The organism is Herbaspirillum sp. GW822-FHT03A08 (assembly GCF_058801885.1).
Genome location: NZ_JBXANR010000006.1, coordinates 111,574 through 168,224 on the forward strand (window position 1 = coordinate 111,574; position 56,651 = coordinate 168,224).

Annotated in this window: 50 protein-coding genes (2 of these 50 only partly in view); 24 read left to right on the plus strand and 26 right to left on the minus strand. The window is 61.4% G+C overall.

All coding sequences use genetic code 11. From position 1 onward, the window contains the following. The 10 genes from AC1RN6_RS19140 to AC1RN6_RS19185 all read right to left on the minus strand — a co-directional run. On the minus strand, window positions 1-618 hold the 5' portion of the coding sequence (locus AC1RN6_RS19140; RefSeq protein ID WP_493007011.1) for a MetQ/NlpA family ABC transporter substrate-binding protein. It extends 204 nt beyond the left edge of the window; only the first 618 of its 822 coding nucleotides appear in the window; it begins with the start codon at window positions 616-618; its stop codon lies beyond the left edge, outside the window. A gap of 117 nt (window positions 619-735) precedes the next feature. Beyond that, window positions 736-2,445 carry an ABC transporter ATP-binding protein gene (locus AC1RN6_RS19145; RefSeq protein WP_493007012.1) on the minus strand — a complete coding sequence of 570 codons (1,710 nt, stop codon included), beginning with the start codon at window positions 2,443-2,445 and terminating at the stop codon, window positions 736-738. A 34-nt stretch (window positions 2,446-2,479) separates the two neighbouring features. Next, entirely contained in the window at window positions 2,480-3,862 is a 1,383-nt protein-coding gene (locus AC1RN6_RS19150) for an LLM class flavin-dependent oxidoreductase (RefSeq protein ID WP_493007013.1), read from the minus strand. Beyond that, window positions 3,859-4,404, minus strand: a complete 546-nt coding sequence (locus tag AC1RN6_RS19155) for a carboxymuconolactone decarboxylase family protein (protein ID WP_493007014.1) — start codon at window positions 4,402-4,404, stop codon at window positions 3,859-3,861. The genes AC1RN6_RS19150 and AC1RN6_RS19155 overlap by 4 nt, the downstream gene beginning before the upstream one ends. 10 nt (window positions 4,405-4,414) lie before the next feature. Beyond that, window positions 4,415-5,317, minus strand: coding sequence for an ABC transporter permease (locus AC1RN6_RS19160; protein WP_493007015.1), 903 nt, complete (start codon window positions 5,315-5,317; stop codon window positions 4,415-4,417). A 31-nt stretch (window positions 5,318-5,348) separates the two neighbouring features. Then, window positions 5,349-6,323, minus strand: coding sequence for an ABC transporter permease (locus AC1RN6_RS19165; protein WP_493007016.1), 975 nt, complete (start codon window positions 6,321-6,323; stop codon window positions 5,349-5,351). 8 nt (window positions 6,324-6,331) lie between these two features. Then, window positions 6,332-7,960, minus strand: coding sequence for an ABC transporter substrate-binding protein (locus AC1RN6_RS19170; RefSeq protein WP_493007017.1), 1,629 nt, complete (start codon window positions 7,958-7,960; stop codon window positions 6,332-6,334). 22 nt (window positions 7,961-7,982) lie between these two features. Next, window positions 7,983-9,656, minus strand: a complete 1,674-nt coding sequence (locus AC1RN6_RS19175) for an ABC transporter substrate-binding protein (protein WP_493007362.1) — start codon at window positions 9,654-9,656, stop codon at window positions 7,983-7,985. A gap of 55 nt (window positions 9,657-9,711) precedes the next feature. Continuing rightward, window positions 9,712-10,953, minus strand: a complete 1,242-nt coding sequence (locus tag AC1RN6_RS19180) for an SfnB family sulfur acquisition oxidoreductase (protein ID WP_493007018.1) — start codon at window positions 10,951-10,953, stop codon at window positions 9,712-9,714. A gap of 44 nt (window positions 10,954-10,997) precedes the next feature. Then, window positions 10,998-12,239, minus strand: a complete 1,242-nt coding sequence (locus AC1RN6_RS19185; protein ID WP_493007019.1) for an SfnB family sulfur acquisition oxidoreductase — start codon at window positions 12,237-12,239, stop codon at window positions 10,998-11,000. A gap of 301 nt (window positions 12,240-12,540) precedes the next feature. Between AC1RN6_RS19185 and AC1RN6_RS19190 the strand changes: the two genes are divergently transcribed. The 3 genes from AC1RN6_RS19190 to phaP all read left to right on the plus strand — a co-directional run bounded on the left by AC1RN6_RS19190 (window position 12,541) and on the right by phaP (window position 14,835). Next, complete coding sequence (locus tag AC1RN6_RS19190; RefSeq protein ID WP_493007020.1) at window positions 12,541-12,789, plus strand: DUF3717 domain-containing protein; 249 nt, start codon at window positions 12,541-12,543, stop codon at window positions 12,787-12,789. Between the two features lie 112 nt (window positions 12,790-12,901). Beyond that, window positions 12,902-14,074 (plus strand): patatin-like phospholipase family protein, encoded by a 1,173-nt coding sequence (locus AC1RN6_RS19195; RefSeq protein ID WP_493007021.1) that lies wholly within the window; start codon window positions 12,902-12,904, stop codon window positions 14,072-14,074. A 200-nt stretch (window positions 14,075-14,274) separates the two neighbouring features. Then, a complete protein-coding gene (gene phaP, locus AC1RN6_RS19200; protein ID WP_007884453.1) occupies window positions 14,275-14,835 on the plus strand; it encodes a TIGR01841 family phasin in 561 nt (186 codons plus the stop codon). Between the two features lie 92 nt (window positions 14,836-14,927). Here phaP and AC1RN6_RS19205 read toward each other — a convergent pair whose 3' ends face one another. After that, window positions 14,928-15,821: a LysR family transcriptional regulator gene (locus AC1RN6_RS19205; protein ID WP_493007022.1), complete on the minus strand. Its 894-nt coding sequence runs from the start codon at window positions 15,819-15,821 to the stop codon at window positions 14,928-14,930. 92 nt (window positions 15,822-15,913) lie between these two features. On the opposite strand from AC1RN6_RS19205, the gene AC1RN6_RS19210 reads away from it, so the two are divergent. Continuing rightward, window positions 15,914-16,690, plus strand: coding sequence for an NAD(P)H-dependent oxidoreductase (locus AC1RN6_RS19210; RefSeq protein WP_493007023.1), 777 nt, complete (start codon window positions 15,914-15,916; stop codon window positions 16,688-16,690). 53 nt (window positions 16,691-16,743) lie between these two features. Here AC1RN6_RS19210 and AC1RN6_RS19215 read toward each other — a convergent pair whose 3' ends face one another. The 3 genes from AC1RN6_RS19215 to gcvA all read right to left on the minus strand — a co-directional run bounded on the left by AC1RN6_RS19215 (window position 16,744) and on the right by gcvA (window position 19,417). Next, complete coding sequence (locus AC1RN6_RS19215; RefSeq protein ID WP_493007024.1) at window positions 16,744-17,505, minus strand: SDR family oxidoreductase; 762 nt, start codon at window positions 17,503-17,505, stop codon at window positions 16,744-16,746. A gap of 104 nt (window positions 17,506-17,609) precedes the next feature. After that, on the minus strand, window positions 17,610-18,437 hold the full coding sequence (locus AC1RN6_RS19220; RefSeq protein ID WP_493007025.1) for an EamA family transporter: 828 nt from the start codon (window positions 18,435-18,437) through the stop codon (window positions 17,610-17,612). 74 nt (window positions 18,438-18,511) lie between these two features. Beyond that, a complete protein-coding gene (gene gcvA, locus AC1RN6_RS19225; RefSeq protein WP_493007026.1) occupies window positions 18,512-19,417 on the minus strand; it encodes a transcriptional regulator GcvA in 906 nt (301 codons plus the stop codon). Between the two features lie 296 nt (window positions 19,418-19,713). Between gcvA and AC1RN6_RS19230 the strand changes: the two genes are divergently transcribed. From AC1RN6_RS19230 to AC1RN6_RS19255, 6 genes are all read left to right on the plus strand, one after another. Then, window positions 19,714-20,472, plus strand: coding sequence for an IclR family transcriptional regulator (locus AC1RN6_RS19230; RefSeq protein WP_493007027.1), 759 nt, complete (start codon window positions 19,714-19,716; stop codon window positions 20,470-20,472). A gap of 49 nt (window positions 20,473-20,521) precedes the next feature. Continuing rightward, window positions 20,522-21,286 carry a transporter substrate-binding domain-containing protein gene (locus AC1RN6_RS19235; RefSeq protein WP_493007028.1) on the plus strand — a complete coding sequence of 255 codons (765 nt, stop codon included), beginning with the start codon at window positions 20,522-20,524 and terminating at the stop codon, window positions 21,284-21,286. Window positions 21,287-21,448: 162 nt separating this feature from the next. Beyond that, window positions 21,449-22,114 carry an amino acid ABC transporter permease gene (locus tag AC1RN6_RS19240; RefSeq protein WP_493007029.1) on the plus strand — a complete coding sequence of 222 codons (666 nt, stop codon included), beginning with the start codon at window positions 21,449-21,451 and terminating at the stop codon, window positions 22,112-22,114. Continuing rightward, complete coding sequence (locus AC1RN6_RS19245) at window positions 22,114-22,914, plus strand: amino acid ABC transporter ATP-binding protein (protein ID WP_493007030.1); 801 nt, start codon at window positions 22,114-22,116, stop codon at window positions 22,912-22,914. Before AC1RN6_RS19240 ends, AC1RN6_RS19245 begins: the two co-directional genes overlap by 1 nt. A gap of 22 nt (window positions 22,915-22,936) precedes the next feature. Next, window positions 22,937-23,869 (plus strand): formimidoylglutamase, encoded by a 933-nt coding sequence (hutG, locus tag AC1RN6_RS19250; protein ID WP_493007031.1) that lies wholly within the window; start codon window positions 22,937-22,939, stop codon window positions 23,867-23,869. Between the two features lie 49 nt (window positions 23,870-23,918). Further along, window positions 23,919-24,491, plus strand: a complete 573-nt coding sequence (locus AC1RN6_RS19255; RefSeq protein ID WP_493007032.1) for a HutD/Ves family protein — start codon at window positions 23,919-23,921, stop codon at window positions 24,489-24,491. A 23-nt stretch (window positions 24,492-24,514) separates the two neighbouring features. Here AC1RN6_RS19255 and AC1RN6_RS19260 read toward each other — a convergent pair whose 3' ends face one another. Further along, on the minus strand, window positions 24,515-26,125 hold the full coding sequence (locus tag AC1RN6_RS19260) for an NAD(P)/FAD-dependent oxidoreductase (RefSeq protein WP_493007033.1): 1,611 nt from the start codon (window positions 26,123-26,125) through the stop codon (window positions 24,515-24,517). A gap of 197 nt (window positions 26,126-26,322) precedes the next feature. Further along, the gene (locus tag AC1RN6_RS19265) at window positions 26,323-27,519 is read right to left on the minus strand and encodes a low temperature requirement protein A (RefSeq protein WP_493007034.1); all 1,197 of its coding nucleotides are present in this window, start codon (window positions 27,517-27,519) and stop codon (window positions 26,323-26,325) included. A gap of 291 nt (window positions 27,520-27,810) precedes the next feature. Between AC1RN6_RS19265 and AC1RN6_RS19270 the strand changes: the two genes are divergently transcribed. Next, window positions 27,811-28,140: a YXWGXW repeat-containing protein gene (locus tag AC1RN6_RS19270; RefSeq protein ID WP_493007036.1), complete on the plus strand. Its 330-nt coding sequence runs from the start codon at window positions 27,811-27,813 to the stop codon at window positions 28,138-28,140. A 102-nt stretch (window positions 28,141-28,242) separates the two neighbouring features. Here the strand turns inward: AC1RN6_RS19270 and mnmC1 are convergent, their stop codons facing one another. Continuing rightward, window positions 28,243-30,048, minus strand: a complete 1,806-nt coding sequence (mnmC1, locus tag AC1RN6_RS19275; RefSeq protein WP_493007037.1) for an FAD-dependent 5-carboxymethylaminomethyl-2-thiouridine(34) oxidoreductase MnmC1 — start codon at window positions 30,046-30,048, stop codon at window positions 28,243-28,245. 144 nt (window positions 30,049-30,192) lie between these two features. Here mnmC1 and AC1RN6_RS19280 point away from each other — a divergent pair, with 144 nt between their 5' ends. The 4 genes from AC1RN6_RS19280 to AC1RN6_RS19295 all read left to right on the plus strand — a co-directional run bounded on the left by AC1RN6_RS19280 (window position 30,193) and on the right by AC1RN6_RS19295 (window position 34,408). Then, the gene (locus tag AC1RN6_RS19280; RefSeq protein WP_493007038.1) at window positions 30,193-31,119 is read left to right on the plus strand and encodes a LysR substrate-binding domain-containing protein; all 927 of its coding nucleotides are present in this window, start codon (window positions 30,193-30,195) and stop codon (window positions 31,117-31,119) included. Window positions 31,120-31,243: 124 nt separating this feature from the next. Next, a complete protein-coding gene (locus AC1RN6_RS19285; protein WP_493007039.1) occupies window positions 31,244-32,515 on the plus strand; it encodes an MFS transporter in 1,272 nt (423 codons plus the stop codon). A gap of 137 nt (window positions 32,516-32,652) precedes the next feature. Beyond that, on the plus strand, window positions 32,653-33,585 hold the full coding sequence (locus AC1RN6_RS19290) for an AEC family transporter (protein ID WP_493007041.1): 933 nt from the start codon (window positions 32,653-32,655) through the stop codon (window positions 33,583-33,585). A gap of 19 nt (window positions 33,586-33,604) precedes the next feature. Continuing rightward, window positions 33,605-34,408 carry a metallophosphoesterase gene (locus AC1RN6_RS19295; protein ID WP_493007042.1) on the plus strand — a complete coding sequence of 268 codons (804 nt, stop codon included), beginning with the start codon at window positions 33,605-33,607 and terminating at the stop codon, window positions 34,406-34,408. 10 nt (window positions 34,409-34,418) lie between these two features. On the opposite strand, the gene AC1RN6_RS19300 is transcribed toward AC1RN6_RS19295, so the two are convergent. From AC1RN6_RS19300 to AC1RN6_RS19315, 4 genes are all read right to left on the minus strand, one after another. Beyond that, a complete protein-coding gene (locus tag AC1RN6_RS19300) occupies window positions 34,419-37,280 on the minus strand; it encodes a bifunctional diguanylate cyclase/phosphodiesterase (RefSeq protein WP_493007043.1) in 2,862 nt (953 codons plus the stop codon). Between the two features lie 298 nt (window positions 37,281-37,578). After that, the gene (locus AC1RN6_RS19305; RefSeq protein WP_493007044.1) at window positions 37,579-38,715 is read right to left on the minus strand and encodes a CobW family GTP-binding protein; all 1,137 of its coding nucleotides are present in this window, start codon (window positions 38,713-38,715) and stop codon (window positions 37,579-37,581) included. Window positions 38,716-38,815: 100 nt separating this feature from the next. Beyond that, window positions 38,816-39,463, minus strand: coding sequence for a GTP cyclohydrolase II (gene ribA, locus AC1RN6_RS19310; RefSeq protein ID WP_094565838.1), 648 nt, complete (start codon window positions 39,461-39,463; stop codon window positions 38,816-38,818). A gap of 346 nt (window positions 39,464-39,809) precedes the next feature. Continuing rightward, entirely contained in the window at window positions 39,810-41,066 is a 1,257-nt protein-coding gene (locus tag AC1RN6_RS19315; protein WP_493007045.1) for an MFS transporter, read from the minus strand. A gap of 99 nt (window positions 41,067-41,165) precedes the next feature. Here AC1RN6_RS19315 and AC1RN6_RS19320 point away from each other — a divergent pair, with 99 nt between their 5' ends. Beyond that, on the plus strand, window positions 41,166-42,122 hold the full coding sequence (locus tag AC1RN6_RS19320) for a LysR family transcriptional regulator (RefSeq protein WP_493007046.1): 957 nt from the start codon (window positions 41,166-41,168) through the stop codon (window positions 42,120-42,122). A 6-nt stretch (window positions 42,123-42,128) separates the two neighbouring features. On the opposite strand, the gene AC1RN6_RS19325 is transcribed toward AC1RN6_RS19320, so the two are convergent. After that, complete coding sequence (locus tag AC1RN6_RS19325; protein WP_493007047.1) at window positions 42,129-43,193, minus strand: Lnb N-terminal periplasmic domain-containing protein; 1,065 nt, start codon at window positions 43,191-43,193, stop codon at window positions 42,129-42,131. 212 nt (window positions 43,194-43,405) lie between these two features. Here AC1RN6_RS19325 and AC1RN6_RS19330 point away from each other — a divergent pair, with 212 nt between their 5' ends. From AC1RN6_RS19330 to AC1RN6_RS19340, 3 genes are all read left to right on the plus strand, one after another. Then, entirely contained in the window at window positions 43,406-43,669 is a 264-nt protein-coding gene (locus AC1RN6_RS19330) for a DUF2164 domain-containing protein (protein ID WP_493007048.1), read from the plus strand. Window positions 43,670-43,824: 155 nt separating this feature from the next. Then, on the plus strand, window positions 43,825-44,994 hold the full coding sequence (locus AC1RN6_RS19335; protein WP_493007049.1) for a catalase family protein: 1,170 nt from the start codon (window positions 43,825-43,827) through the stop codon (window positions 44,992-44,994). A 160-nt stretch (window positions 44,995-45,154) separates the two neighbouring features. Further along, window positions 45,155-47,458: an FdhF/YdeP family oxidoreductase gene (locus AC1RN6_RS19340; RefSeq protein WP_493007050.1), complete on the plus strand. Its 2,304-nt coding sequence runs from the start codon at window positions 45,155-45,157 to the stop codon at window positions 47,456-47,458. A 41-nt stretch (window positions 47,459-47,499) separates the two neighbouring features. Here AC1RN6_RS19340 and AC1RN6_RS19345 read toward each other — a convergent pair whose 3' ends face one another. Next, window positions 47,500-48,213 (minus strand): hypothetical protein, encoded by a 714-nt coding sequence (locus AC1RN6_RS19345; protein WP_493007051.1) that lies wholly within the window; start codon window positions 48,211-48,213, stop codon window positions 47,500-47,502. Window positions 48,214-48,551: 338 nt separating this feature from the next. On the opposite strand from AC1RN6_RS19345, the gene AC1RN6_RS19350 reads away from it, so the two are divergent. Both AC1RN6_RS19350 and AC1RN6_RS19355 read left to right on the plus strand, forming a co-directional pair. Then, entirely contained in the window at window positions 48,552-48,827 is a 276-nt protein-coding gene (locus AC1RN6_RS19350; protein WP_493007052.1) for a DUF4148 domain-containing protein, read from the plus strand. Window positions 48,828-48,897: 70 nt separating this feature from the next. Beyond that, complete coding sequence (locus AC1RN6_RS19355) at window positions 48,898-49,044, plus strand: hypothetical protein (protein WP_493007053.1); 147 nt, start codon at window positions 48,898-48,900, stop codon at window positions 49,042-49,044. Here AC1RN6_RS19355 and AC1RN6_RS19360 read toward each other — a convergent pair whose 3' ends face one another. The 3 genes from AC1RN6_RS19360 to AC1RN6_RS19370 form a co-directional block, all read right to left on the minus strand. Further along, complete coding sequence (locus tag AC1RN6_RS19360; RefSeq protein ID WP_493007054.1) at window positions 49,045-51,279, minus strand: NADP-dependent isocitrate dehydrogenase; 2,235 nt, start codon at window positions 51,277-51,279, stop codon at window positions 49,045-49,047. It lies immediately after the preceding gene. A gap of 437 nt (window positions 51,280-51,716) precedes the next feature. Continuing rightward, window positions 51,717-52,790 carry a helix-turn-helix domain-containing protein gene (locus AC1RN6_RS19365; protein ID WP_493007055.1) on the minus strand — a complete coding sequence of 358 codons (1,074 nt, stop codon included), beginning with the start codon at window positions 52,788-52,790 and terminating at the stop codon, window positions 51,717-51,719. 237 nt (window positions 52,791-53,027) lie between these two features. Beyond that, complete coding sequence (locus AC1RN6_RS19370; RefSeq protein WP_493007056.1) at window positions 53,028-53,912, minus strand: LysR family transcriptional regulator; 885 nt, start codon at window positions 53,910-53,912, stop codon at window positions 53,028-53,030. Window positions 53,913-54,133: 221 nt separating this feature from the next. Between AC1RN6_RS19370 and AC1RN6_RS19375 the strand changes: the two genes are divergently transcribed. From AC1RN6_RS19375 to AC1RN6_RS19385, 3 genes are all read left to right on the plus strand, one after another. Then, window positions 54,134-55,270, plus strand: coding sequence for an alkene reductase (locus tag AC1RN6_RS19375; RefSeq protein WP_493007057.1), 1,137 nt, complete (start codon window positions 54,134-54,136; stop codon window positions 55,268-55,270). Between the two features lie 69 nt (window positions 55,271-55,339). Further along, window positions 55,340-56,197 carry an aldo/keto reductase gene (locus tag AC1RN6_RS19380; protein WP_493007058.1) on the plus strand — a complete coding sequence of 286 codons (858 nt, stop codon included), beginning with the start codon at window positions 55,340-55,342 and terminating at the stop codon, window positions 56,195-56,197. A 67-nt stretch (window positions 56,198-56,264) separates the two neighbouring features. Continuing rightward, window positions 56,265-56,651, plus strand: the 5' end (the start) of a protein-coding gene (locus AC1RN6_RS19385) for an MFS transporter (RefSeq protein ID WP_493007059.1). The gene runs 846 nt beyond the window's last position; only the first 387 of its 1,233 coding nucleotides appear in the window; the start codon lies at window positions 56,265-56,267; its stop codon lies beyond the right edge, outside the window.

Genomic DNA, 56,651 nt, shown 5'->3' on the forward strand with positions numbered 1-56,651 from the left:
GTCCGCATTCACCGCCGACGCATCCAGATCATCCAGCGTGCGCGGCAATTGCGCCGCATCGATTTCGATGAACTTCCACTTTTTCGGATTCTCGGCGATATCGATCGGCGTCGCGTTCACCCCCGTCAACGGATCGATACCCGCACGCAACCTGATCACGCCATGCTTCTGCAACAGCAGCAGCACACGGCTTTCGTTGGCAGGGTCATTCGGGATGCCGATCTTGGCGCCGGCCGGGATGTCGTTCAGGCTGCGGTACTTCTTCGAGTAAATCGCCATCGGCCCGATGAAAGTGCGCCCGGTGCCGTAGAGCTTGTAGCCGCGCGTCTTGATCTGCGCGTTCAGGAAGGGACGATGCTGGAAGCTGTTGGCGTCCAGTTCGCCGGCATCCAGCGCAGCGTCAGGCTGGATGTAGTCGTTGAACTCGACGATCTGGATTTTGTAGCCGGGATTGCTGCGTTCGAAGACGCGTTTGACCACTTCAAAAATCTGCGCATGCGGACCGCTGGTGACGCCGACCTTCAATGTCTTGTCCTGCGCCGCCGCTGTCGTCACAGCCCCAACGGCAAAGCCGGTCAACAGTACCGCTGTCAGCAGACGGTTAAAAAATCGCGCCATGAATCATCCTTAAATAGCGCTAATTTATCTGCCGCCGCCGACGAACAAAACGAATCTTTTGTCGCTTGAATATTTACTTTTTGGTGACCGCAATATCAAGTCACAATCAGGTATCGATCAAGCGATCAGCAGCTCGCGCGGCATCGCGGCAACAGGTTGTCGCCGCACCGATGACGACGGCGCCGCAGCGATCAGCGAGCGCGTGTACTCGTGCTGCGGCGCCTGCCAGATGCTGTTGTGGTCGCCCGACTCGACAATGCGGCCGCCGTTCATCACCAGCACCTTGTCGGCGATGTAGCGCACCACCGACAGGTCGTGTGAGATAAAAAGATACGACAGGCCGAATTCGCGTTTGAGATCCACCAGCAGATTCAATATCTGCGCCTGCACCGACACATCCAGCGCCGAGACGGGTTCGTCGCAGATCACCAGTGCCGGCTTGAGCACCAGCGCCCGCGCAATGCCGATACGCTGGCGCTGGCCGCCGGAAAACTGATGCGGGTAGCTGCGTAAGGCGCGCTGCGGCAGCCCGACCAGATCGACGATCTGTTCGATGCGGCGACGGCGCTCCGTCTTGTCCTTGACGTCGTGGATCAGCAGCGCGGCGTCAAGAATCTCGGCAACGGTGTGACGTGGATTGAGCGAGGCATAGGGATCCTGGAAGATCATCTGCACGCGCCGCCGGTACGGACGCAGACGCGCGCCGTCAAGTTGCGCGATGTCGTCGCCGTCCAGCAGGATCTTGCCGGCGCTGGACGCGACCAGACGCACGATGGTCTTGGACAAGGTCGACTTGCCGCAACCCGACTCGCCGACCAGTCCGACCGATTCGCCTGGCGCCACGTCGAAGGACACGCCTTTCACCGCATGCACAACGCCATTGCGCGAACGATAGTGGGTGTGTACATCCTGCAGGGACAAGAGCGGTTTTTCCGTCAGGGAAATTGGCGGCAGGGGCTGCGCATGCTCACGGCCGGACAGCGTGAAGATACGCTCGTCGCCCTTCTGCTCCGTGCGAATCTCGGGCAACCGTCCGTCGCGATAGTGATAATTCTGCTCCATCTGCAAGGATGCGCCCAGCAAACCTTGCGTGTAGGGATGACGTGGACGGTCGAACAGGATCTCGCTGCGCGCTTCTTCGATTTTCTTGCCGCCATACATGACGACGACCCGGTCGGCCCATTGTTCGACCACGGCCAGATCGTGCGTGATCAGCAACACCGCCATCGACAACTCGCGGCGCAACTGATCGAGCAACTCCAGAATCTGTGCCTGAATGGTCACATCCAGCGCGGTGGTCGGCTCATCCGCCACCAGCAGTCGCGGATGGCAGGACACCGCCATCGCGATCATGACGCGCTGGCGCTGGCCGCCGGACAAGTTGTGCGGATAGTCGTTGAAACGGCGCTGCGGCTCGGGGATGCGCACCAGTTCCAGCAACTCGATGGCGCGCGCCTTGGCGGCCTGCGCCGACAGCGTCTGATGCAGACGGATGGCTTCGACAACCTGCTGGCCGACGGTCAGCACCGGATTGAGCGACGTCATCGGTTCCTGAAAGATCATCGAGATCGCATTGCCGCGCAGTGTGCAGATCTCTTCTTCCGGCAGCGTCTGCAAATCGCGGCCTTCAAACACGATGTTGCCCGATACGCGTGCACTGTCGGGCAACAAGCGTAACAGCGACAAGGCCGTGGTCGACTTGCCGCAGCCGGATTCGCCGACCAGCGCCAGCGTCTCGCCGGCTTCGATGCCGAAGCTGAGATTCTTGACGGCGTCGTGGCCGGGGAAGGAGACGTTGAGGTTGCGAATGTCGAGGAGCTGGCTCATGGGAGTCTTTCTATGGTCGGTTCTCTAACGATGCTCAAGCGGGAACACCGCTGCGATAATCCGCGCCGGCATGCTGCTCGGGCAGGCGCGCGCCGCCGGTGAACAACTTCTCGCGCAAGGTGCCCGGCGCGTAGTCGTGCTTGTAGGAACCGCGCGTCTGCAGTTCGGGAATGACCAGATCGACGAAGGCTTCAAAGCTCTCCGGCGTCACCGTGCGGGTCAGGTTGAAGCCGTCGATATCGGTCTCGCGTACCCACGCTTCCAGCTCATCGGCAACTTGCTGCGGCGAACCGACGATGGTGGCGTAGCGGCCACCGAGTTCCAGTTGCTGCAACAGCTTGCGCTTGGTCCAGTTGAGTTCGGGATTGGTCACGGTCTTGACCAGCGATTCGATGGAATTGGTCTTGACCTGGCGGATCGGCTCATCCAGCTCGTACTGCGAGAAGTCGATACCGGTACCGCTGGAGAAATGTGCGAGACCGGCTTCCGGGCTGGCGTAGCGCGCATATTCCGCATACTTCTCGTGCGCTTCTTTTTCCGTCGGCGCCACCACGACAGTCAGGCCCATGAAAATCTTGACGTCGTCCGGCTTGCGGCCCTCACGCACGGCGCCTTCGCGAATGCCGGTCACCAGCTTGCGTACGGCATCCTTGCTCTGGCCGGAGACGAATACACATTCCGCATGGCGCGCGCCGAAAGCCTGGCCGCGGCCGGACGAACCTGCCTGATACAGCACCGGCGTGCGTTGACGCGACGGTTCGCTCAGGTGATAGCCTTCGACCTTGTAGTAGTCGCCGCTGTGATGAATCTTGTGGACTTTGTCCGGCTGCGCATAGATGCGGTTCTGGCGGTCGCGGATGACGGCATCGTCTTCCCAGCTGCCTTCCCACAGTTTGTAGACGACTTCCATGAACTCGTCTGCGCGGTCGTAGCGCTGGTCATGCTCCAGTTGCTCGGACAGCCCCATGGCGCGGGCGGCACTGTCAAGGTAACCGGTGACGATGTTCCAGCCGACGCGCCCCTTGGTCAGATGATCAAGCGTCGACATGCGGCGCGCGAACAGGAACGGTGCTTCGTACGTCAGGTTGGCGGTGATGCCGAAGCCGAGATGCTCGGTCACCAGTCCCATCGCCGAAATCAGCAGCATGGGGTCATTGACCGGCAGCTGGATGGATTCGCGCAGGGTGATGTCGACCGAGTTCTGGTACACGTCGTAGACGCCGACGATGTCCGCCAGGAACAGGCCGTCGAACTTGCCGCGCTCCAGCAACTTGGCCAGGTCGGTCCAGTATTCGATGTCGGTGTAGTCTTGCGAGCGGTCGCGCGGATGCGTCCACAGGCCGTGGTTGATGTGGTTCACGCAATTCATGTTGAATGCGTTGAGACGGATCTCCTTCTTGCCGGCGTCTTTGGTCATGCTGCGTCCGCCGTGACATATTCAGGTTCGAGCTGTACATCAAGCGCTTCATTGAAGCGTGCAAAGAAGGCGCACAGCGCGGCGCGCAAAGTCAGCTCGACGATCTGCGATTCAGAGAAATGCTCGCGCAGGCGCGCCACCAGGCTGTCGCCGACGCGTTGGCGGGTAACGGCCAATGCGTAGTCGCGCACCAGCTTTTCCACCGGACCGAGGCCGGGAACATCGGCGTCGAGGATGCGTTCGACCGTTTCCGCCGAGACGTGCTGCGCCACCAGCTTGGGGGCATGGTGCGAGACGCAGTAGCTGCACTCATTGGCCTTGGAAGCCGTGACCAGCACGATCTCCAGATGCAGCTTGGAGATGTTGCCTTCGGCGGCGAACTGCAACAGCAAACCATAGATGTGTTCGATCGACGCCGGACGGTGCGCCAGTACGCCGAGCATGTTGCCGAAAGCGCCGTATTCGTTCTCGACCTTCTCGAAGATCGTGCGGGCGGCGCCCTCAGGCAACTGGTTGGATAGCAAGGTGGATACGCGTGCCATGATGTTTCTCCTATTTTCTGTCGCGCGGATCGAGCACATCGGCCAGTCCGTCGCCTAATAAATTCAATGCCAGCACCGTCACCACGATGGCGATGCCGGGAATCGTCGTGATGTACCAGTCGGTGCGAATCACTTCGCGGCCGGAGCCGACCATGTTGCCCCAGCTGACCGCATTGGGATCGCCGAGACCGAGGAAGGCCAGGCTGGATTCGGTGAGGATGGCGGTGGCCACCATCAGCGAGGTCGACACCAGGATCGGCGTCAGTGTGTTGGGCAGGATGTCGCGCAGTATGATGCGCAGATCGGTTGCGCCGAGCGCGGCGCTGGCTTGCACCATCTCGCTATGGCGCAATTTGAGCACCTCGGCGCGCACCAGCCGCGCCAGACTCGGCCATGCGGTCACGCCGATGGCCAGTGCAATCGTCAGCAAGGTCGGCTGCACCACGGCCACAATCGCCAGCGCGAACAGGAAGGACGGGATGGTCTGGAAAAATTCCGTCACGCGCATCAGCAGCGCATCGGCAAGCCCGCCGTAGTAGCCGGCCAGCAAGCCGCCGCTCACGCCCAGAAGCAGCGCCAGCAAGGTCGATACGACGGCGATCAGCAGCGACACGCGCGCACCGTGGAAGATGCCGCTCAGCAGATCGCGGCCCAGCATGTCGCTGCCCAGCAGATGCGCCGCATCGACACCGGGATGCAGGAAAGGCTCCGCCACCATGTCCAGCGGATCGCCGGGAAACAGCCACGGCGAAGACACCGCCATCAGCACCACCAGCAACAGCAGCACGCCGCCGACCAGCGCCGACGGCGAGCGCAGCAGCCGGCCGAACCAGCCGCGCGTGGTCGGTGCGGCAATCAGGCTGGCGGGTGCGTCGGCCTTGGCCAGCGCCAGTGTGGAAACAAGTTCGCTCATTGCAGAGTCACTTTCAGGCAAATCATCTGATTCAGGAAAAACGAATGCGCGGATCGAGACGGGTATAGACAAAGTCCACCACCCAGTTCACTACGATCACGACGATGGAGCTGCACAGCAAAATGCCGAGCAGCAGATTGAAGTCGCGCTGGAACAGCGCCTCGAACGCCAGCCGTCCCAGCCCCGGCCACGAGAACACGGTCTCCACCAGCACCGCGCCGCCGATGATGGAGCTGACCTGTACGCCCAGCATGGTGACCAGCGGCAGCAAGGCATTGCGCAGCACATGCGCAAACAGCACACGGGGCGGCCGCGCGCCTTTGGCGACGGCAGTGCGGACAAAATCCTGACGGCGCACCTCGACCATGGTCGCGCGCATCAGGCGCGTATAGACCGCCATGTAGAACAGGCCCAGCGTCACCGCCGGCAACACCAGATGGCGCGCCACATCGACGATGTGCGCCCAGCCGGTATAGCCGGCTTCGATCGTGAACATGCCGCCCACCGGCAGCCAGTCGAGCCAGACCGAGAACACCACCACCAGCATCAGGCCGATCCAGAACAGCGGCGTGGCGAAGAACACCAGCGCCAGCGTGGAGATCACTACGTCGGCGATCTTGCCGGCGCGGTAGGCCGCAATCGCGCCGAGCGTCGCACCCGCCAGGACGGCAAACAGGATGCTCGCACCCATGAGCAGCAAAGTGGCCGGTACGCGCTCCCCGATCAGTTGCGCCACCGGCATGCCGTGACGGAAGGAATAGCCGAGATTGAAATGCGCCAGGTTCAGCAGGTATTTGCCGAACTGCACCAGCAGCGGCTGATCCAGTCCGAACTGCGCGCGCAACGCCGCCATGTATTCCGGCGTCGCCGCACCGGCTTCGCCGGCCAGCACCTGGGCGGCATCACCGGGCGCCAGACGCAACAGGAAAAAGTTGATGACAGCCACGCCGAGCGCCACGCTGACGAGTTGCAGCAGGCGACGGATGACGACGTTGTTAATCTTCATTGCCATCCTCAGGGAGCTGCTTTGGCGACTTTGGCCGTGTTATCGAACCAGGCGTTCTTGAGCGAGCTGTAGATCTGGTCGACGCCGGTGACGGTGTCTTTCAGATTCGCAGCCTGCACGGTGAAGAAGTGCAGCTCAAGCAGCGGGATCGACGGCAGGTCGGTTTGCACGCGTTGCTGCAGTTTCTTGAACAGGGCGACGCGTTCGTTCTGGCTGGCCGAGGATTGCGCCTGCTCGATCAGCTTGTCGGCCTCTGCGCTGCGGTAACCCGAGCCGTTGCTCCACGGAATATTCTTGCCGACCGAATCGCTCCAGTAAGCGCGCGTCACGCCCACCAGCGGATCGGCAAAGCCGGCGAACCACACCACCGACAGATCGTAGTCGCGATCTCCGTAGACGCGCTTGGTATAGGTCGGCGTGTCTTGCGCGCGCACATTGACGTCGATGCCGATACGTTTCAATGCTTGCTTGATGTATTCGCCGCTGCGCTTGTAGTCATCGCCGTAAGGCAGGTAGTCGAGGTTGATGCGCAGGCGGGTGCCGTCGGCGCCGCGCTTCAGGCCGGCTTCATCGAGCAGCGCTTCCGCCTTCTTCGGGTCGTAGCCGTACTTCGGCACGTCGTCGGTGTGGAATTGCTTGAGCGTCGACACCACCGGGCTGACCGCCGGTTTGCCGAAGCCGTACCAGACCACCTTGTTGAAGGCGTTCAGGTCGATCGCATAGGCCAGCGCCTGGCGCACGCGCACATCTTTGAAATACGGACGGTCGACGTTGACATCCAGGAACAGCCATGGCGAGATCCAGTCGTAGCCGCGCGTTTCCAGCTTCAGGCCCGGCAGCTTGGCGAGGCGTTCGGCATCCTTCAGCGGCACCGGCGAGAACGGCGCGTATTGCGCTTCGCCTTTTTCCAATGCAGCAGCGCGTGCGCCGGCGTCAGGCACCACCTTGAAGATGATCTTGTCGAGGTAAGGCTTGCTCACGCCCTTGCTCTTGTCCCAATAGTTGGGATTGCGCTCCAGCGTGATGTAGTTGCCCTTGCTCCATTCCTTGAACACGAAGGGACCGGTGCCGACCGGCTTGTTGTTGTAAGGATTGTTGAGGATGTCGGTGCCTTCGTACAAATGCTTGGGCAGCACTTGCGCACCGTTGCTGTTGAGCGAGCTCAGGACCGCCAGCGACGGTTCGCTGAAACGGATGATGACGGTGTAGTCGTCCGGTGTGTCGACGCCGGTGACGGTGCCGTAGATGATCTGGTTGCGCGGGTGTATTTTCTTCCAGACGTTTTCCAGCGTCCATTTGACGTCGGCCGAGGTGAACGGCTTGCCGTCATGCCACTTCACGCCGTGGCGCAGATGGAAGGTCAGCGTCTTGCTGTCTTTCGAGACGTCCCAGCTTTCCGCCAGCGCGGGACGCAGTTTGAAATCGTTGTCGTATTCGACCAGGCCGTCGAACACGTTGGCGCTGAAGAAGCCGGTCGGCGCCGCCGTATTGAGCGCTGAGGTCAGGATCACCGGCTCGGGCTGGATGATCGTGGTCAAGGTGCCGCCGCGCGTCTGCGCAAAGGCATTCGCGGTGAAAGCCAGCGTGATGGCAGCGGCAGCGGTGGCCGCCAGAAGTTTGAATACAGTCTTGTTCATATTGTGTGTTCCCTCGGTATTTTTATTGCCCGGCTTTCGCCAGGTTGGCGTTGGCCGGCTCCAGCCACGCATTCTTCAGCGAACCCTGCGACTGGTCGCCATCCTGCGTGATGCCTTTGAGACGCGGCGAATGCACGGTGAAGAAATGCAGTTCGATCAGCGGCAAGGTCGGCAATTCGGTCTGGGTGATCTGCTGGAATTTTTTGAACAATGCGATGCGCTCGGCCTGGGTCGCAGCACCCTGCGCTTGTTCGATCACGCGGTCGACTTCAGGATTGCTGTAACCGGAGCTGTTGGTCCACGGGATGTTCTTGCCGATCCAGCCCGACCAGTACATGCGCGTGAGACCAATCTGCGGGTCAGGGAAAGACGCATTCCAGGTGATCGCCGTGTCGAAGTCGCGGTCGCCGTAGACCCGCTTGGTGAAGGCCGCCGTGTCCTGGCTGCGGATGTTGACTTCGATGCCGACGCGCTTGAGCGATTGCTTGAGGTATTCGGCGGTGCGGCGATAGTCGTCGCCGTACGGTAGATAGTCGTTGTTGATGGTGAAGCGCACACCATCGGCGCCACGCGGGAAGCCGGCTTCATCGAGCAGCGCTTCCGCCTTCCTGGTGTCGTAGGGATAGCGCGGTACGGTGTTGTCGAAGAACTGCGACAGCGTGGTCGGCACGATGCTGACCGACGGCTTGCCGTAGCCGTACCAGACGACTTTGTTCAGACCTTCCAGATTTGCGGCGTGGGCGATGGCGCGGCGTACGCGCACGTCTTTCAGATATTTGTTGTTGAGGTTGTAGTCGAGGTAGAGCACCGGCGACGACCACTGGTAGCCATTGGTTTCGACCTTGACCTTGCCGGACTCGGCCAGGCGCTGCGCTTCTTTCGGCGGCACCGGGCTGAACACGGCATATTGCGCGTCGCCGTTTTCCAGCATCGCAGCACGCGCACCGGCATCAGGCACGACCTTGAAGATGATCTTGTCGAGGTAGGGCTTGCCCCCGCCGTTACTCTTATCCCAATAATTCGGATTGCGCTCCAGCGTGATGTAGTTGCCTCGGCTCCATTCCTTGAACACGAAAGGACCGGTGCCGACCGGCTTGTTGTTGTTCGGATTGTTGAGGACGTCGGTGCCTTCATACAGATGCTTCGGCAATACCGGCGCGCCCCAGGAATTGAGTGTGGACAGCAAGGCCAGCGACGGCTTGGTGAAACGGAAAATCGCGGTATTGGCATCCGGCGCATCGACCTGGGTCAGATTGACGAGGATGGCCTTGTTGCGCGGGTGGATGGTCTTCCAGACATTCTCCACCGACCATTTGACGTCGGCCGAGGTGAACGGTTTGCCGTCGTGCCATTTGACGCCCTTGCGCAGATGGAAGGTGATGGCGAGGCCGTCCTTGGAGACTTCCCAGCTTTCCGCGAGTTGGCCGTGCGGCTTGAGGTCGTTGTCATAGGACAGCAGGCCGTCATAGACGTTGGTGGCGATCAGCGAGGTCGGCTGCGCGGTGTTGACGGCGCCGGTCAGCGTGACGGGTTCGGGCTGGACGATGGCGACCAGCGTGCCGCCGGATCTGGGCGTCTGCGCCTGGGTTTGCGTTTGTGTTTGCGTTTGCGCTGCTGCGATGAACGGCAAGGCGGCGAGCAGCAGGCCCGGGATGAGAGACGCTGGAATGACGGTGGTAGTAAAGCGCTTGCGCATGATGTCTTTTTTTGTTGTACGAACGAAGGGGAAATGAAACCGCATGACCGCCGCCTTACAGCGCACCGTGACGCGGCGGCTTCTTGTCGTTAAGGTAGTAGTTGCCGATGGCGTGATACTTCCAGCGCACCGGATCGTGCAGCGTGTGGGTGCGGGCGTTGCGCCAGTGGCGGTCGAGATTGTTCTCGGACAATGTCGATTGCGTGCCGGCCAGCTCGAACAGCTTGCTGCCGGCGGCCAGCGAGACGTTGTTGGTCAATACGCGCGATTCGGCGACCGCGATCGATGCTGCGGCGACGGTATCCGCCGTGGGATTGGCGGCGGCCAGATCGACCTTCACTCCGGCACGGTTCACCAGCGCTTCGGCGGCATGCAGTTGCACGGTCAGGTCGCCGACTTCGCGAATGGTCAGCGGATCGTCGCCGGCGCGTTCGACGCCGCTGTCGATCCATGGCCGTGAGCGCGTCGAGACGAAACGAATCAAATCGTTATAAGCAGCACGCGCGATGCCGAGGTCGATCGCCGCATGCAGGATCTGCGCGAGCGGACCTACCGTCGTCGGACGGTCGAAGGAAGCCTGGAAGCCCAGTACGGCGTCGGCCGGAACGCGCACGTTGTCGAAGATCGCAGAACCGCTGCCGGTGGTGCGCTGGCCGAAGCCGGACCAGTCGTCGACGATGGTCAGGCCTTCCGCATCGCGCGGCACCAGCGCCAGCTGCTGTACCCCATCGTCACCGATGGCCGAGGTCGGCACCCAGTTGGCGTAGAGCGCACCGGTGGCGTAGAACTTGCGGCCGTTGATGCGGTAGTCGCCGCCGTCTTTGGTCAGGCGTGTCTTACGCTCGGCGGAATTCTTGGTGCCGATTTCCGCCAGTGCGTTGCCGAAGCGGTCGCCCTGCAGCACGCGGTCGAAATAGAAGCGTTTTTGCGCTTCGCTGCCGTTGACGCGGATGATTTCGACGGCATAAAAATGGTTTTGCGGAATCTGTCCGAGCGAACCGTCCGCTTCGGCGATGATCGCCGTGACCTGCGCCAGCGTGACATTGGAGACGCCGGCCCCGCCATATTCTTTGGGTACGGTAATGCCCCACAGGCCGGAACGGACATAGCGCTCCAGCTCGGCCCACGGCAGACGGCGTTCACGATCGCGCTCGGATGCTTCGCGCGCCAGTTCGGTGGCCAGTTTGTGCGCGACCTCGATGGCCTCGGCATCGTCGCGGATTCGGGCGACCAGACGCGGCTCTGCGGTGCGTGATGGCGCATCGGTGGATGCGACTGCAGTGGCGGGATGACTCATGATGTGTGCTTTCGATGAAAATGGCTGACCGGCTCGGGACCAGCTCAGGACCAGTTATGACGTGGCGGCGGCGTGTCGTTGAGGTAGTAATTGCCCACTGCGTGATACTTCCAGCGCACCGGGTCGTGCAGCGTATGCACGCGGGCGTTGCGCCAGTGGCGATCGAGATCGTGCGCAGACAGCGTCGATTGCGTACCTGCCAGCTCGAACAGTTTTTCGCTGGCATGCAGCGCAATTTCGGTGGTCAGCACCTTGGCCTCGGCGACGGCGACCGAGGCTTGCGCCATCTGCTCGTAGCTGACGGGGAGCGTCAGCTTGTCGAGCGTGCGCGCAGCGCGTTCGAGCAAGGCGTCGGCGGCATGCAAACGAATCTTCAGATCGCCGATCTGGTTGATCGTGAGCGGATCGTCGCCGGCGCGCTCGACGCCGCTGTCGGCCCATGGACGCGACCGCTGGCGAATGAACGCGACCGCATCGTCGACGGCGGCGTGGGCGATGCCGGCATCGATCGCAGCCTGGATCAGTTGCGCCACCGGACCGATGTTGTTGGGCTGCGTCGCCAGCTGATGCAACGGTACGATGTGGCCGGACGATACGCGCACGTTATCGAAGATGACGGTGCCGCTGGCGGTGGTGCGCTGGCCGAATCCGGACCAGTCGTCGACCACGCTCAGTCCCGGCGCATGACGTTCGGCGAAGACGAACACGCCCTTGCCCTCGTCGTCCAGCGCGCGCGTCGGCACCCAGTCGGCATACAGCGCGCCGGTGGAATAAAAGCGCGTGCCGTTGAGCAGGTAGTCGACGCTGCCGGGATCTTTGGTGATGCGCGTGCGGATATCGAGAACGTTCTTGCTGGTGCGCTCGGGACCGGCGTTGCCGAAGCGGGCGCCTTTGAGTACTTCACCGTAGAAATAGTGTTTCTGGCTTTCGCTGGCAGTCTGCGCCAGCACATTCAGGATGCCGAAATGATTTTGCGGGATCTGGCCGATGGAGGGATCGGCGGCGGAAATGATCTTGACGACTTCGGCCAGCGTCACCCACGACGCGCCGATGCCGCCGTATGCCTTTGGTACCGTGATGGCCCACAAGCCGCTGGAAGAAAAACGCTCGATCTCCGCATGCGGCAGGCGTCGCTGCTGATCCCGTTCAGCAGCTTCCGCAGCGAAATCCTGCGCCAGCCTGCGTGCTGTTTCCAGCGCTTCTGTTTCACTGAGGATGCGGTGCGCCGGCGCACGGGGCGTAGAGACGGCTGCGCCCGCGATCGATTTTTCGATGACCGCTGACATGATGGACTGGCTCCGAGATTGACCGCTTTGCTGCAGAGGGCAGCAAGCGCAGACAAGATTAACGATGGGCCATTAAATCAAAGTCCGTCTTTTTGCAGAACGAAGCATTTCGTATTTCTTAGTTTGAAAATTGCATGAACTGCTGGCCGGACTGCTTGTATATGGTGTTGCCGTGTATGTTTGCATTGTCCGTCCGGACGTATTGATGCAACCAGGCTCCTGTCTCTGCGGCACAAGGCATTGCGGCGTGCGCCATGTCCGGTTCGTTTGCCGCCACGGCGGCAGGCGTACAATAAAGCGCATGAACGACATGACGATTGCCACCACACTTTCCCTGACGGAACTGGAAGAAGCCATCAACTACTGGCGCATCCAGCGTCCCGCCACGGGCGAAGAATGCGCGCTGTCGCCCGAGGTCAACGCCCTGGCCGATGTCTATGCCGTGATGATTATTGAGCACTTGCATGCCATCGACCTTGAGGCTGTCGGCAAGGAACCGCGTCAGCTGGTCGACGCCTGGCGTCAGACCCGGACATCCCAGAACGCCTGAATCCGCTGTCCCGGCGCGCTTGTCACATTTGTGGCGTATGATTTTTGTCGGATGCTGCATTGAACAATTTGCATAATGCGCAGTCTGTTGTATTCCAACCCCAAGGATCAAGATGCGACGCAAACCCGCTGTAAGCCCTTCCCCGGCATCCGTATCAACTGAACGCAGGCATCGCATTGCCCTGGTGCTGCAAGGCGGCGGCGCCCTCGGCGCCTATCAGGCCGGCGTCTACCAGGCCATGCACGAGAACAATCTCACGCCGGATTGGGTGGTCGGCACGTCGATCGGCGCCATCAACGCCGCCATCATCGCCGGCAATGAACGCGAGTTCCGCATCCAGCGCCTGCGTGAATTCTGGGAAAGCATCTCTCACGCCGATCTCATCAATCTGCAGCAAGTCCCCGACGCGACGCGCCAGCTGGCGACCTGGATGACCACCATGGATACCTTCGCACGCGGCGTCCCCGGCTTCTTTACTCCGCGCGCCTTCAGCCCCTTCGCCATCGGCCTGCCGGTGCCGCCGGAGGAAGCCAGTTTCTATAACACCGAGGAATTGCGGGCTACGCTCAATAAGTACGTCGACTTTGACTATCTCAACAACAAGGACGCCGGCATCCGCCTGACCATCAGCGCAGTCAAGGTAACCTGCGGAACCCTGGTCAAGTTCGACTCCGATCAGCAAGCCATCGGCCCTGAACATGTCATGGCCAGCGGCGCGTTGCCGCCCGGCTTTGCCCCGATTCGCGTCGACGGCGATCTCTACTGGGACGGCGGCCTGTACTCCAACACGCCGCTGGAAGCGGTACTCAACGATGAGCCGCGCCAGGACACGCTGTGCATGATGGTCGATCTGTGGCATGCCGACGGTCCGGAGCCGCGCACCTATGAAGAAGTCCAGACGCGCCAGAAGGACGTCACCTTCGCCTCGCGCTCGCAGCGCCACATCGAGGCCTATCTGAAGCAATATCAGCTGCGCAAGCTGGCGCGCGAATTGTATGAACGGCTGCCCGCCGACCTGCGCAAACCGGCCGACCGCAAGCAACTGGCTGAACTTGGCGCCGATACGACGATCCATATCGTGCGCCTGCCCTATGCCGGGCGTGACTGGAACATGGCGTCCAAGGATGTAAATTTCTCGCGCGGCTCGATCGAGTGGCGCTGGGAGCAAGGTTATCAGGATGCCATGCGCGGCATTGAGATTAGCCAGGGCTGTCCCTTCCAGGTCTCGGACGCGGGTGTCGTGGTGCATGAATTGCCGGCGGTAGTGGAAGTGGCAACGGGTTGAAGCCGCTCGTTGTTGACGCCGTGCAATAACAAAATGTGTTGTTATTGTTGCAATTGATCACAATTTGGTGCGGCGCACAAAAAGTTCTTGACCTCACCATTTAAGTGCGTAAAATAGTAATTGTTGCGGCGCACAAAAATAGTTTTACGAGACCGAAGCCGCTAGTCCCCAGCTGTTTTTGAAAACCAAAGGAGAAGCACATGTTTTCGTATCAAGACCAATTTTCCGCTGCAACCAAGACCCACTTCCAGGCTCAACTGGATCTGATCAATACACTGACCACCAAGACTTTCGAAGGTCTGGAAAAGATCGTCGAACTGAACCTGAGCGCCGCCAAGGCATCGCTGGAAGAGTCCGCCGCCACTGCACAGCAATTTGCATCCATCAAGGATCCGCAAGAACTGCTGGCGCTGGCGCAAGCTCAAGCCCAACCGACCGCAGAAAAGGCTGCCGCTTACGGTCGTCATCTGGCAAGCATCGTGTCGGCTACTCAAGCTGAACTGACCAAGGCAACTGAAGCGCAAGTCGCTGAAACCAGCCGTAAAGTCAGCGCTCTGGTCGACGAGATCGCCAAGAACGCACCAGCCGGTTCGGAAAACGCCGTCGCCCTGCTGAAGTCGGCAATCGGCAACGCCAACGCCAGCTACGAGCAACTGACCAAGAACACCAAGCAAGCCGTGGAAACACTGGAAGGCCACCTGAGCAACGCGGCCAAGCAATTCACACAAGCTGCTGAAAAGACCACCAGCCGCAAGAAGTAATCCATCTTCGGCACAGTCGTCAGACTGCCGCAGTACGCTCGCAATACCTCTTGAAACGGACCGCCCATGCGGTCCGTTTTTTATTGGCCGGCTTATACAGCATTGGCAATGTACTCGCGCAGCCATTGATGCGCCGGATCGCGATGGGAGCGCTCATGCCAGAGCATCGATAATTCATAGCCGGGTACATCGACCGGCGGCTCCACGACTTCCAACCCGGCGCCGTCGCGCACCAGCCGCTCAGGCAGCATCGCAACGAGATCGGTACTGGCCAGCACCGATTTCATGAACAGAAAATGCGGCACCGAAAGCACGACGCGGCGCGTCAGCCCGGCGGTCGCCAGCACAGTGTCGGTGACGCCGCGAAAACCGCCGCCGTCGGGTGACACGATGACATGCTCGAGCTCGCAGAATTGCGCCGGGCTCAGCCGTTTGCGCAGCATCGGGTGTCCCGCCCGCCCCACCAGCACATACCTCTCAGCGAACAAGGCGCGCCGGCGCATGCCGGATGGCGCCTCATCGGTGATGTGAAAAGCCATGTCGATGTCGCCTAGTTCCGCCTGCCGTGCAATGCGCGAAGGTGCGAGTTCGACCACCGCCAGCCGCGTGCCCGGCGCCGCCTGCCTCAGGCCGCCCAGCGCCGGCAGCAGAACGGCCGATTCGCTGTAGTCTGTGGCGGCAACACACCAGCTGTTGACGGCAGCCGCCGGATCAAAAGGCGCTTCCGGCGCAACCGCGCGCTCCAGCGCATCGAGCGCCTCCCGCAACGGCTCGCGCAAAGCCTCAGCCCGCGCAGTCGGCTGCATGCCGCGCGGTCCCGGCAACAGGAGCGGGTCGCCGAAAATGTCGCGCAGCTTGGCAAGGTGCACGCTGATCGATGGCTGCGAGAAGTTCAGGCGTTCCGCGGTGCGGGTCACATTGTGTTCCGCCAGCAGGACGTCAAGGGTTACCAGCAGATTGAGATCGAGCTTGCGGAGATTATTCATGTCAATACCTTGTATATCAGCAATTCATTTCCAATATACCTGAGCACACCCTAAGCTGGGCAATCTTCATTGATCTCAACGAAAACCCAGCCATGAACATTCTTCTCATCTACGCCCACCCCGAACCGCAGTCCCTCAACGGCGCGCTGCGCGATTTCACCATCCGGCATCTGGAGCAAGCCGGACACACCGTGCGCGTCTCCGATCTGTACGCCATGCAATGGAAAGCACAGGTCGACGCCGGCGACAGCAAGCAGCGCCTCAATCCCGCGCACTTCGATGCCTCCATGGAATCTCAGCACGCGTACGAAAACGGATTGCAAAGCGACGACGTCGCGCTGGAGCAGGAAAAACTGCTGTGGGCGGACACCGTGATTCTGCAGTTTCCGCTGTGGTGGTATGCGATGCCTGCCATTCTCAAAGGCTGGGTCGACCGTGTCTATGCCTACGGCTTTGCATACGGCGTAGGCGAACACTCCGACAGGCATTGGGGCGACCGCTTCGGCGAAGGCACGCTGGCGGGCAAGCGCGCCATGCTGGTGGTCACGGCGGGCGGCTGGGAATCCCACTACAGCCCGCGCGGCGTCAACGGACCGATCGACGACCTGCTGTTCCCGATCCATCACGGCATTCTTTACTACCCGGGCTTCGATGTCTTGCCGCCTTTCGTGGTGTACCGGACCGGCAAGATGGACGAGGTCCGGTTTGATGAAATTCGCGAAGCGCTCGGCCGGCGCCTCGATACCTTGTCGACCACAGCGCCGATACCGTTCCGCAAACAAAATGGCGGCGCCTACGACATTCCGCAACTCACCTTACGCCCCGATCTCGCACCGGACCAATCGGGATTCGCCGTCCATCTCGCCTGACGATCGCGTCCTCGGACTCGACGCTTCGAGGACCGGTCCCGTCCTCCTGTGGCTCACTTGCCTCCTGTGACATCGAGGAAAGTACCGGTGATGAAGGAAGCCTCAGAGCCGGCCAGCCACAGGATCGCCCGCGCTACCTCTTCGGGCTGGCCTCCTCTTCCCATGGGAATCGAATCCTTGACGCGATCCACCCGTCCCGGCTCTCCGCCGCTGGCATGCATATCGGTGTAGATGTGCCCGGGGCGAATGCAATTGACACGTATTCCTTCCCGCGCCACTTCCTTGGCAAAGCCGGTCGTGAAGGTCTCAAGCGCGCCTTTCGACGCGGCGTAGTCGACATATTCGTTGGGGCTGCCGAGTCGGGCCGAAGCCGATGAAATGTTGATCACGGAGCCGCCCCGACCGTTGTGGCGATACGACATGCGTTTCGCCGCTTGCTGCGCACAGAGGATGGGGCCGATCGCGTTGACGGCGAAGATGCGCCGCACCCTCTCGACATCGAGATCCTCCAGGCGGGACTGCAGCCCAAGCACCGCAGCGTTGTTGACCAGCACGTCGATCCGGCCGAACTCGCGGTCGATCGCGGCGAATAATTGTGCGACCTGTTCCGGATCGGCACTGTCTGCGCGCACGCTTAAGGCGCGCCGGCCGAAAGCTTCCACCTCCGCTGCCACCGCGCGAGCGGCGGGTTCGTTGGAAACGAAGCTGATCGCCACGTCGTAGCCTTGTGCGGCGGCAAGCCGTGCAGTCGCGGCACCGACGCCACGGCTACCGCCCGTTATCAGTATGAGCGGCGCCTGAGAAACAATATTCATTCGATGAACCTCCATGCGGTGGTGAAATGATGAGTGAGTAGCACGACCGGTCCGGCAAGGGCGGAAAGTCGCACCGGCGTGTTCCTGGCGCTTGCTTGCAGGCGTCAGCCGATGATGATGATGCCGGCGGCAATCACCGTGCACGCCAGCATCTTGCGGACAGTCAGGGTCTCGCCCAGGAAAAAATAGCCGATCAGCGCCGCAAACAGCACGCTGGTTTCGCGCAATGCCGACACCGCTCCCATGGGTGCGCCGGACATGGCGTAGATGACGATTCCATAGGCCAGAAGAGAGACCAGCCCGCCGATGAAGGCAGTGATGAGTCCGGGCCGCACGGTAAATAAACTGCGCGCGCCGCGCAGACCGATGTAGACCGGCGGCATCAGGATGCCCCATAAGGCGCACATCCATACCGTGTAAGCCATCGGCGCGCCGGACAGGCGCACGCCGATACCGTCGGTCACGCTATAAGCGGCAATGAAACAGCCGGTTCCCAAGGCGTACGGCAAACCCGGGACGGCGAGCCTGCGTCCTCTGAACGCCAGGGAAATGATGCCGCCCGACACCAGGACAATCCCAAGCACAGCGCCGATCCCTACGCTCTCCCCGGCGAAGACCGATGCTGCAACGGTGACTAACAGGGGTGAGGAGCCGCGCGAGATAGGATAGGTTTGTCCGAGATCGCCGACCCGATAGCTTCTGACGAGAAACAGGTTGTAGCCCACATGCAGCACTGCGGACAGTACGGCATATTTCCAGCTGGCTTTGGCGGGAGACGTCAGGAACAAGGCGATCGCGGCGCTGGCGATGGCTACCGCCAGACACATGATGGTCATCGACCACAGCCTGTCGGCGCCGCCGCGCAGGAGCGCGTTCCAGCCGGCATGCAAGAACGCGGCCAAGAGTACGAGCGAAATGATGTGAAAGGACATGCGCCATACTAAGCAAGCCGGCGCTGTGATTAAAGCGAAGTCTCCTCATCACAGAATGAATGAATCCTCATACCCTATCGATAACCTTGTTCGGCCTTGCCGGATTCCGCCAGGAGCCAGTTGCGAAAACTGACGATGTGGGGCTGCGATTCGATGCCTTTCGGGCAGACAAAATAGTAGGCGACCGGAGAGGGAAAAGGCACGTCAAACAGCCTGACCAGGCTGCCGTCGCTGATTTCAGCTTCGACATGGCCGCTGCGCGCCAAAGCAATCCCCTGCCCCAAGAGCGCCGCCTCGATGGTCATGTTGGTGTCGGCAAATCTGACGCTTTCCCTGAGTGCGGAAACGCCTACCCCGACATGCTGAAACCAAAGCGCCCATTTCGGCACCAGATCGGCGCCGTCGCGTGTCAACAAAGGGTAGTGCAGCAGGTCGGCTGGTTCGCGCGGCGCGCCAAAACGCTGCAGGAGATCGGGACTTGCAACCGGAAAAATCTGTTCCCTGAACAGGAATTCCGAGTGCAGGCCGGGATAGTGTCCATTGCCAAAACGGATCGCCACGTCAGGCTCCGAGCTGGTGAAATGGATGGCTTTGTCGCTTGTTTCCAGCGTGACCAGAATCTCAGGATGCTGTTGCGACAGACCCGGCAATCGCGGCAGCAGCCATTTCAGCGCGAAGGAATAGGTCGTACTGACTTTAAGCCGGACCCTGCCTTTTTGCTCTCGCAGATCAGCGAGAGTCGTCTCCAGATTCAGGAAGAACTCGCGCACGATCGGCGCCAGCGCTGCGCCCGCAGGCGTCAGGCTCAATGACTTGCCGCGTTGAAACAACTGCAACCCCCAGATCTCTTCGAGGTTCTTCAACTGATGGCTTACGGCGCTTTGGGTGACATGCAATTCTTCCGAAGCGGAAGTGAACGTGGCATGCCGGGTCGCAACCTCAAAGGCGCGCAAGGTGGCGGTAGGAGGCAGGTCTCTCATGATGATTCCGAGGCGAGCGCAGCAGCGTCGCCTTTTATGAACGATAACTCATGATAGAGCATTTCGGACATTCGCCCGGAGCCATCGGCTTCCGGCCGTTGCCGCCCTGCAATTTGCCCTCATGGCATTTCAATAGATCCGTATCGAAGTACGCCGGCACACGCAAAATCTTCTCCCTTTCAAGAAGAAGCTGCCCGATCAGGTAACCACATCCGGCCGCGAGTCATTTACACTTAAATTCTCACAAAACGAGAATTCAATTTTTAAATATGAGAAAAATGAGGAATCATCCGGCCATGAACTCAGCCTCCGCCACGCCGCAAGAACCTGTCGTCGCCACCAGCGAGCGATCGCTCATGGTGTTGTCGGTGATTGCCCGGCACGGCAAACCGATCGCTGTGCGCAAGCTGAAAGAACTGACCGGCTTGCCGCAAAGCACGCTGTATCGCCATCTGCTGCCACTGAAAAAATGGGGGCTGGTGCAGGAACAGGACAACTTTTACGCGCCCGGGCCATTGAGCGTGCAACTGGCCTGGGGCTTCGACCATACCTCTTATCTGGTCAGCAACGCCCAGCCGGAAATGCTGCAACTGGCCAAGAAGTGCGGTGAAAGCGTCGGCCTGATGGTCGCAGTCAACGACCAGGTCACCTGCCTCGACATGGTGGACAGCGAACAATCGCTGCGCTGTTCGTTTTCCAAAGGCCGCTCGCATCCGCTGTCGCGCGGCGCATCCGCCAAGGCGGTGCTGGCGCATCTGCCGCTCGCCATGGCCGACAACATTGTGCAGCGCCAGTTGCACGGCCAGGATGAAGAGATCGCGCGCCTGCAAAAAGAACTCGCCGCCATCCGCACGCAGGGTTATGCGGTCAGCGAAGGCGAAGTCGACTGGGGCGTGTGGGGTGTCAGCGCGCCGGTGTTTTACAAACCCGGCCAGGCCGTGGGCGCGATTACCCTGATGGCGCCGGCCGTACGGGCTGAAGAGCGGCAGCGCGAGCTGATTGCCGCCACGGTCCAGGCGGCAGCCGCCATCAGCGAACGTCTTTCATTGTTTTAAACCAGCAGTTTTCAGCAGTCATCAGAACTATTCACCCGAGGGAGAAACCATGATTCACCGCCGCCGCTTTGCCATGCTCGCAGTCAGCCTTGCTTTCAGTTTCGCCGCCAGTGCCGTTCCTGCACTGGCCTCCGCTCAGACTGTCGACGTCATCCGCGTCGCCACTGACGCCACTTTCCCACCGTTCGAATTCTTCAAGGACGGCAAGCGCACCGGTTTCGATATCGAGCTGATCGAACTGCTGGCCAAGACCATGCACAAGAAAGTCGAATGGACCGACATCGACTTCAAGGGACTGATCCCCGGCCTGGTGTCGCGCCGCTTCGACGTTGCCTCCTCGGCGATCTACATCACCGAAGAGCGCCGTCGCGTGGTCAACTTCACCGACCCTTACTATCCGGGCGGCCTGGTGGTACTGACCAAGGCCAGCAATACCTCGATCAAGCAACCGTCGGATCTGGCCGGCAAGAAGGTCTCGGTACAGGTCGGCACCAAGTCGGCCAACTACCTGAAAGAGTATTACCCGCAAGCCGAACGCATCGAAGTCGAGAAGAATCAGGAAATGTTCAACCTGGTTGAAATCGGCCGCGCCGACGCCGCCGTCACCGGCAAGCCGGCCGCCATCGAATATGCCAAGACCCGTCCCGGCATGAAGGTGCTCGACAAGCAGGTCAGCGTCGAACTGTACGGCTACGCCGTGCGCAAGGACCTGCCGCAGCTGACCGAAGAAATGAACGCCGCGCTGAAGAAGGTCAAGCTCGACGGCAGCTACGACAAGCTGGTGCAGAAGTGGCTGTCATCGTCGGCCAAATAATTTATTAAGACACTATACAAATAGACAGAGAGCGACTGAGAAAACGTCGCCAGCAAGGCGCATCGCCGCAGACAGTGCGTGAGTACTCAAGCACAAGAAGGTGATGCAACGCTGCTGGAGGCGCTTTATCAGAGTCTTTATCAGGCGCTCCAAGGAGAACAGATGAGCTTAGATTTTTTGCCGGTACTTGAAGGCTGGCCGGACCTGCTGCATGGCGCGATCGTCACGGTGGAAATCACCGCTGCGTCGCTGGTGCTGGGTTGCATCCTCGGCCTGCTGGTCGGCCTCGGCCGGCTGGACCGCACCAAGCGCCTGCGCTACGCCATTTGTACTGCTTACGTCACCTTCATCCGCGGCACGCCGCTGCTGGTGCAGTTGTTCCTGCTGTTTTTCGGCTTGCCGCAATTCGACATCCTGCTGCCGGCCTTCCTGTGCGGCGTGCTGGGCATGGGCATCTACTCCGGCGCCTATGTGTCGGAAATCGTGCGCGGCGCCATCCAGTCGATCGACAAAGGCCAGATGGAAGCGGCGCGTTCGCTGGGCATGTCGTCCGGCAAGGCGATGCGCACCATCATCCTGCCGCAAGCCGTGGTGCGCATGATTCCGCCGCTGGGCAACGAGTTCATCGCGCTGATCAAGAACTCGGCGCTGGTCTCGCTGCTGACCATCGCCGACCTGATGCACGAAGGCCAGAAAATCATCAGCGTGTCTTATCGCTCGCTGGAAGTCTATATCGCCGTGGCGCTGGTGTATCTGGTGCTGACCAGCCTCACCAGCATGGCCCTGCAACGGGTTGAGAAACACTTGCGCGCAGGAGGAGCAGTCTGATGCAGCCGTCCACAACAACGCCAATGATCAACATCTCCAAACTCGGCAAATCCTTCTCCGGCCACCGTATCCTGCACGGCATCGACCTGGAAGTCGCCGCCTCGCAAGTGGTCGTCATCATCGGCCCCAGCGGTTCCGGCAAGAGCACGCTGCTGCGCTGCTGCAACGGGCTGGAAGTCGCTGAAGAGGGCAACATCTCCATCTGCAATCAGGACCTGCTGGTCAACGGCAAGATGATCGCCGACCATGCGCTGAACGATCTGCGCACGCAGGTCGGCATGGTGTTCCAGTCGTTCAATCTGTTCCCGCATTTGTCGGTGCTGGAGAACGTCACGGTCGGTCCGCGCAAGATCCGCGGCACGCCTAAGGACGAAGCCGAAACCCTGGCGCGCAGCCTGCTTGCCAAAGTCGGCCTGGCCGCCAAAGCCGACGCCATGCCGGCCACGCTGTCGGGCGGACAAAAACAGCGCGTGGCGATTGCGCGCGCACTCGCGATGCAGCCGAAAGTCATGCTGTTCGACGAACCGACTTCGGCGCTCGATCCGGAACTGGTCGGCGAGGTGCTGCAAGTGATGAAGGCGCTCGCCAACGAAGGCATGACCATGATCGTGGTCACGCACGAAATGGGCTTCGCGCGCGAAGTGGCCGACGTCGTCGTGGTGATGGATCAGGGTCGCATCGTCGAAGCCGGCAAACCCGACCAGATTTTCGTCAACCCGACCCAGGAGCGCACACGCGGTTTCCTGCAAGCCGTGTTGACCCGCAACAATTCATCCGCCCCGGAATCAACCGCCGCATAAGATAACGGCAGACAAGAAAAACATGGATCACTCTCTCTGGAACGGTCGTCTCGACCACGACAGCGCCGGCGACACGCGCCGCCTGCATCAGTTGGTACGGCCCTTCGACAACAGCATCAGAAACGGCGGCGCGCTGATCGGCTTCGCCTCGGACGAAGGCGTGCGGCGCAACCATGGCCGCGTCGGTGCAGCGCAAGGGCCGGACGCCATCCGCCGCATGATGGCCAACCTGCCGGCGCATCGTATTGAGGCGCTGTCCGACGCCGGCAACATCGACTGCAACGATGGCGACCTGGAACAGGCGCAGCAACGCCTCGCGTCCAAGATCGCCGACGTCAAGTCGCAAGGCGTATTCCCGCTGGTATTGGGCGGCGGCCATGAAGTGGCTTACGGCACCTTCCTCGGCATCACGCGCCACTTCGGCAAAGCCATGGCCCAGCGCAAATTGCTGATCGTCAATTTCGATGCCCACTTCGACCTGCGTGAAGCCGAGCGTTCGACCTCCGGCACGCCGTTCAAGCAAATGGCGGAATGGTGCGAATGGGCCGACGTCGAATTCCACTATCTCTGCTACGGCATCAGCCAGCTCGGCAACACCCCGGCGCTGTTCAACCGCGCACGCGAACTGGATGTGGAATACATCATGGACACCGACGTCGCCCTCGGCAGCCTCAACACGCTCAATGCACAACTGCATACGCGGCTGGCGCAGGTGGACGATGTCTACCTGACTATCGATCTCGATGTGCTGCCCGGCGAAAAGGCGCCCGGCGTCTCGGCGCCGGCGGCTTACGGCATGGCATTGGAAAAAGTCGAGCGGCTGGTCAGCACCATCAAGGCCAGCGGCAAACTGGCGGCCGCCGACATCGCCGAATGCAATCCGGTCTATGACCGTGACGGCATGACCGCCAAGGTGGCGGCGCGGCTGGCGCATCTGATTCTGCAACCTGCATGAAATTGTAATGTTGCGGGATAACACCCGCCGTTCGTCCTATACTGTTTTCATGCCCCACCTGATTCCACAATCCAAGCAACGCCTGATGCGCTGGAAAAACGGCGGCGGCATGACGTGCGAAATCATGCGTTTCCCGGAAGACAGTTCGCTGGACTCTTTCGACTGGCGCGTGAGCGTCGCCACGGTGCAGCAGGGCGGCGCGTTCTCGCTGTTCCCCGAGGTGGACCGCTCGCTCGCGATTCTGGAAGGCAAAGGTATTGCGCTGGACATCGCCGGCGTCTCACAGACACTGACGCCGCGCGACCCGGTATTGCGCTTCGACGGCGCCACCGCCGTCCATTCAGAACTGATCAGCGGCGGCATCGTCGACTTCAACGTCATGACGCGCCGCACCGCCTTCACGCATACAGTCGAACAAATCACCGTCATCCAACAGACCGCATTGCCGATGCATGGCGATGCGGTGTTGATCTATGTGGTCAACGGCAGCTGCAGCCTGTCCGATGAAACCAAGCTGCATGCGGGAGATGCGGTGATGTTCACCGCAGAAGAGAAGAGTTGCATCCTGGATGCCAGCGCAGCAGAACTGATGCTGGTGCGCTTGTACGCGCAAGCCGCTTAAGCGGCCTCCATCACGGTCGCGTCTTACTGGCCGACAATCGCCAGCGCCACCGCTTCGGCAATCTTGATGCCGTCGATAGACGCCGACATGATCCCGCCTGCATAGCCGGCGCCTTCGCCGGCCGGATACAAACCCTTGGTATTGAGACTTTGCAGCGTGTCGTCATCGCGGCGGATGCGTACCGGCGACGAGGTGCGCGTTTCCACTCCGGTCAGCACGGCGTCGTGCATGGCGTAGCCGCGGATCTGCTTGTCGAAGAAAGGCAGCGATTCACGGATCGCGTCGATAGCGTAGTCCGGTAAGGACGTATCGAGGCTACCCAGCAGCACGCCCGGCTTATACGAAGGAATCACGCTGCCGAGCTGGGTCGACGGCTTCTTCGCCAGAAAATCGCCCACCAGCTGGCCCGGCGCGTCGTAGTTGCGGCCGCCCAGTTCGTAGGCGCGCGATTCCCACTGACGCTGGAATTCAATGCCCGCCAGCGGATGGCCGGGATAATCGGCCGGCGAAATGCCGACCACGATACCGCTGTTGGCGTTGCGCTCGTTGCGCGAATACTGGCTCATGCCGTTGGTGACCACGCGTTCCGGTTCCGAGGTCGCCGCCACCACCGTACCGCCCGGGCACATGCAGAAGCTGTAGACAGAACGGCCGTTGGAAGCGTGATGCACCAGCTTGTAATCGGCCGCGCCGAGGATGGGATGGCCGGCGCTCGGGCCGAAGCGGCATTTGTCGATCAGCGACTGCGGATGTTCGGCGCGGAAGCCGATCGAGAACGGCTTGGCTTCCATGTAGACGCCGCGGTCGTACAGCATCTGGAAGGTGTCGCGCGCGCTGTGGCCGATGGCCAGCACGACGTGGTCGGCTGCGATGTGTTCGCCGCTGGCCAGCGTGACGCCGCGCACTTGTCCGTCTTCGATGACGATATCGTCGACCTTTTGCTCGAAGCGGAATTCACCGCCCAGCGCGATAATCTTTTCGCGCATCAGCTGCACCATCTTCACCAGCCGGAAGGTGCCGATGTGCGGCTTGCTGACGTACATGATTTCCGGCGGTGCATCGGCGGCGACGAACTCGGTCAGCACCTTGCGGCCGTAATGTTTGGGATCCTTGACCTGGCTGTAGAGCTTGCCGTCCGAGAAGGTGCCGGCGCCGCCTTCGCCGTATTGCACGTTGGATTCCGGCTTCAGTTCACGCTGGCGCCACAGGCCCCAGGTGTCCTTGGTGCGTTCGCGCACGGTCTTGCCGCGCTCCAGGATCAGCGGATTGAAACCCATCTCGGCCAGGATCAGGCCGGCGAAAATCCCGCATGGGCCGGTGCCGATGACGATCGGACGCTTGCTCAGTCCCGCCGGCGCCTTGGCGACGAAATGATAATTGGTGTCGGGCGTCGGTACGATCGGCGACTTGTCTTTGAGATTCTGCCTGCGCAAGACGGCGGCCTCGTCGCGCACTTCGACGTCGACGGTGTAATTCAGGGTGACGGCGGATTTCTTGCGTGCATCGTAGCTGCGGCGAAACAGGCTCACGCTCAACAAGTCCTCGTCCGGCACGCCCAGGCGCGCCAGAATCGCCGTACGCAGGTCGGCTTCAGGATGTTCGAGGGGGAGTTGTATTTCAGTAATTCGCAGCATCTACGTCTTTCCATTGTTCATCGCCGCCTTGCCGCTGCACGTCTGCAGACAGTCTTCCGGGGCAGCCGGCATTTTACTCTACCCCGGCGTGACGGCGCTGCCCATGCGGGCTTACAGGATGGCAATACGGCAACAAAACCCGCTTCGGCAGGAAGCGGATCTTGCCGGATGCCTTGAATCGTTATTTCAGCACTGCGTCACCACTGAGATGCGTGTTCATCCTGATAGCTCAGGGCGGTCTTGCGGCGCGAACAGCTTTCCCACACGGCGGTGAAGATCAGCACGGCAGTCGTCAGGCCGCCGACCATCAGCAGATCGGTGACGTGAGCAAACATGGCGAGAATCGCCAGCAGCACCAGCCCGACGATGTGCGACAGCGGGAAGCGCCGGTACACGACCTTTTTATAGACGGCGTTGCCGAACAAATACATGGCCGGTCCGGCGATCAGCACCAGCAGCGTTACCGGTGCAATGTGCTGGCCGGGATGCGCGATCACCAGCTCGTTGCCTACCGCCGACACGATGACGCCGGCGACGATGATCACGTGCACGTAGTGGAAGTAGGCGCCGATGCGGCCGGGGTCGCTGGAGAGGACGATGGCTTCGCTGCCGTCCTTGCTGCTGGTGTCGAAGTACAGCCACCACATCGCCAGGCTGCCGATGAAGGTGACGATGAACGCGACCAGGATCGGCGCATCCCATTCGTGCGCGTGGGCGATGGTAGCGCCGGTGATCAGCAGCGCTTCGCCCAGGGCGACGATCACGAACAGCTGGCAACGCTCGGCCAGGTGGCCGCCTTCAATGGTCCATTCCTGCGTGCCGGAACGGCCCATGCCCGGCAAAGCGAAACCGGTCATCGGCGAAAAGTATTCACAGGCGACGGCGATGATCCAGAACAGCAGGCGGTGTTCCTGCGACATGCCGCCGGCAATCCAGAACGCGGCGGAAATCACCAGCCAGCCGAACATGCGGCGGAAGTTGGGCGTCAGTGCGTGGCGCGAGCCGAGGCAAAGCAGCACGAACAGCGTGCGGCCAACCTGAATGACGGAGTAGGCGATCGCAAACACCAGGCCGCGGCCGGCAAAGGCGTCCGGAATCGCCGCTGCCATCAGGAGTCCGACCAGCATGATGATGAACAGCAGAATGCGGATCGGCAAAGTCTCCGGATCGAACCAGTTGGTGACCCACGAGGTGTATTGCCACGCCAGCCAGACCGCGAACCACAGCACCAGGGTTTCGATGGCGCCGTTGAGAGTGAGATTTTCCAGCAGGCGGTGCGAGAGCTGGGTGACGGCAAAGACGTAGATCAGATCGAAGAACAATTCCACGAACGAGACGCGCGCCTCATGGCCGTCGCGTACGCGCAGCAAGCCGGTTTGCGATGTTTTTTTCATGATTTCCCCCTGTTCTGCTGGTCCATGACTCATGGTCACATCGTCGCATGCGCAATGCAGCGGGGACAAGACACGCCGGGCATTCGATGCAGGAAAGTGTGGCGGCAGTTGCGTATTTCTGACAATCGACTGACGGCGGATTTGTTTCGGGCTATTTCTGTTTCGCAGAAACCCTCGCCTACGGATACACAAAATTACAGTCTGTACATTTCAGCTGATCTACATTGGAGTCATCGGCTGAATGGCAATTGACCAAAGCCGCCGAGTCATTTCAAAACACGGGAGTACATCATGAACTACAAGAATATCGTCCTGGCAGTCCTGCTGACCACGAGCGCCGCATCGGCCGTGCTGATGGCGCCAGCCGCACAAGCGCAAGCACGCACCTCGGTGGATATCCGTATCGGCACACCGCCTCCTCCGCCACGCTTTGAACGCGCACCGCCGCCACGCCGCGGCTACGTGTGGGCGCCGGGTTACTGGGCATGGGACGGCTATCGCCACGTCTGGGTCGGCGGCCACTGGGAGCGCGTGCGCCGCGGCTATCACCACTACGCGCCGCCGGGCTGGCATCAGGACCGCGACGGCTGGCGTTTCAACCGCGGCGGCTGGGAACGCTGATCCGGGCCGGCTAACCGGAAGCATCTTCCCAAAAGAAAAAGCCTGCATGATCGTCATGCAGGCTTTTTTATTGGCGCATAGACAACGAGTTAAAAACCGATATCAGCGTCCGCCCTGCCGATGTGCCTTCAACGCAAAGCGTGCAGGATCCAGCAGGGCCAGCAAGTCCTTGCCGAGCGGCGCCGGCTCTCCTTCCAGATGGCAGGCCAGAATCTCGGCGGCCAACGGCGCCCAGATCAGGCCGCGGGAGGCGTAAGCCAGCAGGCCGTGCAGTTGCGGCTGGCGCGGCACATCCCTGAGCTGCACTTCTCCTGCACCCGCCAGCGCCACATCGTCCGGCAAGGCGCCGATCAACGGCAGGCGGTCGGCCGACACGCAGCGAAAACCGACCCGGCCCCACAACGCCGAGTAATCGGCAGCGGACATCAATGTTTCCACCAACCCGGGTTGTCGCAGCAATTGGCCCAGCTTGTCGAGATTGCCGCGATGGCTGTCGAGGCGCAGCTCAGGATCATCGTCCTGATCGTAACTGGCGCCCACGCTGACCAGGCCGTTGACCGCGCCGGTGAGATAGCCGTCGCCGCACAGCACAAAGGGCAACTCCGGCAAGGCCGCCGCCGGCACGTGGCTGACCTGACCGCGTATGGATTGCAGGGGCAAGGAACCGGCCTGCGCGAATCGCGTGGCGTGCATGCCGTTCGCCAGAATCACGACAGGCGCCTGCGCAATCAGCCCTCCTTGCGCATCGAGAACCTGCCATGTATCGCCAACGCGCTGCAGGAATGCCGCCAACTGCCCGAAGTGCCGCTGCACGCGATCGCCGCAAGCCGCCAGCATCGCCTCGCACACCACCGGCGGCCGCAGCCAGCCGCCCGTCGGGAAAAACCAGCCGCTCCCGGTCGCCCTGCCCAGACGCGCACTGGCCTCCCGCGCCGACAGCCATTGCGCATAGTCGGCAGGATAGCGCCAATGCTGCGCGGCCTGCGCGAAGGCTTCAGCCTGTTCGTCATCGCGCGCCACCTGCAGCACGCCGCACGCCTCGCCGGACCGGCGAGTCCGATCGAACACACCGCTGCGCGCCCACACTTGCTGCGCGAACAGAAAAGCCGCGCGCGTGAGCCGCGCCGTCGGATTGTCGTCGCGCGAAACCGCCGGCATGTAGACGCCGGCCAGATTGCCGGATGCTTCCTGCGCGGCTTGTGCACGCTGTTCAATCAGCGCCACCTGCCAACCCCGCGCGGCGAGGCTTTCGCACGCGGCGCTGCCGGCCAGGCCTGCGCCGATGACGATGGCGCTGCGTTCAGTGGATGACGTCACGTTCGATGAAACCTGCCAGCGCGGCGCAAAACGTGCCGGCGCCAGCGCATGTTCATTTGCGGAGACGAAACCGGCCTGTTGCCATTCGCGCCGCGCAAACGGCAGCTCGCCCTGCGCCAGCACGTGGGCTTGCGGCGCTGCCAGCCGGCCCAGCCATTTCAGCAGTGCCGCATTCCACGCCGGATCACTGCGCAGCAGGAACAGGTCGATACGCGCCTCCAACTGCGGCAGGCTGCTCGCCAGATCGCCATTGATCAGCGTCAGCACAAACCGCTTTGCCCCCTGCTCCAAAAGCAGCCGGTGATATCCCGGCACCTGCGGCGGCCATGATTGCTGCCATTGTTCCGGCGATGCGGATTGGCACTGCGCGAATTGCACAAATTGCGCGCGCGTGGGCGGCTGCGGATCAATGATGAGGTAGTGCAAACGCTCCGGCGCATCCACGTCGGCCTGCCATGCCGACCATGCCTGCAGCAATTGCGCACCGTCGCCGAAGCCGTTTTGCAGCACGGAGAAATGGACGCGCCCCTGCCAGCGCTGCCGCAAGTCGGCATCGTTGAACTGAGAAAAATCCGGCGAAGATGGCGTCATGCAAATGAAGAAAGAAGATCGGAAGAGCAACTCGCTGCCGGCCACGGCAACCTGCCCGATATGATACGCTGTCCTCTCACTGTGTTTGCCCTGCCCGGCGTGACGACACCATCGCCTGCAGGACCGCTGCCGGAAATATTCTTTATGCCGCAACGCCCACCGCCCTCCACGCGCCTTCCTCCGCTGTCCGCATTACGCTTCTTTGAAGTCGCCGGACGGCTGCAGAGTTTCAAGCTGGCTGCCGCCGAGCTGAACGTCACGCCCAGCGCCGTCAGCCACGGCATCGTCAGTCTGGAGCAAAGCCTCGGCGTCACGCTGTTCGTGCGTGAGCCGCGCAAGCTGACCCTGACACCGGAAGGCGCCGACTATCTGCGCTATATCTCAGAAGCCTTTGCACTGATTGCCACCGGCACGCAGCGCCTGCCCGGCCGCGGCCAGCATCACCGCAGCATCGCCGTCAGCTGCGCGCCGACGCTGGCATCGCGCTGGCTGTTGCCGCGCCTGCCGGCGTTTCGCGATCACTGGCCCGACACCAGCGTCACGGTCGACACATCGCAGCGCCAGGTCAATCTGTCGACAGACGGCTTCGATTTCGCCATCCGCATGAGCCGCGTGCCGGTGGTCGATGCCAATTGGGCGCGTCTGTTCGGCGAGCAACTGGTGCCGGTGTGCAGTCCGTCCTATCGCGAGCGCTTGCTGGATGCGCGCGGAGAAGTCGACCTGCGCCGCGCAACGCTGATCCATGTCAGCCCCGCCAGCGAAGACTGGTCATCCTGGCTGGCGCATGTCAATCTCAAGGACATCGATGCACATCGCGGCCTGCGTTTCGACACCATACAGATGGCCTTCGAAGCCGCCATCGGCGGTCTCGGCGTGGCGCTCGGCAGACGGCCGCTGGTGGACCGCGACCTGGAGGCCGGAACGCTGGTCGAGCTCAGCCCGCAAGTGGTCGACGCCGAAACGGCCTACTGGCTGGTGAGCGCCCAAGGTGCGGAACATCGCCCCGACGTCTCCGGTTTCAAGCACTGGCTGCTGAAGGAAGCACGCAGCTTCGAAGAGCGGCGGGCCTAGCAGGCATCATCTTCAAGCACAGGCACAGGTGAGCCCGGCTCATCTGTCGTCAACGGTTTTTCCTTTGTCGTGCCGCATGCGCGCTGCTAGTGTGATGCCTGTCATTGCACTCAGGATCGCCACCATGTCGTCGACAACTACCCTGCCTCAACCCAGCAGCCCGCTCAGCCGCAACGCACTGGTTGTGATCATCACCGCAGCGCTGGTGCTCAGCGTGGTGATGGGCATCCGCCAGACCTTCGGCCTGTTCATCAATCCGTTTTCCTATGATCGCGGCCTGCCGGTGACGATCATTGCGTTCGCCATTGCCATGCACAATCTGGTGTGGGGCTTCGCCCAACCCTTCGCCGGCGCGGCAGCCGACCGCTATGGCGCAACGCCGGTAGTGGCCTTCGGTGCTGCGACCTTCGCCGGCGGCCTGACGCTGGCCGCCGTGGCGCCGTCGGGCTTGCTGCTGGTGCTGGGATTGGGCGTGCTGGTCGGCATCGGCATCAGTTGCACCAGCTTCGGCGTGGTACTGGCTGCCGTGGGCCGCGTGGCGACGCCGCAGCAGCGCAGCATGGCGATGGGCATCGCCAGTGCCGGCGGCTCGCTGGGACAAGTGCTGCTGGTGCCGCTGGCGCAGACCGTGCGCGAAAGCGCCGGCGTATCGGTATCGCTGTTCGTGCTGGCGGTGCTGACGCTGCTGATTGCACCGACCGGGATATTGCTGGACCGCAGCCAGCGCAACAGCGCCACACCGGCTTCCGCAGCTCCCGCAACGCAGACATCGCCCCCCTCTTCGCTGAAAGAAGTGCTGGCGCTCGCCGCGCGCCATCGCGGCTATCGCCTGCTGACCATCGGCTTCTTCACCTGCGGCTTCCAGTTGGCCTTCATCGGCACGCACTTGCCGGGATATCTGTTGCTGTGCCATATGCCGCTCGGGCTGGGCGCAACCGCGCTGGCGCTGATCGGCCTGTTCAACATGGCCGGCAGCTGGGCTTGCGGCTGGCTGGGCGGACGCTTCCGCCAGCAATATGTGCTGGGCTGGCTGTACCTGATCCGCAGCGGCGCGATCGTGGCCTTCCTGCTGCTGCCGACCACCGCGACGTCGGTGGTGATCTTCGCCGCCGTGATGGGACTGACCTGGCTCGGTACGGTGCCGCTGACCAGCGGACTGGTCGCCAAGGTATTCGGCACGCGCCATCTGGGCACGCTGTTCGGCGTCTGTTTTCTGAGCCATCAGATCGGCTCCTTCCTCGGCGCGTGGCTGGGTGGGTTCATGTTCGACCTGACCGGTTCCTACACGCTGGTGTGGGGTGCGACGGTAGCAGCGGGTCTGCTGGCGGCGCTGTTGCACTTCCCGATTGACGACAAGGCGGTCGACTTCCCCGCCGGGCAGTTGCGACCCGCCTGAAGAGCATGGGACGCACCGATCAGGTGTGAAAAGACTTGCCGAAGGAAACGCATTAAAATCGTTACGCCTTCGGATCTACTCCTTTCACGCTTGCGCGCATTGTGCGCAGCTTTTTTGCTCGCCGGTGCTCACTATCCATGCTCGCCATCTTCAACGTCGTCTTTCCGATTTTCGCGCTGATTTTTCTCGGCTACCTGTGCCGCAAGCGTAAGATCCTCAGCGTCAACGCCGCCAGCGAGCTGAACCGTTTCGTCATCTATCTCGGCCTGCCGGCGCTGCTGTTCGATTCGATTGCGCGCCTGACGCCGGCCGACTTCAGCAACCTGCGCTTTATCGTCGTGTTCGCCATCGGCATCGTGGCGGTATTCCTGCTGACGGCCTGGATCAAATACCGCCAGGGTGCGGCGGCGGGCGACATCATCATCGACAGTCTCGGCACTTCATACGCCAATGTCGGCTTCATCGGCATTCCGCTGTGCCTGCTGGCCTTCGGCCACGACGGCATGCCGCCGGCGGTGATCGCGATGGTGATGACCGCCTGCCTGCTGTTCGCCGTCGCGATCGTCTTGCTGGAAATCTGCCTGCATGCCGAAAAGCACATCGGCCGCAGCCTGCTCAAGACCGGCAATTCGCTGATCCGCAATCCCATCCTGATCGCACCCATCCTCGGCGGGCTGGTGGCCAGCAGCGGTTATGTGTTGCCGACCGGCGTGCAGCAATTGTTCAAACTGCTGGGCGCCGCCGCCAGTCCGTGCGCACTGGTGTCGCTGGGCCTGTTCCTGGCGCAGCCGATTGCCAGCAAACAGTCCGGCTCGGTCAGTCTGCTGGTGAGCTTCAAGCTCCTGTTGCATCCGGCCATCACGGCGGTGTTCGCCTACTGGATTCTGCCGCTGCCTAAATTGTGGGCAGACACGGCGCTGCTGCTGTCGGCCATGCCGATCGGCACCGGCCCCTTCATGCTGGCGGAGCTGTACCAACGCGAAGCGGCGCTGATGTCGCGCGCGATTCTGATTTCCACCACGACCTCATTGCTGACGATCACGCTGATCCTGGCCTGGATCGCCCACTGAACTCATACCAAGCCCGCCGATGAAAATCCAGATCGCCTCCGACCTGCATCTTGAACGCATGGACCGTTTCGCCGGCTACCGCGCGGTTGAACCGACCGATGCCGATGTACTGGTGATCGCCGGCGACATCCATAACGGCATCGGCGCGATCGATGCTTTTGCCGACTGGCCGGTGCCGGCCGTCTACGTGCATGGCAATCATGAAGCCTACGATGCGCAGTATCCGGTCGTGGTGGAAGAGATCAGAAGCCATGCCGATACCCATGGCGGTAATGTCATCCATCTGGAAAACAATGCGCGCATCATCGGTGGTGTGCGCTTTCTCGGCTGCTGCTTGTGGACTGACTATGCCTTGCAGCAGGGCGGCGTCGAACCGCTGACATTGGAAGCGGCGATGGAAGAAGCCGGCAGAATCCTCTACGACCACCGCGTGATCACCATGCCGGACGGCGTCTTCCTGCCGCAGCATGCCTTGCAATTGCACCGGCAATCGCGGCATTGGCTGGAGCAGCAACTGGCGCAGGATTTCGACGGCCCGACCGTGGTGGTAACGCACCACGGCGTGCATCCGCAATCGATTCACGCGCGCTTCGCCGGTTCGCCGCTCAATCCCGGCTTCATCAGCGACCTTACGCCCTTGCTGGCGCAAGCCGATCTGTGGATACACGGCCACGTGCACGACAGCTTTGACTACAAAGTCGCAGGCTGCCGCGTGATCACCAATCCGCGCGGCTATGCGCTCAATCTCAGGCAGGCGGAATCATTGGACGAGATTGAATGGGAGAACCCGCATTTCAATCCGCAGCTGGTAGTGGAGATCTGACCGCAACGATCTAGCGCGAGCTGCTCACCAGAGCGCTCGTCATGAGATCGCTCTTCTGCTGCAGCAATTTCTCGAACTGTTCCGCCGGCACCGGCGGGCTGAACAGATATCCCTGCATCTCGTCGCAACCATGGCGGCGCAGATAGGACAACTGCTCCTGCGTCTCGACGCCTTCGGCAATGACGTGCAGCTTGAGGCTGTGCGCCAGCGAAATGATGGACACCGTGATCGCCGCATCGTCGGCGTCGATGGTGATATCCCGCACAAAAGACCGGTCGATCTTGAGTACATCGATCGGGAAACGCTTGAGATAGGACAGGCTGGAATAACCCGTGCCGAAATCATCGATAGACAGGTGCACGCCGAGTTCCTTGAGCTGGCGCAGGATGCCGATGGCGTGGTCGACATCGGTCATCACCAGGCTCTCCGTCAGCTCCAGCTCCAGCAGATCGGCGTCGAGTCCGGTGTCTTTCAGCACGGCCTCGATCGAGGACACCAGATCCTTCTGCACGAACTGGCGCACCGACAGATTCACCGACACGCGCAGCTTGCCCCAGCCGGCGTCCTGCCAGGCCTTGGTCTGTTCGCAGGCGCTGCGGATCACCCAGGAACCGATCGGCAGGATCAGGCCGGTCTCTTCGGCCAGGCTGATGAAGCGCACCGGCGACACCATGCCGAGTTCCGGATGCTGCCAGCGGATCAGCGCTTCCATGCCGACGATGTTGCCGCTGCGCAGATCGATCTTGGGCTGATAATGCAGCAGGAATTCGTTGCGCTCCAGCGCCAGGCGCAGGTCGCCTTCGATGCGCAGGCGCTCCAGTGCCTGTTCGTTCATTGCCGGGGTATAGAACTGGTAATTGTCGCGGCCGCTTTGCTTGGCGCGATACATGGCGATGTCGGCATGCTTGACCAGCACCTCGGCATCGCGGCCGTCATCCGGATACGCCGCCACGCCCAGGCTGCACGTCGGGAAGAAAGTATGTCCCTCTATCGTCATCGGTGCGGCAATGGCAGCCTGGATGCGCTGCAGGTTGCGCGTGTCGAGGCCGACGTCGGTGTATTCGGACATGACGATCACGAACTCGTCGCTGCCCAGCCGCGCAATCGTATCGGTGTCGCGCACCGCGCCGCGCAGACGTCCCGCCACCGTCTTCAGCAAGAGGTCGCCGGCCTTGTGGCCGAGCGTGTCGTTGACGAACTTGAAGCGGTCCAGATCGACGAACACCACCCACAGCGAACGCTGGTAGCGCTCGGCATAGGCCATGGCTTCTTCCAGCACCTTGCGCAGCATGCTGCGGTTGACCAGACCGGTGAGCACGTCGCGATTGGCCTGAAACTCCAGCTCGGCTTCGTAACGTTTCATCGACGTGATGTCGTAGAGCGCAGCGACGAAGTGCGTCACATTGCCGTCTTCGCTCTTGACCGGCGCGATGTAGAAGTCGTTCCACATCAGTGCGCCGTCTTTGTTGTTGGTGCGCAGGACGACGTTGCATTCGCGTTGTTCGTTCAGCGCGCTCCAGATGTCGATGAAACCCTGCTTGTCGACATCCGGACCTTCCAGCATGCGGATGCTGCGGCCGCCGACTTCCGCCGTACTGTAGCCGGTGATACGCTCGAACGCCGGATTGACGTATTCGATCGGATAGTCGGGCGCGCTGGCCCGCATGATGATGATGGCATTGGCGCTGGCTTCGATGGCGCGCTGACGCAACTGCAAGGCGCGCTCGGCCTGCTGGCGCGCGTGGATGTCTTCCTTGAGCAGGACGTTGGTCAGGCGCAGCTCGGCGGTGCGCTCGTCAACCGTGCGCTGGATGCGGCGCGAGCGCATCGACAGCGTGTAGAGATAGGCCGCCGCCAACAGGGTCAGCAAGGTGCCTGCGCCGAGAATCAGCAGCGAGTTGGAATGATTGGATGTCAGCGGAATCGGCGCCGACTTCACCTCCAGATGCCAGGGTTGTCCGGCGATGTCGAAGGTGCGGCGCACGTGTACCGGACGGCGATAACCCAGCCAGCTCGGCAAACCCGGCACAATCGCCTGGCGCCGGATATCGTCGGTGCGATACACCAGGTCTTCGCGGCTGGCACTGGTGCCGACATAGACGCTGACCTCAAGGCCTTCGCGCCGGATCGGGCCGAAGGAGTTGAAGATCCGCTCCAGCAAGATGCGCGCGTTGAATACGGCGGTAGTGTCGCCGATGACGGCCGCACGGCGTTCTTCCGCAGTGGTCAGCGGCATGCCGTGACGATACACCGGCATCAGCACCAGCAAGCCGCGTTCGTTGGTCGAGTTCTGCGCCAGGCGCAAAGCGCCGGTTGAGACCGGACTATTGGTCTCAATCGCCCGCTGCAAAGCGTCCATCACCACCTGATTGGCCGAGAGATCAAGTCCCAGCGCAGCCTGATTGCCTTGCATCGGCTCCAGATAATCCACTACCAGATAACGATCCCGCACCGGCGCCGTGATGGTCCTGCCCTCGACCAGGGTCGTGATGCTGAATTTCGGAAAACGCGGCTGCATCGCCGCTTCAAAGTCGTAGCGCTCGCCGCGCGTTACGAAGCGCTGGAAACTGAAAGCCTGCACATGCGGATATTTTTGCAGCAGCGGTTCAGTGAAGGTATGGAATTGCTCGCGGTTGGGGCTGTCCACAGTGGCGAATAAACGGTTGATCACCGTCAACACCTGGACCGCCTCTTCCAGCCCGCGCTGCAAGGTGGTCACGCGCAACGACGCGCGCCGTTCGAAGTCCAGATTGAATGCATCGTCTTCCAACTTGCAGGTACCCAGGAACAACAATGCGGTTGCCCCAAAGCCGATGATCAGTGTCAACGACACCGAGATGGACGCCCCCACGCGTTTGATCGTTTTGTACATGCCGAGATAACGTTTTCCGTGACCCTGATGGGACCATCATAAACGCGCCTTCCCTGCTTCAGCCATATTATTAATTAATTTTTTCCCAACTCTGTCCGAGGCAATTTCCCGCTCTGCGCGCTTGAGCGGGCCTTCACTAAAACGGCGCGCCGCTGTCCTACAAGGGAAACTCTTGCTGTACGCAGAACCTCACCATAACAGGGCGATGCAGAAAGCAAAACGCGCCTCAAAGTGTGGCGCGTTCTTGTATCTTCATGGAAATATTTTCTGACGGCAGGCAATCAGGATTGCGGCATTTTTACCACGCACCGGATGACTTGCCGCCGTCCTGAGCACGCTGTTCTTTTTGCTCTTTTTCAATGGCCTGCGCCTGCATGAAAGCGGTGAAAGAGCGTTCGATGGTGGCGCGCTCGATGTCTTTGGTGATGAAGACGATGCGCGTGCGGCGGTCTTCCGACGGCCACGCCGGCAAGGTCACGGTCGGATGGAAAATATGCTGTACGCCATGGATCACGGTCGGCTTGTAGTCACCGGCAAGATTGATGATGCCCTTGATGCGCAGGATGTTCTGGCCCTTGAAGCCGACCAGCAGGCTCAGCCATTCGTCGAACAGATGCGGCTCGATCGGATGATCGAAGCTGAAGCAGAAGGCGCGGATGTGATCGTCGTGGCGATTGACGTCTTCATGCTGGTGCTCGTGCTGGTGGTCATGACCGTGGTGATGCCCATGGTGATCGTGCGCCGGTTGCACATAGGATTCTTCGTTCAGCCAACGCTCGACGTCGGGCGTTTTTTCCGCGGCCTTGAACAAACCCGCATCCAGCAATTTTTGCGGCGCAACCTGTCCTTGCTGCGACAGGATTTGTTCAGCGCCCGGATTCATCTGCGTCAGCCGCGCCTGCAGATCTTTCAAGGTTGCGGCATCGGCCAGATCGCTCTTGGTCAGCAGCAGACGGTCAGCGACGGCGGCTTGTTGCACCGCTTCAAGATGATTGTCCAGCGTCTGGTTGCCGTTGACTGCATCGATGGTCGTGATGACGCCGTCGAGCCGGTATCTGGATGCGATGAAGTTGTCGGTCATCAAGGTATGCAGGATCGGTATCGGCGACGCCAGCCCGGTGGTCTCGATGATGACGCGATTGAATTTGCGTTTGCCGCCTTCGGCGAAGCGCCAGGTAATGTCCTTGAGCGTTTTCTTCAGATCGCCGCGGATGGTGCAGCAAAGGCAGCCGCTGCTCATCTCCACCACGACGTCGTCCTGGCTGTGCGCCACCAGCAGATGGTCGAGTCCGATTTCGCCGAATTCGTTGATGATGACCAGCGTGTCTTTCAGCTCGGGCTGCGCCACCAGATAGTTGAGCAAGGTGGTCTTGCCGCTGCCGAGAAAACCGGTCAGCAGGGAAATCGGGATCAGTGCGGGAGAGTCTTGTGTCATGGTTGAAATGGAGCGGAGGGACCGGGATGGAGCAAAGGCAACACTTGGCAAAAACCTGGCGAACTGACGCCGGCGGCAATGCCGGCCGGCGTTTCGTCGCTCAGTCGTTGTCGTGCGACGGCAGCAGGTGACCCAGCTTGGTCGCCTTGGTGCGCAAATAACGGATATTGAATGGATTGCGGTTTTCCACCAGCGGCACGCGTTCGAGAATCTCAATGCCGTTTTCCTGCAGGGCGTTGACCTTGCGCGGATTGTTGGTCATCAGGCGCAAACCCTTGATGCCGAGGTGATCGATCATCGGCACCACCATGGTGTAACGGCGCATGTCGGCCGGAAAGCCCAGTTGCAGATTGGCTTCCACCGTGTCGGCGCCGCCGTCTTGCAGGTGATAGGCGCGGATCTTGTTGAGCAGGCCGATGCCGCGGCCTTCCTGGCGCAGATAGAAAATCACGCCGCGTTTTTCCTTGGCAATGCGTTTCAGTGCCGCTTCGAGTTGCGCGCCGCAATCGCAGCGTTGGCTGAACAAGGCGTCGCCGGTGAGGCATTCGGAATGCACGCGCGCCAGGACCGGTTCGCCGTTGGCGACATCGCCCAGCACCAGCGCCAGATGTTCCTTGCCGGAAACGTGGTCGACGAAGGCGTGCAGTTGAAAAGTTGCCCACGGCATGGGCAATGCGCAGGAGCTGACGAATTCCAGATTTTCTTCGGGAATGACGACGTCTGTTTCGATGTTTTCTGTTGACGACATGATGAACCTATATGAGTACCTGAGGCCCCGCTAACGGATTAACGGAACGCAGCCGCGTATCTTACCTCGCGGCTCGGATTCTTTCAGGCGAGCTGAGCTTGCTTTTGCTCAATGTGACGGACGCGCTCCCCTGTCGGCGTCGTCCGGTGCGTGTTTGCATAGGCAAATTAAATGGTAGCAGGCTGTGCGTTCTTCAAGTGCGGGTTGGCGCTTTTTGCGCGCGCAAGCAGATGCTCGCAAGAATTGTTGTCGTTTTCATCACAATCATTACCGGACCTCGAAAACAAAAAAAAACCGGAACAGCAATCTGCTGTCCCGGCCTTCTTGTTTCTGCCTACTGTCAGTTTCAGACGTTGCGATTCTTGCCAGGCCACATCCGCACGATCAGTGCCCCCACCGAAGCCGCCGTCGCCAGACCCACCACGCCGATCCAGCCCCATTGCGCCAGCAGCAGGCTGCCGAGTGCCGCGCCGGCAGCCATGCCGATGAACATGCCGACGAACAGGACTGCATTCAGACGGCTGCGGGCGCCGGGTTCGATGCTGTAGACGATGGTCTGATGCGCCACCAGCGTCGCCTGCACACCTAGGTCGAAGCCAACCGCCGCCAATGCCAGCAGCCACAACTGACCGCTGGTCGAGAAGGCGGGAGCAAACGCCATCGCGATGAAGGACAGGATCGCCAGGCCGATGCCCAGGCGAGTCACCAGTTCAGGACCTTTCTTGTCCGAGATGCGGCCGGCCAGCGGCGCAGCCAGCGCACCGGCGGCGCCTGCCAGACCGAACGCGCCGGCGGCGGCGCTGCCCAGATGGAATGGCGCAGCGTGCAGCATCACTGCCAATGTGGACCAGAAGGCGCTGAAGCCGACCGACAGCAAACCCTGAGCCAATGCCGCACGGCGCAGCGCAGGATGCTTGTGCACCAGCTTGCTCAGCGAACCCAGCAATGCGCTATAGGCCAGATGGGTGGTCGCCTTGAAGCGTGGCAGACCGCGCCATGCCGCGACACCGATCAGCGCGATACTCACCGAAGCCGCGACGAACATCACGCGCCAGCCGAAGTGTTCCGCCACGAAGCCGCTCAGCACGCGCGACAGCAAGATGCCAAGCAGCAAGCCGGTCATCACGGTGCCGACCACCTTGCCGCGATGCTCTTCGGAAGCCAGGGTAGCGGCAGCAGGCACGATATCCTGCGCCAGCGTTGCCGAAAGTCCTATGGCAAGGCTCGCGACCAGCAGCATGGCGATGCCGGACGATGCGCCTGCCAGCAGCAGTGCGCCGGTCAACACAGCGGCCTTGATCAGGATGATGCGGCGGCGGTCATAACGATCGCCCAGCGGCGCCAGCAGCAGAATGCCGAGCGCGTAACCGAGCTGGGTCAGCATCGGCACCATGCCGACGGCACGGTCGGAGGCGCCGATGTCGGCGCCGAGAATGCCAAGCATCGGCTGCGAGTAATACAGCGAAGCAACAGCCAGACCGGCGCCGGCGGACAAGAGCAGCATCAGCGACGCCGGCAGGTTGGCGCCTGCCGGTGCTGGAGCAGCAGTGGCAATGTGGCTTTTACCGCCTGCTGCTGTATGCGTTTGTTGAATGGAAGACATGATCTGCACCCCTATGGATTTGTTGATGGATCGGAGTGTGCGCCGGGATGCTGCACTGCGGTAGTAGCATGGCTTGCAGAATTGTTATACGCTTGACGTATGACCCCGCCCGACAACTTCAATCCTCCCGCGCCCACGGCCTCGGACCGCATCGAGCTGATCCAGACCTTCGTGCGCATCGTCCAGGCCGGCAGCCTGTCGGCGGCGGCGCAACAACTGGGCACCACGCAGCCCACCATCAGCCGCCGGCTGCAGTTGCTGGAGCGCTCGATGGGCCTGCGCCTGCTGCAGCGTTCCACCCATGCCATGAAACTGACCGAGGACGGCGAGCGCTGCTACGAGCGGGCGCTCAACCTGCTGGCCGAGTGGGAGTCTTTCGAATTCGATTTGCGCGGCGCCAGCGTCGAAGCCGGCGGCTCGCTGCGCGTGGTGGTGCCCAATGCGTTCGGGCAACGCCAGCTGATTGCGCCGCTGGCCGAGTTCATGCGCCGTCATCCCGGCATCACGGTGGAATGGCTGTTGTACGACCGCATCGCCGATTTCATCGCGCATGGCATCGACTGCGCGATCCAGGTCGGCGAAGTCACCGATCCCTCGGTGGTGGCGATCCGGCTGGCGGAAGTCCCGCGCATGCTGGCGATTGCGCCCTCGCTGCTGGCGCAACACACGATGCCGGCGCATCCGCGCGATCTGACCACCATGCCGTGGCTGGCGATTCCGCAGTTCTACCGGCGCGACGTCACGCTGAAAAATGTCGTCACCGGCGAAGTCGCCGAGGTGGCATTCCAGCCGCGGCTCAGTTCCGACAGCCTGTATGCACTGACCAACGCGGCGGTCGAAGGCGTCGGCCTGATACTCGGCTCGGCCTGGCTGTTGCACGAACACATGGAAAACGGCCGCCTGGTGCCGCTGCTGCCGGAATGGGAAGCCGCGCCGCTGCCGGTGTCGATCATCTATCCCTACGCCCGCTTCTATCCGGCGCGGCTGCGTTACTTCATCGAAACCATGCGCGAGGCGATGCCGGCGGCGGTGGGTTCCGCGGCGCGCTGGACCTGAACGGGATTATTTCAGAGGCGCCACGCCCGGAATACCGACCCTGATCAGTGCAGAAAACCGCGGGTCATTGCCGGCCGCCAGTGCGCGTTCCTTAATACGTCCACGCGCCTGCAACGTGGCGTAGTCGAAACCAGGCGTGAGGCCGCCGACATCATAGGCATATTCCGCCAGATAGCCTGAAGCCAGCAGACGGTAGTCCAGCGGCAGTTGCGGATTGATGGCGCGCGCCAGATCGAACACGATGGTGGTGCAGTTGCTGGTGAGCGTGTTATAGAAAGCCGGCGCCTGTTCCTGCTTGCTGGCTTCACCGGCGTAACCGATAAACAGTTTGCGCAGCGTTGCCGGCTCGACCTGCAAGCGATAAAAATACACATCCTCGCCGCGCACGTTGCTGCGCACGCGAATGATGTCGCGCTCGTCGGAGGCTACCAGCACAGTTTCGAATTTGCGGAAGAAGCCGCCCAGCGCCGAAAAACTCTCGCCCTTTTCCTTGCGGATTTCCACCGAAAACGTCAGGTAGCGGCCGTCGTCAAAACCGAACGACACCAGCGTGTGCGCAATCGCCGGTCCCATCCAATACGACAGCACCAGATCGGCCGTGACCAGATGGTCGAGATCGTATTCGCGATTCTCCCAGCGCACGGTGTAATCGGTCTCGCTGCGCCAGTCGAAGTTGCGCACATTGGTCAGGCGCACCTTGCTGCCCTCGACATCGATATGCAGCAGGCGCGCCACGTCGTCGGCCCAGACCCGGTCGTGCGACGGTTTGAAGGTGCTCCACCAGCCGAGCACACCGGCAAAGAACAGCGCAAACCATAACACCGGCTTCCAGCGCCGCTGCCGCTGTCCGTGCCATAGAGCGCGTGCCGCCGCCAGCACCGCCAGCGCAAGGAAGACGATGGCCGCCACTTTGATCTGCATCGGCGCGGTCAGCTGAAACCACAGGGCGAGACCGGTCCATACGCCGGCTGCGGCGACCGCCAGCGTCAGCAGCAGACACAAGGCGATCCAGAGAAGCTTGCGCAGGCGGCCCACCGGCGGGCGGGAAGAAGAGGAAGGGAAATCCGGCATGGCAATGAGTGGATAAGCGATGACCACAGGATAGCGGAATTTTCCACGTCTCCATCCAATCCGTCGTCCCAGCGCACGCGGGATACCAACTTTCGTTGGAACGACAGCGCAAAGCAAGACGCTTGCAAGCCACACCGCCGCCCGGACTACAATAACGCCCCGGCTGCATTCGTCCCCATCGCTGCAACCATCACCCACAGGAAACAGACACCATGGCCATCAAGCTGGAGCAAGGACTGCAAAAGGAAGCCGTCGCCTCGATTCAACGCTATCTGCGCGACAACTTCGATGCCGACGCCGGCAACCTGCAGGCCGAGTCGCTGCTGCATTTCTTCCTCGAAGAAGTCGGACCGCTGGTCTACAACGCCGCCATCCACGATGCGCAGGAACAACTGCAAAGCCGCGTCGCCGAACTCGACATCGACTGCCATGAAGAGCCTTTCGGTTATTGGACGAAGCAAGCCAGGCGCCGCTGAGTCGACAGCGCACATCTTCAGCTTCTCCGATAACAGAATCAGGCTTGCCCCGACACATCTCGTCTGCTTGTCCGACTTCGCATCCCTGCGCTTCCCGCTAGCCTGAAAAATTGCGGCCGGTCCGGCCCTTCTTTTCAGAAAGCGAGAAGCCCGCCATGAAACTCAACGACAGCCAGCTGGAAGCCCCGATCATCTACGATCCCGCGTACGAGATATTCGAACCCGACGAGCGCGACACCGAGGCCGGTCTGATCGCCGCGCTGAAAGAAATCGCGGAAACCACCTTCCGGCACTCCGGCCACGCCATGCGCGGCGTGCACGTCAAAAGTCACGGTTTGCTGCGCGGCGAACTGGAAGTGCTGGACGGCCTGCCGCCGGCGCTGGCGCAGGGAATATTCGGCTTGCCCGGTAAATTTCCGCTGGTGATGCGCCTGTCCACCACGCCCGGCGATGTCCTGGACGACAAGGTTTCCACGCCGCGCGGCATGGCGCTCAAGATCATCGGCGCCGGCCGCGCAAACGGCGGTCCGCGCCTGCCTGGCAGCGAAGGCGACGTCACACAGGATTTCGTCATGGTGAACGGGCCGGCTTTCTCGGTCCCCGGCGCCAAACAATTTCTCGCTACGCTGAAGCTGCTGGCAAAAACCACCGACAAAGCGCCGCAATTGAAGAAGGCATTGTCAGCCGTGCTGCGCGGCGCGGAAGAGATGCTCGAGTCCGCCGGCAAACAAAGCGCCACCCTGGTCGCGCTGGGCGGCCATCCGCCCACCAATCCGCTCGGCGAAACCTATTACAGCCAGGTGCCGATCCTGTGCGGCCCCTACATGGCCAAGGTATCGGTGGCGCCGGTCTCGGCCAATCTGCAGGCGCTCAGGAACGCCGACATCGACTTGCGCGGCCATCCTGACGGTCTGCGCGACGCGGTGTGCGAATTCTTTGCCGGCCTTGATGCTGACGGTGCCGATGTTACCAATGTTGCCAATGGTGGCAATGCCGCTGAATGGGAGCTGCGCCTGCAACTGTGCAACGACCTCGACAAGATGCCGATTGAGAACGCCTCCGTGGTCTGGCCAGAAGACCGCAGCCCCTACATCACCGTGGCGCGCATCCGCGTGCCGAAACAAACCGCCTGGAGCGAAGCGCGCTCGCGCGCGATCGATGACGGCATGTCATTCAACCCCTGGCACGGCCTGGCGGCGCACCGGCCGATCGGCTCCATCATGCGCGTGCGCAAGGCGGCTTACGCCTTCTCCGCCGCATTCCGCGCCGAACACAACGGCATCGCTATGCAAGAGCCGACCAGCCTCGGCGACTTGCCGGAATGACACGGCAAAAGTGTGGCGCTGTAGGAAAACCATTCCTTGTAAATCCGCGTCCGGCCTACAGTCAAACCCGGGCCGGAGGCGGAATATAGACTCTTGCAGACCATCGATCGCGATATAGATCGCAATAGACAGCGTCGGCACCGCCTTGCAGGAGAGCGCCATGAAGACCAAGGACATTCCGGAAGAAGCTACGTTCACCGAGTACACCAACGCCGCCGGCGGTTGGGGCTCGGTGCGCGCGCTCGGCTCCATCCTGATGCAGGAGCACGTCGTCACCAGCGGCACCCGCGCGCTGATGAAGCAGAACAAGCCGGAGGGCTTTGCCTGCGTCAGTTGCTCCTGGGCCAAGCCGGCGGATCCGCATGCTTTTGAATTTTGCGAGAACGGCGCCAAGGCGACCGCATGGGAAATCACCGATAAGCGCGCTACGCCGGAATTCTTTGCGCAACACACCGTTACGGAACTGGAGAGCTGGTCCGACTTCGAGCTGGAATCCGCCGGTCGCCTGACGGCGCCGATGCGCTACGACGACGAGACCGACAAGTACCTGCCGCTCTCGTGGGAGCAAGCCTTCAATGAAATCGGCTCCGAGCTGCGCGCCGCCGATCCCGATAAGGTGGTGTTCTACGCATCGGGCCGCGCTTCGCTTGAGACCTCCTACATGTACGGCCTGATGGCACGCATGTACGGCACCAACAATCTGCCGGACAGCTCCAACATGTGCCACGAGTCGACCTCGGTGGCGCTGCCCAAGACCATCGGCGTCGCCGTCGGCACAGTAGGACTGGACGACTTTGCCGCAACCGACTGCATCCTGTTCTTCGGCCACAACACCGGCACCAATGCGCCGCGCATGCTGCACTCGCTGGAGGAAGTGCGCAAACGCGGCGCACCGGTGATCACCTTCAATCCGCTGCGCGAACGCGGCCTGGTCAGTTTCGTCAATCCGCAATCGCCGCTGGAAATGTTGACGCCGGCGCGCACCGCGATCAGCACGCAATATGTACAGATCAAGATCGGCGGCGATACGGCGGCGGTCATGGGCATGGCCAAGTGGCTGATCGAAAACGACGATGCTGCGCTGGCGGCGCGCCAGCCGCGCCTGCTCGATGCGGGCTTCATCGCCGATCACACGTCCGGTTTCGAGGAATTCGCCAACGCCGCGCGGCAAGCCGAGTGGGACGACATCGAACGGCAATCAGGCGTCACGCGCGCTGAACTGGAACAAGCCGCGCAGACCTACGCCAATGCACGCGCCTGCATGCTGATGTACGGCATGGGCGTGACCCAGCATCGCGAAGCGGTGCGCACCATTCACATGCTGACCAATCTGCTGCTCCTGCGTGGCAACATCGGCAAGCCCGGCGCCGGCATCTGCCCGATTCGCGGCCACTCCAACGTACAGGGACAACGCACCGTCGGCATTACGGAAAAGCCCGAGCTGGTGCCGAAAGACAAATTGCAGCAGCAATACGGCTTCACTGTCCCTGAGAAAAAAGGCCTCAACACCGTCGAAGCCTGCGAAGAAATACTCAACAAGAAAATCTCCGCCTTCTTCATGCTGGGCGGGAATTTTGTACGCGCCATCCCCGATCACGACCGCATGGAACCGGCGTGGCGACAGATTCCTCTGACCGTGCAGGTAATGACGCGCCTGAACCGCAGTTCGGTCATTCACGGCAAACGGTCTTACCTGCTGCCCTGCCTGGGACGCATCGAGATCGATCAGCAAACCGGCGGCGCGCAAGCGGTTTCGGTGGAAGACAGCACCGGTTGCATGCACGGTTCGCGCGGCGTGGTCAAACCGGCATCGACGCAACTGCTGTCGGAAGTCGCCATCGTGGCGGAAGTTGCCAAGCGCATCCTGATCCCCAATCCCAAGGTCAACTGGAACGCCTGGACAGCCGACTACGCGCGCATCCGCAATGCCATCGCCGAAACCTATCCCGACATCTTCCACGACTTCAACGAACGCATGTGGATGCCGGGCGGCTTCGCGCGGCCACTGGCGGCACGCGAACGCAAATGGAATACGCCCAACGGCAAGGCCAACTTCATCACGCCGGACAGTTTCGACGAAGATCCCGACATGCCGGATGAACCTGGCACCCTGCGCTTGATGACCACGCGCGGCGACAGCCAGTTCAACACGACGGTGTATGGCCTCGACGACCGCTTCCGCGGCGTGCACGGTACGCGCCGCGTGTTGCTGATGAACGCAGCCGACATGGAACGCCTGGCGCTGCAGGATGGCGCCTTTGTCACGGCGCAAACCGTGAGCCGCGACGACGTCGCGCGCCGCGTGGCGAACCTGCGGGTGCAGGCTTACGATATTCCGGCTGGTTGCATCATGGGATATTTTCCGGAGCTGAATCCATTGATCCCGCTGTCGCATCACGCCAAAGGCAGCAAGGTGCCGGCAGCGAAATCGATTCCGGTGCGGCTGATTTCACATCGCTTGTGAGTTCGGTCTGAACCGGGCCGGCGCGCCCGCATCCCCGGCGGCTACTGGCGCTTCATCACCATCTGCACGGACCCTTGTCCGTGGCATTCGAAGGCCAGCGACACGTCCGTCAGCAGGCTGGCGGAGCACAATGTCTGCTGATCCTTCCAGCTCAGCGTGCTGCCGCTGACAGTGCCGCTGGCGCTGATCGGCACTGTCGGGAAATTGCCTTCCATGGTGCCGGTAATAGCCGCCTGCCCCGCCGCTGTGGTGGCGAAACTGAGCGTCCAGCGCTGCGCCGAGCCGAAGGAATTATTCCCCGCCCCCGCCCATTGACCATCGAACAAGCCCGGCTTGAGTTCGCTCTTGACCGGCTTCTTGTCTTGCGGGATCGGCGTGATGGAAACCTGCTTGCAGACCTGGCAGCTGATTTCGGTGATATTGGCGCGGCTGACCTGCTTCGGTCCCCAGATATTGTCGGTGCCGGTGTTGCCGCTCACGAGCACGTTGAAATACGGCGTACCGTCGACGTAGTAATTGACTTTGGAACAGGCCGGTGCGGAAGAAGTGAATTTCAGCTCCGCCGCATAGGAACCCAGCGTGGTCGCTTCCACCGGCTTGACGGCGATGGATGCCGAGCAGGCGCCTACCGGTTGCTGGCAATCGCAGCTGGGATCGGCCGGTTGCGATTGTGACTGCGTTTGCGCCAGCGCCGGATGACTCTGCAAAATGCCGACGGCGGCAAGGACAAGTGCGAAGGAAATTGGTTTCATCATCGTTGACTCACCTTGTGCTGGAGAACGTGGAGTATCTTATCTTACACCTGACGCCTGGCTGTGTTGCAAAGCCCGCGCCGCATACAAAACAAGCAAGAAAAAACTGCAAGCAATACGTAAACGATTTACACCTGACCGGCTCGCGTTATGCACATGTTCCTTGTCTGGCAAAACGCTGACGCGGGTATGACGAAATTGTCATACGTTCGTCATGCTGGTGTCGCCGCGCGTGGCGCAAACTGTGTTCACGATGGCCGCGGCCCCCTTCAATGTTCTTCCCAAGTCATGCGGTATGCACGACTGACTGCGGCCATCGCCTTATTTTTGGAGAATACACCATGCGTAAATTTCATATTGCCCTCGCCGTCCTTACTTTGAGCACTGCTGCCAGCGCCTTCGCCGAAGCACCCTATCCGGTTGACCAGCCGTTCACCTCGACCGTCTCGCGCGCGCAGGTCAAACAGGATCTGATCCAGGCAGAACATCAGGGCCTGCTGTCGGAAGGCAACAGCTATCCTGTCGTGTCGCAAGCGCCATCGTCGCTGAGCCGCAAGAACGTCGAACGGCAACTGCAGACCGCGCAACATGGCGACACGCTTTATTCCGGCGCCTGAGATAACGGCTCACGGAACATTGCTGCACCGATAGATATCGGAACAGAGTAGTTCCAGCAGTAGCCATGCGATGAACACGCACGCCGGACGGGGGGATGGCGTGATGCTCATGCAGAATGAAAAAAAGCAGACCCGCTTTCGCTGGTCTGCCTTTTTTCTGGGCGGATCCGCCGGCTTGCGCGGATCCGTTTTTGCTTTTTTATTTCAACGCGCCTGATTACTTGACTTCGCTCAGTGCTGCATTGAACGTCGCGCTCGGACGCATGACTTCGCTGACCTTCTTCGGGTCGGCCAGGAAGTAGCCGCCGATGTCGACCGGGTTGCCTTGCACTGCCTTGAGCTCTGCCGTGATCTTGGCTTCATTCTCGGTCAGTGTCTTGGCCAGCGGTGCGAACTTGGCTGCCAGTTCGGCGTCGTCCTTTTGTGCTGCCAGTTCCTGCGCCCAGTACATGGCCAGGTAGAAATGGCTGCCGCGATTGTCCAGCTCGCCGGTCTTCGGCGATGGCGACTTGTTGTTGTCCAGCAGCTTGCCGGTGGCATCGTCCAGCGCCTTGGCCAGGATTTGCGCCTTCTTGTTGCCGGTCTTGATGCCCATGTCTTCCAGCGACACGGCCAGCGCCAGGAATTCACCCAGCGAGTCCCAGCGCAGATGGTTTTCTTCCACCAGTTGCTTGACGTGCTTCGGCGCCGAACCGCCTGCGCCTGTTTCGTACATGCCGCCGCCAGCCATCAGCGGAACGATCGACAGCATCTTGGCGCTGGTGCCCAGTTCCATGATCGGGAACAGGTCGGTCAGGTAGTCGCGCAGGATGTTGCCGGTCACCGAAATAGTATCCAGGCCGCGGATGACGCGTTCCAGCGTGTAACGCATGGCGCGCACTTGCGACATGATCTGGATGTCCAGGCCCTTGGTGTCGTGATCCTTCAGGTAAGTCTCCACCTTCTTGATCAGTTCTGCTTCGTGCGGACGGTAAGGGTCGAGCCAGAACACGGCCGGCATGCCGGAGTTGCGGGCGCGGGTGACGGCCAGTTTGACCCAGTCGCGGATCGGGTCGTCCTTGACCTGGCACATGCGCCAGATGTCGCCTTGCTCGACGTTTTGCGTCAGCAGGACTTCGCCGGTCGCCAGGTCGACGATGTTGGCGACGCCGTCTTCAGCGATTTCAAATGTCTTGTCGTGCGAACCGTATTCTTCCGCCTTTTGCGCCATCAGGCCGACGTTAGGCACGGTGCCCATGGTGGTCGGATCGAAGTTGCCGTTGGTTTTGCAGAAGTTGATGACTTCCTGATAGATACGGGCGAAGGTGCTTTCCGGGATGACCGCCTTGGTGTCTTGCGGCTTGCCGTTGGCGTCCCACATCTTGCCGCCGATACGGATCATGGCAGGCATCGATGCGTCGACGATCACGTCGTTCGGTGCGTGCAGGTTGGAGATGCCCTTGGCGGAGTCAACCATCGCCAGCGACGGACGGTGTTCGTGACAGGCGTGCAGGTCACGGATGATTTCTTCCTTCTTCGACGAAGGCAGTGTTTCGATTTTTTCGTACAGGTTGACCAGGCCGTTGTTGACGTTCACGCCCAGTTCATCGAACAGCTTGCCGTGCTTGGCAAACGCTTCCTTGTAGAAAATCTTGACGGCGTGGCCGAACACGATCGGGTGCGAGACCTTCATCATGGTCGCCTTGACGTGCAGCGACAGCATGACGCCGGTCTTGCGCGCATCTTCAAATTGCGTTTCGTAGAAGTCGCACAGCGCCTTCTTGCTCATGAACATGCTGTCGATGATTTCGCCGGCCTTCAGGGCGACCTTCGCCTTGAGGACGGTGGTCTTGCCGCTCTTGCCGATCAGTTCCATCTTGACGTCGCGCGCGGCGCCGATGGTCATGGACTTTTCGCCATGGTAGAAGTCGCCGTGGGTCATGTGCGCAACGTGCGAGCGCGATGCCATGCTCCACTCGCCCATGCTGTGCGGGTGCTTGCGTGCGAAGCGCTTGATCGATGCCGGTGCGCGGCGATCGGAATTGCCTTCGCGCAGGACCGGGTTGACGGCGCTGCCGAGCACTTTGGAGTAGCTCTTCAGGATTTCTTTTTCTTCATCGGTCTTCGGATCTTCCGGCACATCCGGAATGGCGTAACCGCGCGATTGCAGTTCGCGCACGGCGGCTTGCAGCTGCGGCACCGAGGCGCTGATGTTCGGCAGCTTGATGATGTTGGCGCTTGGATCTTGCGTCAGCTTGCCCAGCGCGGCCAGATTGTCGGGGACACGCTGTTCAGGTGTCAGACGGTCCGGGAATTCGGCCAGAATGCGCGTCGCCACCGAGATATCGCTTTCCACGACATCGACGCCCACCGGTGCGGTGAAGGTCCGGATGATCGGCAGGAGGGAGTACGTCGCCAGCAGCGGCGCCTCGTCAGTAAGCGTATAGATGATGGTGGATTTATCTGTGGTCATGATGACGTCCTTGCTGTTGATGTGTCGGTATGCTTCTCTGTTGTTTATCCAGTGCAGCCCATAAAGCTGCTGACAAAACCCCGTCAACGACGTTTTGTCAGCAGCTTTTATTGCCAAGGCCTGATTGTATTGGCGCTTCCTGTCGCCAATCTTAATTGCGCGCTGAAACAGTCTGAGGAGAGAGTTTCAAAGAAGAAATATTGCCATATGAGAAAGTTTATTCCGCAAAACTGCAAGTTTTGGGGCTTTCTTCCCGGCGCACAACGCAAAATCAGCCAGTAGTTTACATCGAAGCCGCTCTGAATGCCTTGAGAATTGGATTTTTGGAGCCGGGAGACTTTTGCCGGAAAGCTGCCGTGCCGGCGACTTCGGCAATTTTGATGAAAAAGTGACAATTTTGCAGCGCAGACAAGACCGGCAAACGCAGCCGGCAGCGCTCAGTTCCTGAGCAGATCCACGCCCAGTGCCCGGAAATCCTGCGGCGCCATGCCGTAGGCGCGGCGGAATGCGCGCGTGAAATCCGACGGGCTGCCGAAGGACCAGCCGTAGGCGATCTCCATGATGCTTACATGCGGCGCCGTCGCCAGTTCTTCCGCCGCTTCGCGCAGGCGGCGGTTGCGGATGTAGGTGCCGATGCCGCCTTCATGCTCGAACATGCGGTACAGGGTCGGCCGTGGAATCGGGAAAGCCTGGAGGATCGTTTCCGTGGTCAGGTCGCCGTCGCGCAGGTTCACCTCAATGAAGTCGCGGACCTGGTTGCGCGTCGCCGTCTGCACTGCGGCATGGGTGCCGGCGCTGCGCCGCGATTGTTTCTTGAAGGCAGCCAGGATCAGGCCGGCGCAGACGCGGATGGATTGTTCCGCCTCCTCCTGCGGCATGGTCGGCAAGCCGTGGCACAGACTGGTCACGCGGTCCAGGATAAGGCGCGTCAGCGGCGTCGTGTAGCCGACCACCTGGCCGTGCAGCGACTCGGCGTCGGGAATCTCTTCTTCCACCATGGCGCGCGGCACGAAAAACGCCAGCACCCGCGAATAGGTCGGGCGCACCATGTGCATGGGCTGTCCCATGTCGAGTGCAAGAATGCCCGGCACGAACTGCGACGACTTGCGCTCCTTCACGGTACCGATGGCGGTCTCCATGATGCCTTCCACGGCGACGTGGAAAACGTAGTCGCGCACGCTGTCGCGCGAGATGCGGGCGTTGGTGCGGGCTTGCGACAAGGCGTCGGTGCGGCTGTCGAGGTAAATCATGTCGCTCAGGACATAGGTGTCGATCTCGCCCCGGAAACCGAACTCGCGCTGGGCGCGCGACACGGGGAAATCGAGGATGCGGCCGACATAGTCGCCCCAGGCCGGCGCCTGCAAGCTGCGGCTCTCGCCAGCCACGGTGAAATGCTGATGGATGACGCGCGGCATCGACGCCTGCGGCCCGGCATCCGGCGGAGGAAATGCGTAGCGCTGCTGCTGGTTGGCGATGAGGCGGCTCACGGCCGCGGAATAGCCTCTGCTCATGATGTGCAGATATCCAGATGAAACATGTCAGCAGCCAAGGCGATTCCAGATTGCATGATGTCGTAAATGAATTGCCCGCATTCCCGGCATCGGCAAATTTAGTGCCGAGAAGAAACAACGAGAAGAAACTGCGGGAGATGTGTTAACACCGGTTTAGTGTAAACCAGGCAACCCGGCGGCAGAAGCCGGAACAGGGATGTTTTCCACCGGCAATTCGCAGTGGAATGTGCCGCCCGCTCAGATGCGCAAATGCTGGCTCATGTGGTCGATGAACACGCGCAGCTTGGGCGAGGCATAGCGGCTTGCCGGCCACAGTATCCAGAAGGTCACGGTGCGGTCGAGATAATCGTCCAGCACCGTGCGCAGCAAACCCTGATCGAGCGCATCGCGCACCAGAAAAGCCGGCAGGAAGGCGATGCCGCGTCCCTGCAGCACGGCATATGCCAGCGGCTCGATGGTGTTGACGGTGATGGTTTCCGGCAGCACCAGCTCGGGATCGGTTTCTTCGCGCCGCAGGGGCCAGCGCTCCAGCTTGCCGGTGGCGGGAAAGCGATGCTGCAGGCAGGCGTGCTTCGCCAGTTCGTTCGGATGCATCGGCGTGCCGTGCTGCCTGAGGTAGCCCGGCGAAGCCACCAGCACGTGCGGGCAAGCCCCCAGCCGGCGCGCCACCAGGCGCGAATCGGTTTGCTCGCCGGTGCGGATCACGATGTCGAAGCCCTCTTCCACCACGTCGACCATGCGATCCGACATGTCGATGTCGAGATCGATGTCGGGATAGCGCGCCATGAAACTGTCGAAGATCGGCATCAGCAGATTGACCAGCTGCGGCGCACCCACGCGCAAGCGCCCGCGCGGACTGCCGGCGGCATCCGACAACTCGGCCTCGGCCGCATCGACCTCGCTGAGGATGCGGCGGCAGCGTTCAAGAAACAATGCCCCTTCCGCCGTCAGCGTGATGCTGCGCGTGCTGCGATGGAACAGCCGCACGCGCAGCCGCTCCTCCATGCGCGCGATGCTCTTGCCGACCGCCGAGGACGACACGCCGAGAATCCGGCCGGCTTCGGTAAAACTGCGCGTTTCCGCGACCTGCACAAACATCGAAATGCCGTTGAGGCTGTCCATGGTGATCCGCTTCCAAGATGAAGTAACAGATGCTGTTGTGGGACGTGCCGGTAGGAAATCAACCAGCCGATTCAAGAACTATTGTCCGATATGTTGAGAAATCAGGGCTATTTTTCTTAAGTGTCTGGACGCCTATATTGCCTACACCGTACTTGCATTTGAATCCTGCACGGCGTTTTGCAGATATCCAACAACCTATCGAACCACACTGTGAGCAAACCATGTCCCAACTCTCGAAACTCCATACCGCCGTCAACGTCGGTCCTTATGAAATCTCCCACCGCGTCGTGCTGGCGCCGCTGACCCGCATGCGTGCCGAAGCCGGCGCGATTCCCGGTCCGCTGATGGCAGAGTATTACGCGCAACGCACCTCGCAAGGCGGCCTGCTGATCGGCGAAGCCACCATCGCCGCCGCCAATGGCAACGGCTACCTCGGCGCGCCCGGCCTGTATGACGACAGCCAGATCGCCGGCTGGAAGCAGGTCACCGACGCCGTTCACGCAAAGGGCGGCCGCATCTTCCTGCAGCTGTACCATGCAGGACGCCAGTCCAACAGCCAGTTGCAACCGGGCGGCGGCCAGCCGGTCGCGCCCTCGGCGGTGGAACACGGCGGCGTCGCCTATACCGAAGCCGGCTGGATTCCCAACACCCCTGCGCGCGCCCTGACGATTGCAGAAATCAGCGACCTGGTCGAAAGCTTCCGTGCGGCTGCAGAACGCGGCGTGCAAGCCGGTTTCGACGGCGTGGAAATCCACGGCGCCAACGGCTATCTGTTCGACCAGTTCCTGCAAGACGGCAGCAACAGGCGCACCGACATCTACGGCGGCTCGTTCGAAAACCGCAGCCGCTTCCTGCTCGATGTCACGCGCGCCCTGATCTCGGTCTGGGGCAGCAAGCGTGTCGCAGTGCGCCTCGGCCCGAGCGGCACCTGGGGCGACATGTCCGACAGCAATCCGGAAGCCTTGTTTACGTACGTTGCGCAGCAACTTTCGGCGCTCGACCTGGCCTACCTGCATCTGATCGAACCGCGCGTGCTGGGCAACGTCGACGACGACAGCAAGGATCCGGCGCCGGTCGCAGCGCAACTCATGCGCAAACATTACAAAGGCCTCATCATTGCGGCGGGCGGCTTCAAGGGCGACACCGCGGAAGCGATCCTGCAGGCGGGCGACGCCGATCTGGTTGCGTTCGGCCGCGATTTCATCGCCAATCCGGACCTGCCTGAGCGCCTGCGCAACGGCTGGACGTTAAACCCGTATGATCGTCCTACTTTCTTCGGCGGCACCGAGGTCGGCTATACCGATTATCCCTTCCACGCGCGCCACGAAGTCAACGCAGACGCGACATTGGCCGCATAAATCAGGCGGTGCAGCACCTCTGCAAGGATGCGCTGCGCCGCTCTCTTTTCATTTTCTGAGGATATCGACATGGCAGACGGCAACAACACTTTTCTGATCGACGGCACGACGCCGGTACAACGCCTCGGTTTCGGCGCCATGCGCATCACCGGCCCCGGCATCTGGGGCGAACCGGAAGACCGCGCCGAAGCGATCCGCACCCTGCGCCGCCTGCCGGACCTCGGCGTCAACTTCATCGACACCGCCGACTCCTACGGTCCGAACGTGTCGGAAGACCTGATCCGCACGGCGCTGCATCCCTACGGCGGCATTCTGGTTGCGACCAAGGCCGGACTGGTGCGCACCGGCCCCGACCATTGGGTGCCGCTGGGCCGTCCCGAATACCTGATTCAGCAGGCGCACACCAGCCTGCGCCGGCTCGGTGTGGAACAGATCGGCCTTTGGCAGCTGCACCGCATCGATCCGCGGGTGCCGGCCGATGAACAATTCGGCGCGGTGCGGCAGCTAATCGATGACGGCGTGATCCGTCACGCCGGCCTGAGCGAAGTCAGCGTGACCGACATCGAAGCGGCGTCGCGCCACTTCAAGGTCGCGACGGTCCAGAACTGCTACAACCTCGCCGACCGCGCCAGCGAAGACGTACTCGACTACTGCACGCAGCACAGGATCGGTTTCATCCCGTGGTATCCGCTGGCAGGCGGCGACCTGCTGCAAGGCGCACTGTCGTCGACGCTCGCCAAAGTCGCGGCGCGCCATGAAGCGACCGCCGCACAAATCGCGCTGGCCTGGCTGCTCAAACGCAGTCCCGTGATGTTGCCGATTCCCGGCACATCGAAAGTCAAACATCTGGAACAGAACGTCGCCGCTGCGCGCATCTGCCTGACCGAGCAAGAGTTCGCCGAACTCGACGCCGCCGGCCGGACGTAATCATGCGCAACGACATGAAATGAAACGACATGCTGCCGAGGGCGGCATCCTTGATTGAGAGAACGTCATGAAAACAACTTCCCCCACCGGCGCGGCTGCCACAGCCTCGTCTCTCCTGCCGCTGTTCTGGCTGGCGCTCGGCACCTTTGCCGTCGGCACTGAAAGCTTCATGATCGCCGGCCTGTTGCCGGAGATGGCCGCCGATCTGCAAGTCAGCGTAGTCGCCGCCGGCCAACTGGTAACCGTCTTTGCATTGGCCTATGCGCTGAGTTCGCCGGTGCTCACCGCACTGACCGGCGCCATCGATCGCCGCCGCCTGATGATCGCCGCAATGGTGATGTTCACGCTGGCCAACCTGATGGCGGGCACGGCGACCAACTACTGGTGGCTGATGGCGGCGCGCATTTTGCTGGCCTCCTCCGCCGGCATCTTCGTGCCGGGCGCCAACGCACTG

What these genes read in the sequence shown, in the direction of transcription:
- AC1RN6_RS19145 (WP_493007012.1), bottom strand. Translation starts at nt 2,445, where the DNA reads ATGAGCCAGCTCCTCGACATTCGCAACCTCAACGTCTCCTTCCCCGGC.
- AC1RN6_RS19150 (WP_493007013.1), bottom strand. Translation starts at nt 3,862, where the DNA reads ATGACCAAAGACGCCGGCAAGAAGGAGATCCGTCTCAACGCATTCAAC.
- AC1RN6_RS19155 (WP_493007014.1), bottom strand. Translation starts at nt 4,404, where the DNA reads ATGGCACGCGTATCCACCTTGCTATCCAACCAGTTGCCTGAGGGCGCC.
- AC1RN6_RS19160 (WP_493007015.1), bottom strand. Translation starts at nt 5,317, where the DNA reads ATGAGCGAACTTGTTTCCACACTGGCGCTGGCCAAGGCCGACGCACCC.
- AC1RN6_RS19165 (WP_493007016.1), bottom strand. Translation starts at nt 6,323, where the DNA reads ATGAAGATTAACAACGTCGTCATCCGTCGCCTGCTGCAACTCGTCAGC.
- AC1RN6_RS19170 (WP_493007017.1), bottom strand. Translation starts at nt 7,960, where the DNA reads ATGAACAAGACTGTATTCAAACTTCTGGCGGCCACCGCTGCCGCTGCC.
- AC1RN6_RS19175 (WP_493007362.1), bottom strand. Translation starts at nt 9,656, where the DNA reads ATGCGCAAGCGCTTTACTACCACCGTCATTCCAGCGTCTCTCATCCCG.
- AC1RN6_RS19180 (WP_493007018.1), bottom strand. Translation starts at nt 10,953, where the DNA reads ATGAGTCATCCCGCCACTGCAGTCGCATCCACCGATGCGCCATCACGC.
- AC1RN6_RS19185 (WP_493007019.1), bottom strand. Translation starts at nt 12,239, where the DNA reads ATGTCAGCGGTCATCGAAAAATCGATCGCGGGCGCAGCCGTCTCTACG.
- AC1RN6_RS19190 (WP_493007020.1), top strand. Translation starts at nt 12,541, where the DNA reads ATGAACGACATGACGATTGCCACCACACTTTCCCTGACGGAACTGGAA.
- AC1RN6_RS19195 (WP_493007021.1), top strand. Translation starts at nt 12,902, where the DNA reads ATGCGACGCAAACCCGCTGTAAGCCCTTCCCCGGCATCCGTATCAACT.
- phaP (WP_007884453.1), top strand. Translation starts at nt 14,275, where the DNA reads ATGTTTTCGTATCAAGACCAATTTTCCGCTGCAACCAAGACCCACTTC.
- AC1RN6_RS19205 (WP_493007022.1), bottom strand. Translation starts at nt 15,821, where the DNA reads ATGAATAATCTCCGCAAGCTCGATCTCAATCTGCTGGTAACCCTTGAC.
- AC1RN6_RS19210 (WP_493007023.1), top strand. Translation starts at nt 15,914, where the DNA reads ATGAACATTCTTCTCATCTACGCCCACCCCGAACCGCAGTCCCTCAAC.
- AC1RN6_RS19215 (WP_493007024.1), bottom strand. Translation starts at nt 17,505, where the DNA reads ATGAATATTGTTTCTCAGGCGCCGCTCATACTGATAACGGGCGGTAGC.
- AC1RN6_RS19220 (WP_493007025.1), bottom strand. Translation starts at nt 18,437, where the DNA reads ATGTCCTTTCACATCATTTCGCTCGTACTCTTGGCCGCGTTCTTGCAT.
- gcvA (WP_493007026.1), bottom strand. Translation starts at nt 19,417, where the DNA reads ATGAGAGACCTGCCTCCTACCGCCACCTTGCGCGCCTTTGAGGTTGCG.
- AC1RN6_RS19230 (WP_493007027.1), top strand. Translation starts at nt 19,714, where the DNA reads ATGAACTCAGCCTCCGCCACGCCGCAAGAACCTGTCGTCGCCACCAGC.
- AC1RN6_RS19235 (WP_493007028.1), top strand. Translation starts at nt 20,522, where the DNA reads ATGATTCACCGCCGCCGCTTTGCCATGCTCGCAGTCAGCCTTGCTTTC.
- AC1RN6_RS19240 (WP_493007029.1), top strand. Translation starts at nt 21,449, where the DNA reads ATGAGCTTAGATTTTTTGCCGGTACTTGAAGGCTGGCCGGACCTGCTG.
- AC1RN6_RS19245 (WP_493007030.1), top strand. Translation starts at nt 22,114, where the DNA reads ATGCAGCCGTCCACAACAACGCCAATGATCAACATCTCCAAACTCGGC.
- hutG (WP_493007031.1), top strand. Translation starts at nt 22,937, where the DNA reads ATGGATCACTCTCTCTGGAACGGTCGTCTCGACCACGACAGCGCCGGC.
- AC1RN6_RS19255 (WP_493007032.1), top strand. Translation starts at nt 23,919, where the DNA reads ATGCCCCACCTGATTCCACAATCCAAGCAACGCCTGATGCGCTGGAAA.
- AC1RN6_RS19260 (WP_493007033.1), bottom strand. Translation starts at nt 26,125, where the DNA reads ATGCTGCGAATTACTGAAATACAACTCCCCCTCGAACATCCTGAAGCC.
- AC1RN6_RS19265 (WP_493007034.1), bottom strand. Translation starts at nt 27,519, where the DNA reads ATGAAAAAAACATCGCAAACCGGCTTGCTGCGCGTACGCGACGGCCAT.
- AC1RN6_RS19270 (WP_493007036.1), top strand. Translation starts at nt 27,811, where the DNA reads ATGAACTACAAGAATATCGTCCTGGCAGTCCTGCTGACCACGAGCGCC.
- mnmC1 (WP_493007037.1), bottom strand. Translation starts at nt 30,048, where the DNA reads ATGACGCCATCTTCGCCGGATTTTTCTCAGTTCAACGATGCCGACTTG.
- AC1RN6_RS19280 (WP_493007038.1), top strand. Translation starts at nt 30,193, where the DNA reads ATGCCGCAACGCCCACCGCCCTCCACGCGCCTTCCTCCGCTGTCCGCA.
- AC1RN6_RS19285 (WP_493007039.1), top strand. Translation starts at nt 31,244, where the DNA reads ATGTCGTCGACAACTACCCTGCCTCAACCCAGCAGCCCGCTCAGCCGC.
- AC1RN6_RS19290 (WP_493007041.1), top strand. Translation starts at nt 32,653, where the DNA reads ATGCTCGCCATCTTCAACGTCGTCTTTCCGATTTTCGCGCTGATTTTT.
- AC1RN6_RS19295 (WP_493007042.1), top strand. Translation starts at nt 33,605, where the DNA reads ATGAAAATCCAGATCGCCTCCGACCTGCATCTTGAACGCATGGACCGT.
- AC1RN6_RS19300 (WP_493007043.1), bottom strand. Translation starts at nt 37,280, where the DNA reads ATGTACAAAACGATCAAACGCGTGGGGGCGTCCATCTCGGTGTCGTTG.
- AC1RN6_RS19305 (WP_493007044.1), bottom strand. Translation starts at nt 38,715, where the DNA reads ATGACACAAGACTCTCCCGCACTGATCCCGATTTCCCTGCTGACCGGT.
- ribA (WP_094565838.1), bottom strand. Translation starts at nt 39,463, where the DNA reads ATGTCGTCAACAGAAAACATCGAAACAGACGTCGTCATTCCCGAAGAA.
- AC1RN6_RS19315 (WP_493007045.1), bottom strand. Translation starts at nt 41,066, where the DNA reads ATGTCTTCCATTCAACAAACGCATACAGCAGCAGGCGGTAAAAGCCAC.
- AC1RN6_RS19320 (WP_493007046.1), top strand. Translation starts at nt 41,166, where the DNA reads ATGACCCCGCCCGACAACTTCAATCCTCCCGCGCCCACGGCCTCGGAC.
- AC1RN6_RS19325 (WP_493007047.1), bottom strand. Translation starts at nt 43,193, where the DNA reads ATGCCGGATTTCCCTTCCTCTTCTTCCCGCCCGCCGGTGGGCCGCCTG.
- AC1RN6_RS19330 (WP_493007048.1), top strand. Translation starts at nt 43,406, where the DNA reads ATGGCCATCAAGCTGGAGCAAGGACTGCAAAAGGAAGCCGTCGCCTCG.
- AC1RN6_RS19335 (WP_493007049.1), top strand. Translation starts at nt 43,825, where the DNA reads ATGAAACTCAACGACAGCCAGCTGGAAGCCCCGATCATCTACGATCCC.
- AC1RN6_RS19340 (WP_493007050.1), top strand. Translation starts at nt 45,155, where the DNA reads ATGAAGACCAAGGACATTCCGGAAGAAGCTACGTTCACCGAGTACACC.
- AC1RN6_RS19345 (WP_493007051.1), bottom strand. Translation starts at nt 48,213, where the DNA reads ATGATGAAACCAATTTCCTTCGCACTTGTCCTTGCCGCCGTCGGCATT.
- AC1RN6_RS19350 (WP_493007052.1), top strand. Translation starts at nt 48,552, where the DNA reads ATGCGTAAATTTCATATTGCCCTCGCCGTCCTTACTTTGAGCACTGCT.
- AC1RN6_RS19355 (WP_493007053.1), top strand. Translation starts at nt 48,898, where the DNA reads ATGAACACGCACGCCGGACGGGGGGATGGCGTGATGCTCATGCAGAAT.
- AC1RN6_RS19360 (WP_493007054.1), bottom strand. Translation starts at nt 51,279, where the DNA reads ATGACCACAGATAAATCCACCATCATCTATACGCTTACTGACGAGGCG.
- AC1RN6_RS19365 (WP_493007055.1), bottom strand. Translation starts at nt 52,790, where the DNA reads ATGAGCAGAGGCTATTCCGCGGCCGTGAGCCGCCTCATCGCCAACCAG.
- AC1RN6_RS19370 (WP_493007056.1), bottom strand. Translation starts at nt 53,912, where the DNA reads ATGGACAGCCTCAACGGCATTTCGATGTTTGTGCAGGTCGCGGAAACG.
- AC1RN6_RS19375 (WP_493007057.1), top strand. Translation starts at nt 54,134, where the DNA reads ATGTCCCAACTCTCGAAACTCCATACCGCCGTCAACGTCGGTCCTTAT.
- AC1RN6_RS19380 (WP_493007058.1), top strand. Translation starts at nt 55,340, where the DNA reads ATGGCAGACGGCAACAACACTTTTCTGATCGACGGCACGACGCCGGTA.